This window comes from Bacillaceae bacterium S4-13-56 (assembly GCA_040191315.1).
GTDB lineage: Bacteria > Bacillota > Bacilli > Bacillales > JAWJLM01 > JAWJLM01.
Window position 1 is genome coordinate 1 of the sequence record JAWJLM010000025.1, and the last position, 57671, is coordinate 57671.

Sequence of the window (57671 nt, forward strand, 5' to 3'; positions counted from 1 at the left end):
CGGATAATCAACTAATGATTATCCTCCTACTCGATTACATAATTCTTAAGAGGAGGGATATGGTGACGAATGAAACTTATATGAGCCTTGCACTAACCATGGCAAAAGAAACCCTTGGCCAAACATCCCCCAACCCTGTTGTTGGATGTGTTGTTGTCCGTGATGGGGAAATCGTCGGAATGGGTGCTCATTTGAAAGCTGGGGAAGGGCATGCTGAGGTACAAGCTATTCGTATGGCAGGAGAAAAGACTGAAGGTTCAACCGTTTATGTTACATTGGAGCCTTGTAGTCATTATGGAAAAACACCTCCATGCGCTGAATTATTAATCCATTCAAGGGTTTCTAAAGTTGTGGTTGCGACCACTGATCCCAATCCTACAGTTGCTGGTCGTGGTATTCAGATGTTAAGGGATGCAGGAATTGAAGTAGAGGTAGGTTGTTTAGAAGAAGAAGCTAAAGAATTAAATCGATTCTTCTTCCATTACATGACTAAAAAAACTCCCTATGTCACGATAAAGACTGCCATGAGTTTTGACGGAAAAATTGCTACTCATACAGGGGAAAGCAAATGGATAACGAGTGAGGAATCAAGAAGAGATGTCCATATAGAACGTCACAAACACGATGCCATTTTAGTCGGGGTAAATACCGTAAATAAAGATAATCCTAGTCTCACAACTCGATTACCTGCAGGAGGGAAAAATCCTATTCGGGTGGTGTTGGATACCAATCTTCGGATTTCTCCAAATTCGAGTATGCTCCATGATGGAAAATCGCCACTATGGATTATTACTGGTAAAACAGCTTATCAAAATAGGGATTCATTAAGGGCGGGGAACCATGTTGAAATTTTATCGGTGGGAAATGATGAAATCTCTATTTATGAAGTCATTCAAATACTAGGGGAAAGAAAGGTTACTTCTCTTTATGTGGAAGGCGGGGGAACAATTAATGATTCTTTTATTAGATCGGGCTTATTTGAGGAGATTCATACTTATATAGCGCCTAAGCTTATAGGTGGTAAAAGTGCACCAACTCCTATTGGGGGGATTGGGTTTAACAGTTTAGCTGATGCACCATTGTTAGAGATCATATCTCATGAAATGGTAGGATCTGATTTTAAATTGGTTGCTCGTAAAAAGGAGGAATAGTATTTGTTTACAGGAATTGTTGAGGAAATGGGAATTGTCCAAGGGATACAGAAAAAGCAGGAGGCCTTAGAGTTAATCATTCAAGGAAAGAAAGTTCTGGAAGATGCTGACTTAGGAGATAGCATTGCCGTGAATGGTGTCTGTTTGACTGTTACTAAAATCCATCAATCTTCTCTCTCTTTTGATGTTATGCCGGAAACCTTTCGAGCAACAAATCTCCATGAATTAGGGTCCAATTCCCCAGTCAATTTAGAACGATCTATGGGAGCAAATGGTAGGTTCGGTGGGCACTTTGTTACTGGACATGTCGATGGAATTGGAACTATTTTGGATAAACGAGCTGAACAGAATGCGATCTACTATGACATCGCCGTACCTAGTGATATTTTGCCTTATATCATGTTCAAAGGTTCTATTGCCATTGATGGCACTAGTTTAACAGTCTTTGGAGTTAATGATGAAAAAATAACGATCTCTTTAATTCCGCATACTGTTTCATATACCGTTTTAGGCAAAAAAGGGAAAGGGGATCATGTAAATCTAGAAGGCGATATGTTGGGGAAATATGTTTCTCACTTCATAGGAAATGGAAAAGGGAAAGAGAAAAACAAAGACATTTCTCTGGACTTTTTACAGGAGCACGGTTTTTAAAAAGGAGGGAAAAAGATGTTTAATACTATTAAAGAAGCTATTGAAGATTTGAAAGCCGGTAAAATTGTTATCGTTTGTGATGATGAGGATCGTGAAAATGAAGGTGATTTCCTTGTCCTTGGGGAAAAAGCCACTCCAGAAACCATTAATTTTATGATTACTCACGGAAAAGGATTAGTTTGCATTCCGTTAATTCAAGAACGTGCCGAACGTTTACAGCTTTTTCCTATGGTGGACCATAATACAGATTCACATTCAACTGCTTTTACGGTAAGCATTGACCATAAAAATACAACAACAGGTATATCAGCTGCTGAAAGATCTAAAACAGTTTTAGAGTTACTTAATCCAAAAGCTACCCCAAATGACTTTAAACGTCCGGGCCATATTTTTCCTCTTGTTGCCAAACCAGGTGGAGTCCTTCGTCGTGCTGGGCATACAGAGGCAGCAGTTGATCTAGCCAAATTATGCGGTGCGGAGCCTGTTGGTGTGATTTGCGAGATTATAAAGGAAGACGGAACGATGGCTCGAGTTCCCGATCTAAAAAAAATAGCTGATGAATTTGAGTTAAAAATGATTACCATTGCAGACTTGATTAAGTATCGAAATCAAGAAGATAAACTTGTGAATAGAGAAGTGGAAATTAAGCTTCCGACTGCTTATGGGAACTTTAAAGCCATAGCCTATACAAATGAAGTAGATAATAAAGAACATGTGGCTTTGGTCAAAGGAGACCTTAAACCTGGAGAACCAACCCTTGTGCGCGTTCATTCTGAATGTTTAACCGGAGATGTTTTTGGTTCACATCGATGTGACTGTGGACCGCAGCTACATGCTGCTTTGGAGCAAATTGAGAAAAATGGAAACGGCATCGTTCTCTATATGAGACAAGAGGGTCGAGGAATTGGACTAATCAATAAAATGCATGCTTATAAACTACAGGAACAAGGCTATGACACAGTGGAGGCAAATGAACAGCTAGGATTTGCACCAGACCTTAGAGATTATGGAATTGGGGCACAAATCTTAAAAGATCTTGGAGTAACTCGATTGCGATTACTAACGAATAACCCTCGGAAAATTTCGGGTCTAAGTGGATATGGATTAGAAGTCGTGGAACGTATCCCGCTTGAAACAGGGAAACATAAGGAAAATGAACGATATTTAAAAATTAAACGTGAAAAAATGGGGCATTTATTTGACTCATAAGGAGGAAGAAAAAAATGGGTAGAATTTATGAAGGACATTTAGTAGGTACAGGTTTAAAAGTAGGGATTGTTATTGGAAGATTTAATGAGTTTATCACAAGCAAGCTATACGGGGGGGCAATGGATGCGTTAAAACGCCATGGAGTGGATGAAAACAATGTGGATGTTGCATGGGTCCCTGGAGCATTTGAACTTCCACTCATTGCTAAAAAGATGGCGGAATCAAAAAAATATGATGCGGTAATTGCGTTAGGAACGGTCATTCGAGGATCCACTCCTCATTTTGATTATGTATGTAATGAAGCTGCAAAGGGAATTGCCCAAGTAGGTTTACAAAGCGGGGTTCCAACTATCTTTGGAGTCTTGACAACAGAAACGATTGAGCAAGCCATTGAAAGAGCTGGAACAAAGGCTGGGAATAAAGGCTGGGAAGCTGCAGTTTCTGCCATTGAAATGGCAAATCTCACACGACAATTTAATGATTAAGTAGAATTTAGGCCTTTTCTCTTAGGGAAAAGGTCTTTTAATAGTATCAATTTTTAAATGCGGTTCCCCATTTTGAAGTATAAAATCTTTCTAGCTTCAGCGAAAAGGCTCCATCGAGCAATCTTCGTAGTTTTTGTTCCGAGTAATCGCAGGGAGGAAAGCCACTTCGCAGAAACAAGTGCGTTTCTTTAACGGATAAGCCAAGTTGAGTTAGGGTCATGATGGCTGCGCAAAAGAATAGAGATTTGAACATAAAACTTATGTAGTGAGCGTAAATGTAGAGAAGTGAGCATGCCCGTTAAAAAACCACGCCTAAAACTTTAATTTCTGAGCATACCTTCCTTTATTTCAACGCGTAAGAAGATAAAGTTGATCCTAAACCACACTATATGAGCTTAAAGCATATTATTTGAGCATTAAAGCCACCCAATCATTTGTTCAATAGGGGGTTGTGTTGGTGAGAACCGTCCCTATCAACAAAAAAATAGGAATAATCCAACTAATTTCTCTCATACTACAAGAGTGGCTATTCTAAGTGATACTGTCTAAATTCTTTTGGGGTGATGCCCATATATTCTTTAAATTGTGCTGTGTAGTAGCTTTGGTTACAAAATTGAAAAAGGGTTGCAATTTCTGAAATAGAAGAGGTGGTATGTAATAAAAAATTTCGAGATTCTTCAACTCTTCTTTTATTAATAAACTGAACAACACTTAATCCTACTTCTTTTTTAAAAAGATGGGATAAGTAACTGGGACTTACATAACAATTAGATGCAATCATAGGGAGCGAAAGCTTCTGTAAGATATGTTGATTTATAAACGTAATAGCATGGTTCACAATAGTAGGATAGGGCAGTTTTTCTTCATCATGGAGTGTTTGAATAAAATGGGTAAGCATGATGTATTCTAAGTTTGATAACTCCCTGGCATCCTCTAGTCTCTCTATCTCTAAAATATAGGCATCACTTAGATTAAAGGCTGTTTCTGGTTCAACGCCCCCTTCAATGATCGCTCGAGTAAACAGGGTGCAAGAACAAACGAGTGAATTTTTTAAAGAGCGGGTTGTGTTATGGGCTAAGGAAGGACGTTGATCCTTATTAATACTACTTAAAATTTTTATTGCTCCCTCCCTATCACCTAAAGTGATGGATTGAATGAGCTTTTTTTCGAGTAGATAGGAGGGGTGTAAGTATTCATTTTGCTGATTTTTCATTCGGATCATAAGAAATTGATCTGTCATTTTTTTAAGAGTAGGGTCAGTCATTTTATCACCTGCTTGCATAAAATTTTGTCAAAAATCTAAAGATTTTAGTATCATTGTAAGCGATTACTCAATAAAATCAAAGACGTAATCCAAAAAAAATAAAAAAAATTTAGGAGGTCAATTTTATGAAAAAATGGCTTTTGAGTTTGATTGTATTGTCATTTACTGCACTATTAATTGCAGGATGTAACGGCAATGACGAAGAGAATAATGCTGCCAACAACACGAATGATACAACGAACAATACAGAGAATGATGGAGAAGGAAACAACGCAGGTGATACGGAAGAAAAGACAAAGATTGTTTTTGCTGCTCAGAACGATAATACTCCAGCAACTCAAGCAGCAATCGATGCTTTTAATGAGAGTCAAGACAAGTACGAGGTTACTTGGACTGAGATGACCAATGACTCTGCACAAATGCACGACCAACTATTAACGTCTCTATCTGCTGGATCTGATGAATACGACGTTCTTTCTTTAGATGTTGTATGGGCTGGTGAATTTGCAGGTGGCGGATACTTAGAGCCGATTGACATGATGATGGAGGATTCTGACTATAGCATTGAAGATTTTAACTCTGGTTCCATGACTTCTGGTAACTATAAAGGGATTCAATATACCCTACCTTTCTTCCCTGACTTAGGTTTACTATATTATCGCAGTGATATAGTAAGTGAAGAAGATGCAGCTACATTAGAATCTGGTGATTATACCTACGAAGACTTGGCTGCAATGTCAGGAAAATATAATGGTGAACAAGGAACTCAATACGGAATTGTTTATCAATCTAAGCAATATGAAGGTTTAACAGTAAACTTGGCTGAGTTTACTGGCCAGTTTGAAAATGTAGAAGGTGGATTGCAAACAATGTATGACTTTACAACAGCAGATTGGACACCACAAGATATTCTTAACTATGACGAAGGTGCAACACACACTGCTTTTGAAAATGGAAATGCTGTTTTCCAACGCAATTGGCCATATGCTTATGGACGTGTAATGAACCCTGAAGAAAGCGAATCTCAAGTAACTGCTGAACAAGTTGGTGTTGCTCCACTTCCAAATGGCGGAGCTGTTGGTGGATGGTTACTTGGTATCAACAATAATTCTGCTAATGTAGAAGGAGCTTGGGAATTCATTAAATTCTTAGCTGGACCTGAAGGTCAAAAGATTATGTCTACAGAAGGTGGATATTTACCTGGATATAATGCACTTCTTGACGACGAAGAAGTTCTTGCATCCAATGATCTATTAAGCTTTGAAGGCTTCCAAAACGCTCTTCAAAGCACAATTGCTCGTCCGGTTACAGCTGAATACTCAGAGGTATCTGATGATATTCAAGTAGCTGCACATAAATACCTAAGCTCTGGTGAAGGTTTAGACGAAGCTGTTCAAGTTATTGAAGACGCATTAGCTACAGAGTAAAACGGGTAAGGGGGGCTCTAGCGATAGGGCCCTTTTTTTGACAGATAGGAAAGTATAAAACTTGTCTAGCTCCAGCGCCCTATCGACTAGAGACGTTTCCCTCCTCTCCATCGATAAGTCAACATCGATGAAGGAGGTTCGGTTAAAAACGCGACATCCAATTACTCGACCCACCGAAAACATTTGTCGCAACACCGAACTGACTCGCAGGATGCGAGCCCTCGTGAACCGTGTTTCCTTTATCTCAGAGGATCGTAGGCTAAAACCGCCACAAGCCTACGTGACCCACATCCTGTGGGCCTCACCGCCTTACGTCGATGTTCGAGGGCGCTTGCGCTTTTCTTACAAGATACAAAAGTATAAACCTTTCCTATCTGCATAAATTAAGGCATCTACTATAAAAGGTTGGTTTCTAAATACTATCAAAATTTATAACCTTAGTCGGTCGATAGTATTAGAAAAACTTAGAATATAAGGGTTTCTAAAACGCATTCAAGAATCCTTGTAACGATAAGCTGAGTTTTTCTAATAACTAATCTGTTCCGTTAATCATTTTGAAAGGAGGATGGATGTATGAAAAAAATGGGCTTTAAAGAATTTCTATTTATTGTTCCTGTATTATTATTAATTGGGATTTTTTCGGTTTGGCCAGTTATTCAGTCCTTCACATATACATTTTTTGATTACCGATTGAATGATCAAACGCGTGCGGGGCTTTATTTAAATGAACGATTTGAAGCTGATTTATATAATGAACGTTCCTTTTACATCCAGAGGTTTATAAAAGCGGATTTAGAGAATATTACAGATGAAAGTGATAAAGAGGCGGCACTGGAAGTGATCTCTTCCCTACAAGCGTTGGATGAACGTTTTAAGGATGAGGAGGGCGTATTGAAAATTGAGCAAGAGGAAGCAGATCAAGTAAAAAACACATACTTATTAGCCTCTAAAACCATTGCTGACCTCAATCAGAAATATGAACTTCAGCAAGGAGAGAATTTACCTGAGCTTATTGAAGACATTAATGCCAGTTTGATTCAATCGAATTTTATTGGATTGGATGGCTATAAAAAAGCCTTATCAGATGAACGGCTCTTAACGGCAACCGTAAATACAGTCATTTTTACAGTTGTTTCAGTATTCTTTGAGTTAATACTTGGTCTTGGTATGGCGATGATTATGAACCAATCGATACGTGGGCAAGGGTTTATTCGGGTATCTTCGTTAATTCCGTGGGCGATTCCAACAGCAGTAGCTGCACTCATGTGGAACTACTTATATGATGGCAATGCTGGTGTAGTAGCAGAGATGTTTGCCAATTTGGGACTCATTGATAATCCACAGGATCTTTTGCTGACGGCACCTGGAGCTATGACAGCAAGTATCTTGGCTGATGTGTGGAAAACAACTCCATATATGGCTATTTTGCTTCTCGCGGGTCTACAAACCATTCCTGGTTCACTATACGAAGCTGGATCTATAGACGGGGCAACAAAATGGCAGCAGTTTATTAAAATTACATTACCTTTACTTAAGCCTTCTATGTTGGTCGCGCTCCTGTTCCGAACTCTGGATGCCTTCCGAGTGTTCGACCTCATCTACGTATTAACAGGTGGAGGGCCAGGTGGAGCAACGGAAACTTTATCTATCTATTCCTATAAGACGATGTTTAGTCAAACAAACTTCGGTTATGGGTCTGTCGTTGTTATGATAATGTTCGTTTGCGTAGCGATTATCTCGATTATTTATGTGAGGGTTCTCGGTGCTAATCTGATGGAGAAAAATTAAAGGAGGGATTACGATGGCAGATTCAAAGAAAAAAAATACAAAATGGACTTTTTGGGCTTTGTTGGTCTTTTATTTAGTTGTTGTTGTATTTCCTTTTTTATGGATCCTCGTGACCTCCTTTAAGAGTACAGGAGAGATCTATGGAAACAACGCTTTTGGAGTAATTCCAGATAACCCAACAATGGATCACTATTATAGTGTAGTTATGGAAAAGGGGATTCTACGTGCTATCTTAAATAGCTTGGTTGTTGCAACAACAACTACGATCTATATTATAGCAGTGGCAACTTTTGCCTCCTATGCTATTTCACGCTTTCATTTTAAAGGGAAAAACATATTATTAGGGCTAATTCTTGCGGTTTCCATGTTTCCGCAAATGATTATTATTGCTCCAGTTTATAACATGTTTTTAGAGCTAGGTTGGACAAACAGCTATTTCATTGTCTTACCATACTCTACAATTACATTGCCAATGGCAGTTTGGATCTTAGTAACACACTTCAATCAAATTCCTATTGCTTTGGAGGAATCAGCAAAAATTGATGGGGCAAGTCCTATCCAAACTTTATTTCGAATCGTATTTCCTTTGGCAGCACCCGGAGTGTTTACTACAGCGATCATTGTGTTTATTAGTGCTTGGAATGAGTTTGTTCTTTCTATCACCTTAAATTCAAACTCAGAGTTCCATACGGTTCCTGTAGCAATCTCTTTCTTACGTACCCAGTTTGAGATACTTTGGGGACAGGTCTCAGCAGCAACGATTATTGTTACCATACCAACTTTAATTATAGTTCTCTTGTTCCAGCGTCAAATTATTTCTGGATTGACATCAGGTGGAGTTAAAGAATAACCTAGGAGGGTCAGGGCATGACATGGCATGTTTCAAGCAAATCATTAATGGACACCCAATTACTAACAGAAGAAAGCCTATACTTCCTTGGAAACGGATATTTAGGTATTAGAGGAAATTTTGAAGAAACATATGGTCCCTCTTATGATTCAATTAGAGGGACCTATATCAATGCTTTTCACGATATCATAGACATTCCATACGGGGAAAAATTAAAAGCTTTTCCGGATACCCAGCAAAAAATGCTAAACGTTATCGATGCGCAGACCATTCAGTTTTATTTTGGGAACGAAAAAGAGCTCTATACGATTACAGATGGAGAAATCATAAGCTATGAAAGAAAGTTGCAAATGGACCAAGCGATTAGTGAGAGAATGGTTCATTGGAAATCTCCAGAAGGTAAAGAAGTAGAATTTCATTTTGAACGATTAGTATCTTTTATTCATCGGGAATTATTTGTCATTAAAGTAACAGTGACTCCCTTGAATTTTGATGGAGAGATAACTATTGTTTCCACCGTAAATGGAAATGTAACAAACTATACAAACCCTAATGACCCAAGAGTAGGAGCTGGACATGCCAAAAGGCTTCATACTATCGACGGGGGTGTATATTCTAATAAAGGGTATATCGTTGCAGAGGCTGAGGTTTCTAAGCTAAGAACTGCTTGTGTTGCTCATCATCGCTTTTCAATCCCCGATATTCAGGAAAAAATGAAACATGAAGCTGGAGAAGTTTCTTTTACCTATAAAATGGAAGGAAAGAAAGGACAAGCCATCCAATTTACAAAGTGGAATGTATACACAGACACTCTTCGTCATGGGGAACAATTACTTGAGCGAGCACAACAAATCACTAATAATCTTGAAGATGTTTCATATGAAGAGTTAAAATCAGCCCAAAAAACATACATGAATGGTTTTTGGGAGAGAAGCGATGTAGAAATAAAAGGAGATACAGATCTTCAAAAAGGAATTCGCTTTAATCTGTTTCATCTTCTCCAATCTGCTGGCCGAGATAAATATTCAAATATTGCTGCAAAAGGTCTATCAGGGGAAGGTTATGAAGGTCATTACTTTTGGGACACAGAGATCTATATGTTCCCAGTCTTTCTCATGACAAATCCTGATTTAGCCAGACAGCTTCTTATCTATCGTTATTCCATTTTAGATGGTGCCAGAAAACGAGCAAAGGAGATGGGGCATAATCAAGGAGCTCTATTCCCGTGGAGAACGATCAATGGAGACGAATGCTCCTCCTTTTTTCCAGCAGGTTCAGCACAGTATCATATAAGTGCGGATATAGCCTATAGTTACATTCAATACTTTCAAGCCACTCACGATGAAGAGTTTATGAAAGACTTTGGTACAGAGCTTTTAATAGAAACAGCAAGATTGTGGATAGATGTAGGTCATTTTCGTAGAGATGGACGCTTTGCCATCGAGGATGTGACCGGTCCGGATGAATATACCTGTATCGTAAACAACAATTATTATACGAATGCAATGGCGAAACATAATTTAAAATGGGCTGCTAAGCTATTTCATTTGATGAAAAAATGGGATCCTAAAAAATCCGAAGAGCTGTCACGTCGACTTGATGTAAAAGAAAATGAGGTTTCTGAGTGGGAGAGGGCTTCTGAACAGATGTATTTAGGGCATGATGAGGAACTGAAAATTAACCCACAAGATGATACATTCTTAGAAAAAGAACAATGGGATTTGGAGAATACACCAAAGGAGCATTTCCCACTATTGCTTCATTATCACCCACTTACATTGTATCGTTATCAAGTCTGTAAGCAGGCCGATACAGTACTTGCTCATTTTTTACTTGAAGATGAACAAGAACTTGAAACTATAGAAAACAGCTATGACTATTATGAAAAGATAACAACACATGATTCTTCCTTATCTTCGTGTGTTTTCAGTATTATGGCTTCTAAGTTGAGGAAGAAGGAGAAGGCCTATCATTATTTTTCTGAAACATCTTTAATGGATTTGGAAAACACCCACGGCAACACAAAGGATGGTTTGCATATGGCAAACATGGGTGGAACATGGATGGCCATTGTGTTCGGGTTTGCTGGTTTGCGTATTAAAGAGGATGGTCTCCATCTGGCTCCATGGATTCCAGAATCTTGGGCAGGATATAGCTTCCATATTCAGTACAAATTCCAAAATATCCATGTACAGGTAGAGTCAAAGAATCTAACCTTCACTCTCTTGGAAGGAGCCGAAGTTCCAATGCATGTCTACGATGAGAGCTGTATTATCAAGCCGCAACAACCACTCTCTATCCCGGTAAAAGAAAAGCATAGTAAAAAGCGTCGATGATCGTATCGACGCTTTTTCTGAGAAAAAAATGGGCCAGTATGTATGAATTTGCGCGTTCATGCGGAAAATACCCCAGTATTAAATTAATTTTAATGCTGGGGCGAGAGGAGTGTAAAATAATGTAGTTTCTTAATGGATGAGCATAACTCTGCTTTTTGTTTCCTAATCAAGTTCGTGGGTTAAAAATGTAGAAGTTTTGATAGAGCTTGGGAAGAAAGTTTATAATATCGACTTGAATCTCGGTATTTTCTTCTTTTTTCAAGTTCTTTAGCCAGAAGCAGACTGTAGTTACTTACATGTTCATGAAGCTGATACCTTTGAAAAAAAGGAATGGTCTTCATGGTTACATAGAGTTTAAATTCTTGAAAGTCTCCCGAGCTTAATTTTTGATAGGTTGTAAAATGATGAATGTAATCTTGAAGTCGGGAGGGATCATCAATTAAAGAAAAACCTTTATCCACCCATTTTTTAACATCATCCCATTGATTAGACTTCGTAAGCTCTTGAACCAACTGCAAAACAGTATTCAGACTATAACGGCTGCCTGATACATCTTCGTATCCATTTAACAAGAATTTTAATGCTTTTTCTGAATCTCCCTTTGTTGTATAAAACTTCCCTCTATAAAAGGAGATGCTTTTTAGTAGTGAACGCAATCCAAGTACATTGGCTGCTTTTTCAGATAAGGAAAATGATGCTTCTGCCTTTTCTAAATCACCGCTTCGTAGATAACAGACTCCTAAGATAAACTGGCATTCTGCAGTTCGCTTATAGTTCATATCCTCGTAATATAATTCAAGTGCCAGATTGACATATTCAAAGGTTTTGTTGACCTTATATACATTGAGATAGCTCCTCGCCATATGGAAACATAGGTCAGCTTTTTCCCAGTGTTCGATTTGTCCTCCTTTAGAAATGACTTCTGCAGTTTCGAAATATTGAGTCGAACGATGGAAGTCGCCATAACTATAATAAAAGATCCCGTTAAATTTATGATAGAAATAAAGAGAAACTTCATTAAAGATATCTTTTAAATTTTCTAATTCTTCCTTCAGTTCATTAGCTTTTATATAGTTTTCCTTTGTTAAATAATAGTGAAACTCATAGAGAATAAATAGGTTATGAAGGAAAGGGTCAAAAACGTCACTCATCACTTCTTTCAATTCCAAATGAGAATCTTCGCTTGTGCTGTTGAAATTAATAATATTTTGCTTATACCACGAATTCAAACGCTCTTTTGCTTCCTCAGACCTATCATGAATATTAATCGAAACATGTAAACGCTCCATGAGAAGGGATAGAATTTCTTCACTAGGAACGGTTTGGCCATTTTCTATTTTGCTGTAATAGGAAACAGAACAAATTCCCTCGCACACCTCCTCTTGACTTATTCCTTTTTTTAACCGATGAAATTTTAAAAAGATGTGGATAGGCGGATTCAAGTGCACCGCTCCTTTCTATGTAAGGAGTTGAAGAAAGTATGTACAAGAACCCCTCTAAAAAAGGGGGTTCCAATCAAAATATTTCCCAATAAAAACTTAGCTCAAATTCTGTATACTATTAATATACAAGAAAAAACTACAAAATACCTTAAGAAATTACATTTTATCTTGAATAAATGCGCAAATAAAATATTTAAATGTAGAAAAATGTAGAAATTTAGGAGGGCTCTACCGTGACATACGAAGAATTAATTCTAGAATTTGAGCAGAAATTGAATCGAAACCTATTTGACGGGGAAAAAGAGTTTGTGAGCTGGTTGTTCGAAGAGATCCAAAAGGAATGTTACTGGTTCAGAAAGAAGGAAAAGTTCTTATTTTAACTGCAATGCAATTATAAAGATTATATAAATAAGATTAGGGAGCATCTGCTTAATGTGCCTTTCCATAAAGGACATTTAGGCAGGTGCTCTTTTTTTTACAAGATAAAGTATAAAATTTGTTAGCTCCAGAGAAAAAGCTTCCTCGGGTAATCTTGGCCACGAGTAAGGAAAGCTACAATGAACTATTTCGCACGAAGAAAAAGCTTGCTGGTTTCGAGGATGTAGGTCACGTCGGCGTTGTCACACGATGTGACGGTTTTAGCCGACGATCCTGGAAATTCAAGTGCTAACATTCCCGTTTTAAGTGACTCTTTTCTCGGGCATAGATTATCTTGAGTGCTACCAATAGTGTTAAATCTGCACTCCATAGTGACGAAAAAATCGTGTTTAAGTGACGATTTTTTTTGCAGACAGTTAACTTATGTGCTATCCGAGCCTCTTGGGTGACAAGACCAAACTCGATTGTCATGGGGATAGGGGGTGGGAGGTATTATAAGTTTTGGGTTTTGGGGCAGTCGCTCAAACCATTGTAAAGCGTGGATATCGGGAATTCTCTACTCTTTAACTAATAAACAACTATCGTTGTTTATTAGTTAATTGATCATATGTTAGGAAAAGTAACATAATTATTATCTACTAGAAGATGAATTTTTGATTGTGCTAGCAATAACAGAATCACTTCAGGTAACCGATGCGAGTTTAGTAGCGGTGAATGCGGCAATTATAGTTTTTTAATTTTTTAGTGAAAACCACTTGACATTTTTCAGAATACTTGTAAAATTACGTATTATAAGAAATGTAAGGATTTATAACATATTATGTGAGGAGATGTTTACATGAGTGAAATGGCATTATTGAATTCATTGTGGGTAATGGTAGGAACCGTACTTGTTATTTTGATGATTGGGGGGTTCATCCTTTTAGAGGCTGGTTCCACTCGTATGAAAAATGCTGGGCATATTTCAGGGAAGACAATTTTCGCCTTTGGAATTTCGTCATTAGTATTTTGGGCCGTAGGTTATGGGATTTCTTTTGGAAATGATGTCGGTGGATTTTTTGGTTTTTCAAACTTCTTCTATAATGGAGAGGTTAATCCTGATAGTGATTTAGCGGAAAGTGTTTTCTTTTTATTCCAATTAGCGTTTGCTGGAATTTCACTGACCATTGCTTTTGGTGGTTTTGCAGAGAGAGCGAAGCTGTCAGCATATCTTTGGTTTGCTGTTCTGTTTTCGATTTTCGTCTATCCTGTGGTTGCACACTGGATTTGGGGTGGTGGATGGTTAGCTGAACATGGGAAACAAGACTTTGCTGGGTCAACAGTTGTTCACTTAACAGGTGCAATGGCTGCATTGGCAGCGACTATGATCCTGAAGCCACGTATTGGTAAATTTAATAAAGATGGTTCTTCTAATACGATAGAGGGGCATAACCAAGTTTATACTGCCTTAGCTGTTCTATTGCTTTGGGTAGGGTGGTTTGGATTTAATGCAGGTAGTACTTTATCAGCAGATGGGGCATTCTTTGGTTTTGTAGCTGTTAACACTAATTTAGGTGCCGCAGCTGGTGCTGTTGTTGCTTTACTTTTACCATGGGCAATAAAAGGGAAGAGTGACGTTCCTACCATGTTAAATGGTGCCTTAGCTGGTCTTGTAGCTATTACAGCATCAAGTGGTTTCGTGGACCCTTGGGCAGCCGTGGTCATTGGAGCCATTGGTGGGCTTATCGTATACTTAAGTATGGAACTAATGGATAAATTAAAAATAGATGATCCAATCTATGCACTATCTGTTCATGGAGCAGCTGGTATTTGGGGTACACTTTCGAATGGCTTTTTTGCAACCCCTGAATTGGCAAGCGTCGGTCAACCAGGACTCTTCTATGGTGGTGGCTTTACTCAGTTAGGTGTTCAGCTCCTTGGAGTGGTCGCAAGTGGAATCTATGCTTTTGTTGTATCTTACATTCTATTAAAAATAATTGAAAAAGTATTCCTTGGTGGAACTTTACGCGTAACACACGAGGAAGAGTTAATGGGTCTCGATATGAGTGAACATGGGAGCTATGGGTACCCAGAGGCGTTTGGTGATACATCAGATAAAAAAACTAGTTGATTTGAGCTGATTCTATGATAAATCATCTACAACTTCAAAAAGAGCATGAGGTTCTCCAGTCACACCTAGTTCAGGAGGCCTATCGCAAGACCGTTCAAACATGGGGGGAACCTCCGTGCTCTTTTTCTTTCTTTTTTGTAGGGAGTACAGGAAGAGAAGAACAGCATTATAGAAGTGATCAAGACCATGGTCTGATATTTGAAGATCCGGGAGAAAACAATCAAAATTATTTTCTTTGCTTAGGTAAGGAAATTAATTTGGCTTTATCTAAAGGCGGCTACTCCAATTGTGAAGGGAATGTAATGGCTAGTTTGGAAGGGTGGAATCGATCCTTTATGGATTGGTCCAATTTGATAAATATATGTAGAGAAAGAAAAACGTTTGATGACTTACGAACATTTTTAATGCTCTTTGATGCAAAGCTTCAATTGGGTGATGGCAAACTAATTCAAGCCATAAAACAAAAGCAAATAAAACTAGCGAAGGATACGGATTTTGTCTGGTGGCTTGCTGAAAACACAAGAAAAGTTCCTGTTTCATTAAATGCTTTTGGAAAAATAGTTGGCGAGACGGTGGATTTAAAGGAAGCTGTATACTATCCAATCATTCATACGATTCGACTATTTGCTATTATGGAGGGAATCCTGGAAAGTAATTCTCTTGAACGTCTTAAAAAAATTCATACATTATCACAAGATGAAAAAAACAGAATGGAACTATTATTGAAAACTTATTTTTCATTACGGTTAAATTGGACTTCTGAAAAGCAAGATTATAAGAACATCCATCAACTGGATGTATCATTGCTTTCTGAAGAGGATAAAAAGGAGTTAAAAAGGCTAATTAAAGAAAGTCATAGTTTTCATAATAAGTGGACACGACGTATACAAAAGTGGGCGAAAAATCGTGAGATTGGATGATTTTTTCCAATGGAATGTTTTGAAAAAGTTAACAGGACTTAAGGAGCAGGATTTCCAAACTCAAGCACTCTTAAGACAAATGGAACGAGAACAAAGGGAGCATAATTTTCTTGTAACACCTTTTGAGAAAATAGACTTTACCATTTTTGATATCGAAACTACCGGATTTAATCCTTTTAAAGGGGATGTTACCTTATCTATAGGAGCAGTTAAAATTCAGCAAATGGAAATAACTAAGGAACAGTTCCATACATTTATTCAATATGAAGAAGAGATTCCAGAGGTTGCTAAAAAAATAACCGGAATTACGGAAGAAGACTTAAAAGGGGGAGTAACGAGGTCGGAGGCTTGGCGCTCTTTTATGGAATTTGCAAAATCAACTGTTTTTGTGGCTCATCACGCAAAGCATGAAAAACAATTCATGCGACAAGAGGTTTGGCGTGAGTTCCGACAAATGGTTCAGCCCTATGTTCTCGATACCGCTTGGCTTGCGGGTAAATTAATGGGCGTCAACGACAATTTTGCATTAGATCATTGTTGTAACCATTTTGAGATACAGATTGAAAAAAGACACCACGCCCTTTGGGATGCTACCGCAACAGCTGAACTTTTGTTAGCCATGATCCATCAATTGAGAGAAAATAAAATAGAGTCCATTCACGAGTGCTATCTTCACTTGACCTAAGAAAAGCGATTCCGTTGTAAAGGGCGGAGTCGTTTTTTTGTTTTTAGGAAAGGGGAGAGATTTGGAGTAATTATAAATAGAGGGTTTAGCTTAAATAGGGAGAGGCATCATTCAAACATATGTAAACGTATCCATTTGTATAAATATTCTAACATTTAATAAATTAAATAATATTTTATGGAAATCTATTTACTAAAATATAATTATATGTATAATCATTCATATGAACTTATAAATATTAATTGAAGAGGAGATATAAAAATGAAAAAATTGAGGTTAGTTACTCTGTTATTGTTACTTGGCTTTCTAGCTGCTTGTGGAACTGCTGATGAGAACTCAGCAGGAAATGGAAATGATCAAGAAGAGGTAGTGATTGCAACTGATGCTGCTTACGCTCCATTTGAGTATATGGACAAGGGTGAAATTACTGGATTTGATGTAGACATAGCGTTAGCGGTATTTGAGGAAGCTGGTATTCCAGCAAAGTTTGAGAATGTTGGGTGGGAGCCAATGCTCCAATCTGTAAAGAATGGTAGCTACAAGATTGGTGTTTCTGCTATTTCTATTACTGACGTACGTAAAGAAACTTATGATTTTTCAAATCCTTATTTTGAATCAACACAAATGGTACTTGTTCCAGAAGGATCTACTATTAAGTCAGCGGCGGACCTAGAAGGTAAAAAAATTGGTGTTCAAATTGCAACTACAGGAGCAACTGCTGCTGAGGAGCTTTTCGGAGTAAACAATGAAAACATCAAGAAATTCGAAACCACACCACTTGCTATTATGGGAATGAATCAAGGTGACGTTGATGCTGTTATACTGGATAATACAGTAGCTAATGAATATATAGAAAATAACCCAAATGAAAAAATAGAAGCATTTTATGATGAAGAGGCTTTTGCCATGGAGCATTACGGATTTTTATTTCCAAAGGAAAGCGAGTTAGTTGAGCCACTTAATGAAGCACTTCAAGCCATTATTGATACCGGAACTTATTCTGAGATTTACAAAGAGTGGTTCGGTGCCGAGCCAGACTTAGACACATTAAAAGCAGCCCAAAGTAAATAATAAAAATAAAAATTGCGCAAGTTTTAACTGCGCAATTTTTGTCTGCTAGTGACTATTTTAAAGAAGGTGAAAGAATATGGACTTTCGATGGGATATTATTGTTGAATATTTACCATTTTTTCTACAGGGTGCTGCGTTAACTATAGGGATATCGTTAGCCGGTATTTTAATTGGTTCAGTCATTGGATTATTTGTTACTTTCGGAAGAATGGCGCATAAATGGTTTATAAGACTTCCCTTTGTTTGGTATATTAATTTTTTACGAGGAACACCTGTCTTGGTTCAACTATTTCTCGTTCACTATGGTGTAGTTCCAGTTTTATTCTCTAATGGAACAGCCGTAACGTCTGCTATTATCACGTTAAGCTTAAACTCGTCTGCCTATTTAGCAGAAATTTTCCGTGCCGGAATTGAATCTATTGATAAGGGTCAAACAGAGGCCGCAAGATCGCTGGGATTAACACATAGACAAGCTATGAGGCATATTATACTTCCGCAAGCATTAAGACGTATGGTTCCACCAATCGGAAATGAGTTTATCATGTTAATTAAAGAGTCTTCCTTAGCGGGTATTTTGGCGGCTGGTGAACTCATGTACTGGGGAAGAGCGGCTGTCGGCCAGCATTTAAGAGTATGGGAGCCATATCTTACAGTAGCCCTTCTTTATTTAGTGATTGTCCTAGGACTAACATATCTATTGCAATGGGTGGAAAGGAGATGGGCTAAATAATGATTCATGTAAAAGATATTAGAAAAAGTTTTGGTGATCATGAAGTTCTTAAGGGGATCACAACTGACGTGAAAAAAGAAGAAGTGGTAGTAGTTATAGGTCCATCTGGATCAGGTAAGTCAACTTTTCTTCGTTGTTTGAATTTTTTAGAAACGGTTCAGTCTGGTTCAATAGAAATTTTAGGGGAAGAGTGGAATACTCCTAAAGCTGATTTAAACAAGTTAAGGACTGAAGTTGGAATGGTGTTTCAACAGTTTCACCTTTTTCCAAATAAAAAAGTAATTGATAATATAGCATTGGCTCCCATGCAGGTCCGCAAATGGAGAAAGGAACAAGCTTATGAAAAGTCTCTGGAACTTCTTAGAAAAGTAGGATTGGAAGAAAAGGCCTATGCCCATCCTGATTCTTTATCTGGTGGGCAAAAGCAACGTGTAGCAATCGCGCGTGCCTTAGCAATGGAACCTAAAATTATGCTTTTCGATGAACCTACATCTGCTCTTGATCCGGAAATGGTAGGAGAAGTTCTTGCTGTCATGAAAAATCTTGCCAAAGAGGGGATGACTATGGTAGTCGTTACCCATGAGATGGGATTTGCTAGAGAAGTAGGAGATCGTGTTTTGTTTATGGATGAGGGCATGATTATTGAAGAAGGAATTCCTTCTCAAATTTTCGATACCCCACAACATCAAAGAACCCAATCCTTTTTAAGCAAAGTTCTCCATTAAAAAGCAGGGATATCAGTAGAACCGACTCTAGTCGATAGGCTGCCCCTCGAAACAAGAAAATCACTTGTTTCTATGAAGTAGCTTTCCTTACTCGGGGCAAAAACTTCGAAGATTACTCGAGGAAGTTTTTTCGCTGGAGCTAGACAAATTTTATACTTTTCTTGTAATAAAAAACCCTGATGACTGAATTCAGTTCATCAGGGTTTTCCTAACTCTTTATTATTTTTTCCTTTAGATTGTTCTTCTTTTGAAGCGGCTGCTTCTTGTTTAGCCAAATCTTTCTCTTCGCCGGTTTTCATTTTGCTTTCACCGTCGAAGGTTGCACCATCCTCAATCATGAGAGACTTCATAGTAACTTTTCCTATTAATTTCCCAGAAGAAAGGATATGTAGTTTTTCTTGTACATCAACATTACCTTCTATAGTACCTGCAAGTGTAATGTTTCGAGCTGATATCTGATGGTCCATCCTACCGTCTTTTCCTACTGTAATATCTCCGTCACAATATATTTCTCCATGAATCTCACCTTCCACACGAAGGCTTGTTTTTGTTCGAATGGTACCTTCTAAAATTGTATCTGCACCAATGACTGTATCAACTGAATCAACTTGGATCTTTTTTTTACTTAGCATAGGCTGCTCCTTCATTGTTAGTTTTCTTTCATTCTAATAATCATATAAGGCATAGGATCAATGTTCTTTCCATTTTTGATAATTTCATAATGGAGATGAGGACCAGTACTTCGACCAGTTGAACCCATTTCTGCAATAAGTTGCCCCTTTGTTACTTTGTCTCCAACGTCTACGAGACTTTTGTTTAAATGACCGTATTTTGTTGTATATTGATTGTTGTGCTTGATTATAATTAGGTTCCCGTAGCTGCCTCGTCTTGCAGAGTAAATGACAATACCATCTGCTGCAGCAAAAATAGGAGTACCATATGGTCCAGCCACGTCTATTCCCTCATGAATAGCTGAGACAGATGTAAATGGATCATGACGCGCACCAAAATCAGAAGAAATACGATTAGCAGTAGTTGGCCAAATGGATGGGATGACAGTTAAGTCTTTTTGAACTGTTTCTAACTCAGCTAGAGTATTTTCATATTGCTTAACTAAATCAGGCAATCTACTCTCAATACTAGCATATTGCTTAATTTGTCCATCTGCTTCATCTGACAAGGACAATTGTTCAATCTTAATCTCTTCTCCTCCCATTCCATTGGAATCCAGAGAGGTAACAATAACATTCATTTGATTTTCTAATTGTTCAAGTTGTTCGATTTTTTCTTGAGTTTTAACAGCTTGTAGGATTAATGAATCTTGGTCTTCTTGAATTGCAGTCAGCTCACTAAGTTTTCCTTCAAGTTCCTTTGACAATTCTGCATTTTTTTGTCCAAGTTGATCAGCGTAATTATAAGTAGTAAACAAGCCGATACTTATTGAAAAAAACATTAGTAACAATGAAGCTACAAGCAGTTTTGGAATCTTGAAGGTAAGTGAACGTTTTTCTGCACCTGACATTACAATAATCGTCCAACTTCCACGAAATCTACTTTTTTTCTTCAAAACAGAGTCCTCCACGGCGTATTTGTCCAAATTATTAATTCGACAAACCGATGTAAAATTCCTCCCTAAAAGGATGAATAATGTTGTTTTGACACAAATAATTCATACAAATGGAGATATATGGGGGAAGTCCTTCGATTTTCTATCTATTCATAAATCATGATATACTGAATTTGGTACTTTTTGATAAGGGAGGAAGTAGATTTGCCAGGAGTAACTTACCAACAAATTCTAACAAAAATGAAAAAAGAGCTTGATCAAGCTCTTGCTCATGCAGATCAAAAAGATAAAGTCTTGAAACACGTTCGTTTTATAAAAGTAATGACAGAGCTTATTACAGATAGTGAAGAAGATAGAGATAATGTCAATCCTAAGTATCCATCTGTAGCTGATGTTACAGAAAATCTTGATGATGATTATGAAGTAGAGCATGATAAGGCAAATGGAGATTCTATTTTTGATTTTTAAGGGGAGATAGAAATGAAAACAATTTTATTACTAGCAGCTATTAATGGCTTTTTGGCGGTCGCACTTGGAGCATTTGGAGCTCACGGGCTCGAAGGGAAATTGACGGAGAAGGCTTTAAAAACCTGGGAGAAGGCCGTGGATTATCAAATGTTTCACACTGCGGGACTTTTAGGGGTCGGTTTGCTGATGATGAAAGTTCAAGCCGCAAGTTTAAGTACTGCTGGATGGTTTTTCTTTATCGGTATTATTCTTTTCTCAGGAAGTTTATATATTTACAGCACGAGTCAAATCAAAATTTTTGCAATGATTACACCACTTGGCGGCGTCGCTTTCCTTATTGGATGGGTTCTATTTGGGTACTCTCTTTTAAAGTTTCTTTAGAAATATAGCATAGTTGAGAATACAATCAGAATAATCGCTCTAATGAGCTGTTTATAAAACTGCATAGATTCAAGCATGAGTCTGTAGGCAATTCCCTCGAATAAAAGGCTTAGAGATAAGAAGTAAAAGATGAACAAAATCCAAAAGCTAGTCTCATGATAAATAATGGCACATACTGCTGAAACGACAGATAAGAAAAGCATTAATTGATGTAATCTAAAATACTTTTGAGAGGGATGCCCCATACAAATCATCCTTTCGTCATTCGTTTTGGGAAAATATGGATTGTTGTTAAAGGGATTCTTGAAAGGATATTTTGCTTTTTAGAAGCCCTTATACCTTGGAGTGCGAGTTCCAATCGCGATAGACTGAGTTTTCTTCTATTCCTATCAACCAAAGTTACAAATAGCTGATAGTATTAAAAAAGCACAAGTGCCTTTGGAAGCTTTTTCGCTGGAGCTAGACAAATTTTATACTTTATCATGTAAGAAATAAAAGGGACTGGCATTGCCAGTCCCTTTTATTTCCCCTTTTATCGTGGAGAGTATACTGTATCTGTTCATCCAAAGGTAATGTCATATTGGAGCTCTTCATCAAAGGTAATGTAATCAAGATAAACCATAAGAAGTAGATATCTTCTACCTGTGTTTGGATTGCTTAAAATGATATGATCTCTACCTGCTGCTTCAATAATTCCTTTAAAGACTTTGGCGTTCCATTGGGTGTTATTTTCGAATGTCATGTAAACAGTAGCTTGCTTTCCTTTATTTAGGCGTAGGATGTTTTCAACATAGGATTGTTCTGTCGGAAGCATACCAGGTACATCAATCCCAGTTTGTGACTTAGACAAGGTCACCCCATTCGTTGGGTAACCTCCACTAAATGTAGGTGGTGTCATTGGATAAGTTCCGGGTGTAGGGTATGGAGTATAGTAGGGATAATTGTACGCTGGGGTTCCCTTAGCCCCTGTTGGGTTGTTTCCGTTTTGAGTCATTAGTTGGACTCAGCTCCTTTCGTGGTAGTAAAATCTTGAACATGCTCATCATCAATATCCTGACATTATTCTCTAAGTAGGTGGAAATTGTATTTGATTTGAATGAAAGTATGGGAATGAATAATGGGTTTTTCACCTATTCCTATATAAAAGATATGCCTGAAAGTTAATCAATATGACGCCTAACTAACTTCATCTTATTCAAATTAGGTGGATGATGTTCCAAAAATGAAAAGAGGGAGGGGAATTTTCGTTTTAAAACGTCAGACAAACAAACTGTTAAGGTATTCTTAAAAGGGTATGATGCTTTCTTATATATGAAGGGCAGTCCTAATGGTGAAAAGTCTTAGTCTTACACCGACTAAAGGTAATAAATTCTGAAAGTATAAGGAAACTGCAAGCGCCCTTCGAAACAAGAAAATCACTTGTTTCGCGAAGTAGCTCTCCTTACTCGGGGCAAAAACTTCGAAGATTACTCGATGATGCTTTTTCGCTGGAGCTAGACAAATTTTATACTTTCCTATCTGTTAAAAAACCGTTTAGCAATTTGCTAAACGGTTTGAATACAAAATTCTTGGATTATCCGCATTTACAGGCAGCAATACCCCCACCACAAATCTTAAGCAAAAACAAGAAGAGTAGGTGGGGGATAAACTACCTGTAAATGTCCGATTGGTTCAAGATCATGCCCTTGGGTGCTAACAATCAGTGGGGGGAGGAAATCCCCCACTGATTGAAGTTTCACTTTATATAGAGAAGAAAGAGGGGATATCTTCATCTTTTAATAAGTTTCCAACATAAAACGGTCCGAATTCCCCATAGCGTGCACTTACTTCATCAAAGCGCATTTCATAGACCAATTTTTTAAATTGGAGAACATCGTGGGCAAATAATGTAACTCCCCATTCCCAATCGTCAAAACCAACAGATCCTGTAATAATTTGACGAACCTTACCGGCATATTGGCGACCAATCATACCGTGAGATCGCATAAGCTGTCCGCGGTCTTTCATTGGAAGCATATACCAGTTATCTTCTCCTTGACGGCGTTTGTCCATTGGATAAAAACAAACATGCTCCCATCTTGGTAAAATCGGTTTTAAGCGCGCTTGAATTTCCGGATCTTCGTTAGGGTCTTTATCTGTTGGTAAGTAGTTGGATAATTCAACGACAGAAACGTAAGAATAAGAAGGAATAGTATACTCAGCAAATTTGGATTTGTTAAACTCATTCTCGATTAGATTTAGCTCTTCCATCGTTGGTCGAAGAATCATAAACATGATATCGGCTTTTTGGCCGACAATCGAATAAATCACATGACTTCCTTCTTTTTGACCTTGAGTTTCATTCCATTTTGCTACCATACTTTGAAGGTCATCTAATGCAGCTTGTCTTTCTTCTTTGGATGCGTTTTTCCAAGACATCCAATCTATTGTGCGAAAATCATGAAGGGAATACCAACCATCTAAGGTTTTTGCCGGTTCACTCATGTCTAACACTCCTTTGTGTAATTTCCAAGATAACTATACCACAAAAGGAAGTTGAAAATAAAACGATAGCGTGAAACAAGTCACAGTTTTATCGCGCACGGGCAGTAATACCCTCCCATCAAGTATTATGTGAAACGAAAAGTGGGGGATAAACTCACATGAAAATAAAACATTAAATTTTTCATCCTTGTTGGTGAAACTTGCTTCGTGGTAAATGTCTGATTGGTTCAAGGGCCTTTAGGTCATACCCTTGATTGCTAAAAATCAGCGGAGGGCGGCCACTGATTGAAGTTTCACTTTATTGATTTACCTGAAAAGTATAAAAATAACAAATTTTATTACTGTATCTTGTCCGCTTTTCATTAAATACAAAAAAGCGTAAACTATATAACAGAAGATTATTGGAGGGATTAACATGGGCGACTTATTTCAAAGTTTAAAGGAAAAACTAGGTCCAATTAACAAGAAAATTGTATTTCCAGAAGGGTTAGATGAGAGAATCATTCAAGCAGCCTCTCGTTTAAGTCAGGAAGATCTTATCACTCCTGTATTAATAGGAAATGATGAAAAAGTGAAACAGAAGGCAGAGAGTTTAGGAGTCAACCTAAAAGGTATTGAAATACAGGACCCAGAAGAAGACCCTGGATTTGAAGCAAAGGTTGAGGCTTTTGTAGAACGAAGAAAAGGAAAAGCATCACCTGACGAAGCTAGAAAGATTCTAAAAGATGAAAATTATTACGGGACAATGCTTGTCTATATGAAGGAAGCCGATGGTCTTGTTAGTGGTGCAGCCCATTCTACTGCGGATACTGTAAGACCAGCACTTCAAATCATTAAGACAAAGCCCGGTATTAAAAAGACTTCAGGTGTATTCATAATGGTACGTGAAGAAGAACGTTACGTATTCGCTGATTGTGCGATCAATATTGCTCCAGACAGTAATGACCTTGCTGAAATTGCATTGGCTAGCGCTGAAACAGCTAAAATGTTTAACATGGACCCACGTGTAGCCATGCTAAGCTTCTCAACCAAAGGATCTGCTGTTTCCCCGGAAACTGAGAAGGTGAGTGAGGCAGTAAAAATTGCGAAGGAAAAGGCGCCTAACCTAGTACTTGATGGAGAATTTCAATTTGATGCAGCATTTGTTCCATCTGTAGCTGAAAAGAAAGCGCCAAATTCCGTGCTAAAAGGAGATGCTAATGTCTTTATTTTCCCTAGTCTGGAAGCAGGAAATATCGGTTATAAAATTGCGCAACGACTTGGAAACTTTTCAGCAGTGGGCCCAATCCTTCAAGGGTTGAATCAACCAGTCAATGATCTTTCCAGAGGCTGTAATACAGATGATGTATACAAACTAGCTATAATCACAGCAGCACAATCTATATAATAAAAAGCCCTGAACCGTTTATGTGAACGTTCAGGGCTTTTTGATTTTTGAGGGCGACGAAGGATAAAACAAGAGGGCGTTTCAAAAGATTTATTCTTCATAGAGGGTGTGAAGGATAAAACGAGAGAGTACTTCGCAAGATTTATTTTTCATAAAGGAGAGGCCCGTTTTATTTAAGTATTAGGTTCCATACATATTTTTTCCTTTTGATTCGAAACATAAATTCGATAACTACTTTTGGGAGGTAAGGATATGAAAAGAATGGGACTAGCATTTTTACTCTTTGTCGTATTAGTTGGGATTCCACAAATCGTTGGGGCAGAACCTCCACAGGATCAACTAAATCAGTTTTTAGCAGAAACAGGCATGTCTGTGGAAGAATTGCAGGATTATTTATCCTTTTTTGAAACAAGTTTAGCAGAGATTTCAACGATGGAAGAATTGTATGGGTTTACTGGAACACCAATTAATGATGAGAATTTCAATGAACTATTGGCTACTTATAATATGACAGGTGATGATTTTTATCAGCTGTTTTCCGAATATGATGATGATCCAAGTACTTATCAATTTATTGAGGATTTGGAGCTTGCCGTTGCCTTCTATGGGGAACATGAGGGGGAGATGGATGCACTAGAGTATGAGCTTGCAGACATAGGTATGTTAAAAGAGGAAATTAATGCGGTTCTTAGTCATTTATCCTCTTTAGATGAGGAAGAATTGGAAGAAAAAATGAAAGCTTTAGAAAGCCGTGTCCAACCATACTTGGAGGTCAAGGATCCAATATCGTTGTCAGAAGCTGAACAAAATGAATTATTCTCAATTATGGAACAAACAATTTCTTTAATGCAGTTAAACCCGGCGTTTTACTTAGTGTCCAATGGAGAACGTTCCCAAATTTCTTATACAGATCTAATACAGATGGGAACCATGGATGACCAGGCGTTATATGTACAGCTTTTTGATGGACAAGGGAATCAATTAGCGGATATGGAGCTTTCTGCGGAAATGCTTGGATCTGATTATATTTTACAGGCCAGTGAGAATCTCCTTGATATCGGTGATATGGCAGGAGAGTTAACGACGGAGCTTCACGAAAAAAAATTGCCGGATACAGCTTCACCTTACCTGAATTACGCTCTGCTAGCCCTGTTGCTGATTGCGGCAGGAATTTTCCTTTTAAGAAAAAATGAAGCGTAAATTTTTGGCTTGGGCTTTCGTTCTTTGTGGAGCAGGGCTACTTGTTTGGAGTGTCACTCACTACATGCTGGGTGTTATAGCTGTTGAAAAACCGAAGATACAAAGTAGTGCTTTAACAGAAAAAACAGTACCAACTCATGTAAAACAGGATATTGATCTATACAAGAAGTCTCCAGAATTTGGGGATAAAATAGGTACGCTTACCATACCTGTTTTAGATATGGCTGCTCCGATCTACCACGGAACGTCAGAATGGATTTTAAATAGAGGCGTTGGACATATGGTGGAAAGTGCACAACCAGGAGAAAACCAGCAGATTGTATTATCTGCACACAGAGAAACATTGTTCCGAAGGCTTGGAGAAGTGAAGTACCAGGATGATATTATTATTTCTAATGACGCAGGAGACTTTCTTTATCGTGTAAAAAACATACGGATTGTTGATAGAGATGATCGTTCCGCGCTCCTACCAAAAGGCGAAGAAGCATTAACAGTAACCACCTGCTATCCTTTTCAATACATTGGGTATGCTCCAAAAAGGTATATAGTAGAAGCAGAATTAATATCGGCAAAAATACAACACCGGGAGGGACAGGAACACCGGGAGGGACAGGAACACCGGGAGGGCCAGGAACACCGGTAGGGACAGGAACACCGGGAGGGACAGGAACACCGGGAGGGCCAGGAACACCGGTAGGGACAGGAACACCGGGAGGGACAGGAACACCGGGAGGGCCAGGAACACCGGTAGGGACAGGAACACCGGGAGGGACAGGAACACCGGGAGTGGACAGGAACACCGGGAGGGACAGGAACACCGGGAGGGACAAGAACAGCAGGAGTGGACAGGAACACCAGGTGGGGACAAGAACCCCGAGTTCCTTGTAGAATGGGTTCATAGGTTGTAACAAAAAACCAGCTGGGGCTTAATGTATCAATGTTTACAAGTGTTTTTGTTATCGTGAAAAACGTTGAAAACAGTCACGCGAATCTAGTTCACGTCTCAACAATACCATTCTGAGGACTGTCCCTACCAACACAGATAAACAACTTAAAATCCTGTCATATCAAGGTTTCGGTGTAACCGTCCCCATGCTCGCTCATTGCGTTCCACCATTTTCTCTCTGCGTGAGAGAAAGTGTTCGGTTTCAAATGGTGTGAGGGAGCCTGTGATGAATTCACTGCTGTTTTCCATAAGTTTTTGCATGATAAGTCTGCGAGTCTCCCCTACAGTTACGCTCTGACCCAACAGCTCAGAAAGGGAGGCCATGGATGAAGGGTCGATGTGAGGGTAACTAAAACGGGTAGTCTCCCCTTGTATCCCTTTTTCATAAAAGGTTTGGATCATTTGAGCTCTTTGGGATCCGGAGCCTTCGACGCATAGGTAGATTTGGACGGCTACTCCGTTTTTGACGCGTCGTTGGGAGATGCCTGCGAATTTTTGACCATTGATGCTGAGGTCGTAGTCGCCTGGGCAGTAGGATTGTTCGATGGTGTAGGCGTCGATTTTTTGGTTATAGAGTTGTCTAATGAAGCTTACCATGTGTTCGTAGCCGTCGTGGATGCTGAGTGTTTTGGAGTTGGGATAGATGAAGGATAGGTTTAGGATTCCTTCATCTAGGACGACGGCGAGTCCGCCTGAGTTACGTACGATGGCTTGATAGCCGTATTCTTTTAGTTTTTGAATGCCTTCATTAAGATATGGGATTCTGGTATCTGGGATGCCAAGGACGACGGTGTTGTGATGGACCCATAGTCTGGCGGTAAAAGGGCTTAGGTTGTCTCCTACGGATAGACAGAGGGCGTCGTCGATGGCGAAGGAGTCTATGGCTGAGAATCCTGGTCCAAGATCAGATTGGTCGATGAGTCGGATGGGTTGGTTGTCGTTCATGTTCATTTCTCCTCGTGAAGGTTCTTTGATTTGATTCGGGTTTATTAAATGCGTTTTTTAGGAAACGATAAAACGTATGCTCGTTATTCTTGTTATAAGCTCAAATTAATTTGTCTATGCGTGACTATCCCCATTAATGCTCGGAAATCGGGGAGGGTATGCTCAAAATTCAAGGTTTTATGCGCGGTCTTTTTAATGTAATGCGCAACATATTCTTTTTAGGCTCAATTCATTTCTACTATGCTCATTTTTCAAGGTTAATGCGCAACTTGGTCGAAGACAATGCTCAGATCATATTCTTTTATGCGTGACATTTTCAGTCTAATGCTCACTCTTTCCTCAATAATCCCAGTTTATGCTTGCAAGCTCTGAAAAAAAGATCTTTCGTGTAATCTTTCGAATGGGTCTCTTATATAGTATAGCAAACTTGCATCAGTATATCTTTCTCATGTAAAATACGAAGGTGCAATGGACAAGCTTATGTTAGGAGGGGTGTCAATGGGGAATGAGTTTCGTATATGCGATGATTGCCAAGCAACAAATATTAAATCGCTCTTGCCTCGTCTTGAAAAAATAGACCCGGATGCTGAAGTGAAAATTGGTTGTCAGTCCTATTGTGGGCCTGGGCGGAAAAAGTCTTTTGCTTTTGTAAATAATCGTCCCATTTCGGCTCCTGATGAAGATACATTAATTGAAAAAATAGAGCAGAAGCTCGGGAAATAGAAAAGCATAGGTGCCCTGAACATCAACGTAAGGCGGGATTAGGATCGTCGGCTAAAGCCGTCACATCGTGTGACAACGCCGACGTGACCCACATCGTGTAGTCCCAAAGGAAACACGATTCGCTGAGTGAAACGATGTTGACTTATCGAGAGGAGAAGAGGGAAGCGACTCTAGTCGATAGGGCACCGGAGCTAGACAATAGAAAAGCATAGGTGCCCTGAACATCGACGTAAGGCGAGATTAGGATCGTCGGCTAAAGCCGTCACATCGTGTGACAACGCCGACGTGACCCACATCGTGTAGTCCCAAAGGAAACACGATTCGCTGAGTGAAACGATGTTGACTTATCGAGAGGAGAAGAGGGAAGCGACTCTAGTCGATAGGGCACCGGAGCTAGACAATAGAAAAGCGAAAACTCAGAAAAAAATTTTTTCCCCTTTGTGGGACCTGAATTCGACAAAAACTCGGTGCTAATCCCGAGTTTTTTCTATTGTTTGGAGGGTGTATAATAGATAAAGTGAAACTTTAAAACGTGGGGGATTTTTAAACCTATGGATTGTTAGCACCCAAGGGCATGACCTAAAGGCCCTTGAACCTATCGGATACTTTTATCCCTCATTTCCTCTTCTTGTTTTACTTATACTTAAGATTTGGGGTGGGGTTTTACTGCCATGAAAATAAAACATTAAATTTTTCATCCTTGTTGGTGAAGCTTGCTTCGTCCATGCGGGAATAAAATGTCGAATTGTTGTGAGGGAGAAGCTATGGGTTATCGAGACCTGAAGTTAAGTGAGGAAAAGGTTTTTAAGGATCCAGTGCATCGTTACATACATGTGAATGATCAAGTGATTTGGGATTTAATTGGGACGCCTGAGTTTCAAAGGTTAAGAAGGGTTCGACAGCTGGGGACGTCCTATTTGACGTTTCATGGAGCGGAGCACAGTCGCTTTAATCATTCTCTAGGTGTCTATGAAATCGTACGGCGCATCTTGGATAACTTTGAACATCGCCCAAATTGGGATCAGAGGGAAAGATTACTTTGTCTTGCAGCAGCATTGCTCCATGATTTGGGGCATGGTCCTTTCTCCCATTCCTTTGAAAAAGTGTTCAAGTTAGATCATGAAAATTTTACGAAGGCGGTCATCTTAGGGGATACAAAGGTGAATGGGGTTTTGTCTCGAGTGGAGCCTGATTTTCCACAAAAGGTGGCTGATGTCATTAATAAAACCTATGATAATAAGCTGGTTGTAAGCTTGATTTCGAGTCAGATAGATGCGGATCGGATGGATTATCTACAGCGCGATGCTTATTTTACGGGCGTAAGCTACGGTCATTTTGATATGGAACGGATTCTTCGGGTGATGCGTCCGATGGAGGACCAGGTAGTCATTAAGCAAAGTGGGATGCATGCAGTAGAAGACTACATCATGAGCCGATATCAGATGTATTGGCAAATTTATTTTCATCCGGTTACAAGAAGTGCAGAAGTGATTTTGTCTAAAATTTTGCATCGAGCCAAGGCTTTGTATGACGAAGGATATACTTTTAAACTAGCTCCTATCCACTTTGAAAGCTTCTTTAAGGGGAAGGTCGACCTACAAGCTTATTTAAAACTAGACGAATCGGTTGCGCTTTATTATTTTCAGCTTTGGATGGAAGAAGAAGATCCCATTCTTAGGGATCTTTGCCAACGGTTTGTAGAACGAAACTTGTTTAAATATATTGAGTTTAATCCGAATCAACCGATGAGCGAGTGGTTAGAGCTCCACCAACTATTTCAACGGGCTGGGCTCGACCCGGAATATTATTTGGTTGTGGATTCATCTTCTGATTTGCCTTACGACTTCTATCGCCCAGGAGAGGAAGGGGAGAGACTTCCGATCCATCTTTTACAGCCGTCAGGAGAGCTTCGTGAGTTGTCCAGACAGTCGGAAATAGTAGAGGCTATCTCCGGAAAGAAGCGGACGGATCATAAACTTTATTTTCCGTTAGATCGGATTGAGGCAATGTCTAGTAGAAGTAAAACGAAACAAAGGATACTTGAAATATTGGGGAGAGATTCTGATGTTCAATAATCATGCAAAGTTAATGCGGTTTTTTGCTGAAAGTGAGGAAGTAGTAGGGAGAAAAAAGCTCCAAAAGATGATTTTTATTTTGAAGAAACTTGGATTCCCGTTTGAAGAACGCTATGAATTTCATTTTTATGGACCTTATTCTGAGGAACTTACCCTCCGGACAGAGGAGCTTTGTGATTTGGGATTTTTAACGGAGTCTGAGGAACAAAAGTCCGGGTACAAACAATATCGATACACAGTGACTGAGGAAGGTCTCGCTTTTTTACAGATGTATCCTTCTCCTATTCCTGATGTGAGTTCCCAAGTGAAGTTGCTAAACGAACAAACTTCACGCTTTCTTGAACTCGTTTCTACTATTCTCTATTTTGATGAGTTAGAAGGAGATTCATTGAAAAATAAAGTTCTTTCAGTCAAAGATAAGCAGAATTATAGCAAAGAGGAATGGCAGGAAGCTGTTTTGTTCGTAGAAAAGTTGGGTGAATCAAGAGTAGGGGTTTAAGTTTCGCGGGAGTGCTCTTAAAGGTAGACATAACTTTATTTGAACATAAACAAGAAAGACAGCAGAAAAGCTGAGCATAGGTTTACCTGACTTTGAGCATAAATGATAAAAGATGCGCTTAGCAAACATAACTTGCGCATAGAAAGGCAGAGTTGCGCGGACGTCGAGAAAACCCGAGCATAAAACTTCAATTTTTGAGCATAGACCCTCTTATATCCGAACATAAACATGAAAATTAGCGCGAAGCGGATGGAAAACGAGCATATAATAAATAACTTGAGCATTAAATTTCACAAAGAAATGGAATTAATTAAGCTATCAAAGTAGTATCATAATAAGCTCAAAATAAGAAAAGCTCACGCGCCCTTGATCATCGACGTAAGGCGGTGAGGCCCACAAGATGTGGGTCACGTAGGCGTTGCCACACGATGTGGCGGTGATCCTCCGAGATAAAGGAAACACGGTTCAGGATGCGAGTCCGTTCGGTGTTGCGAATTATTTCGGTGGGACGAGTAATCGCAGTCCCAACACGATGTAGCTTTTTTAACCGAACCTCCTTCATCGATGTTGACTTATCGAAGGAGAGGAGGGAACCGACTCTAGTCGATAGGGCACTGGAGCTAGACAAATTTTATACTTTCTGGCAAAAAAAGACCGGCTCACAGCCGGTCTTTTACTATTCATTAATTATTTATCCGAAGCTCTTACACCAGCAGTGGCGTAATGATTCTTTGACATTTCCTCAATAATGATGGAAACAGCTTCTTTTGGTGCACCAGTTGTTTTGGTAACGGCAGCGGTTACTTCCTCAACAAGAGCTCTTTTTTGATCATCTGTACGGCCTTCTAACATCTGTACGGTAACGATGGGCATAAAAATCCTCCTTTATCTATCTTTTAATTTCTTCTTTTACATTTATTTTATTCGTGATTATTTTTGAGAATCCTTCTATAGATGAAGAGAAAACTCGGCTGTGATAAAATAGGAATACAAAGGTTATTTAAGGAGGATGGGTCATGTTCGATCAAAATAAAGAGAAGAAGAAAAATCAATTTACAATTATGAAGGACGATTCCACTGATGGTCACGGGGGATACGGGGTAGGCGCGTTGAGTTTAGAAAATATGACTCCAGTTATTGTTGACCCCAATGAGAAAAAGGCTTTCGTTGAGATGGGAGCTATGCATGCACGGAGTACCATTGAACGGGGAATCAAATTTTTAAAAAATAAAGAGGAGGTACTTAATGGGAAGCCATACTGGATTGCATGGGTTTGTGTTTCACAAAATGAAAAAGGACCTCATTACTCTGGAGTTGCTGCAAGTTTTATGACTGTAGACCGTGAAATTAGACGCGGCTACAAGCTTTTACCAGAGCATGTGAATCATATGGACAAATCCTTAAAAGGAAAAATTATCGTAGAGCATATGGATAGTTTATCAAAGCAATTGTTAAAAGACTTCCTTATCGAATTTAAGCCGAACTTTTGGGAAAATTCATCTGAGGAATTAAAAGCTGCTTTTAAATAAAACGAGTCAGTTCTTAAGAAAACATTTAAAAAATATGTAAATTCGAACAATAAAATTAATGCAAGTTATACTAGGACACGAAAAAGACCGGCCATGCTGCCGGTCTTTTTCAAAAGATAAAAGTATAAAATTTGTCTAGCTCCCGCGAAAAGCATCATCGAGTAATCTTCGCGCCGAGTAAGGAAAGCTACTTCGCAGAAACAAGTGCTTTTCTTGTTTCGAAGGGCGCTTGCGCTTTCCTTAGCAGATAGGAAAGTTTTATACTTTCCTATCTGCATAAGTGCAACTAAGGCATTCGCCACAAAGGCTTGGCGAGGCCAAGTTTTCTAATACTATCAGAATTTATAGTTTTAGTCGGTTGATAGTGTAAGTAAAACACCATTAGGACTTGACGATAAGGAAAGCTTTTCTTATCTTTAGAAAATCCAATCTATAATGCTTCTCCATCTGGATTTTTCTTTTTCTTGTTCTGGCTCTTCAGTTTCTTCAGATCCATCAGGCATATGGTCTGTACAATATTCAGTAGGTTCCGTTCCTTGTACAAAATAAGTTAGTCGTTGAGCGGGGCAGTAGGGTGTGGCTAACTGTCCTGAATGAGGATCAATGTAAACACCTTTGACTCCATCGGGTGCTTTGAATAATTCATAGGGTTGACCCTCATGTGCAGCTTCCATAAATCCTGCCCATATTTTTTTGGAGTAGCTATGTTCCTCCGTCTTTTCAAGATGTCGATTATCATCATAGCCAGTCCAAACAGCAGTGACAAGAGAAGGACTAAAGCCCACCATCCAACTATCACTTCTTGTCGTACCGGATTTTCCTGCATACTGTCGAGTTAACTCTGGCGCAATAGAAGCGCCAGTAACTCTCATATATCCATTGAGTTGTTCATCAAACATTCCCGTCATTAAATGGGATAAGACAAAAGCTAGTTTTTTATCGAGAACAGGTTTTTTCTTCTTATCTTCATGTTCATAAATTACATTCCCATCGGTATCTGTTACCTTTCGAATCGTATATGGAGATGTTGGAATTCCTTTGTTAGCCAGAAGACTATACGCACCCGCCATTTCAATGGGTGCAACGGAATACGTACCTAAGGCTAACGATGCATTGGCCGGGATCGGACCATGAATTCCAAATCTCTCTGCCGTATTCGCAACTTTTTCCGGACCTAAGAAAAGATTCGTTTTTACAGCATAGATATTGTCTGAAAGGGCAAGTGCAGTAGCGAGTGTAATTGGGGCATCAGCATAATACCCATTAAAATTACTTGGCTGATAAACAGTTCCATCCGCAAGCTCGAACTCGGTGGGCCGACTTTGTAACATAGTGTTTGGAGCATATCCATTCTCTAATGCTGCGTAATACAAAAAAGGCTTAAAGCTAGAGCCAGGCATTCGTTTCGCTTGAACAACTCGATTAAAGGGACTTTTATCAAAATCTCTTCCCCCAATTAGAGCGCTAATAGCCCCTGTCTTTGGATTAACAGCCAATGATGCAATTTGAATATCAGAATTAGTGTTAATTGTATTTTCAACCTCTTCTTCCATGGCAGCTTGGTGTTCAACATTTAGAGTGGTGTAAATTCGGAAGCCGCCACCTTTAATATCCTCGCGGGTAAGGTTTAGCTTTTTCCCAAGCTCTCGAATGACCAAATCTTGAAAGTAAGGGGCAACGGATGGTATCGAAGTTGTACCTCTTTCCTTCAAATCAAGAACTTCTCGCTTTGTGAGCAAAGATTCTGTCTTTGTCAGAAATCCCCTATCCTCCATGATATTAATAATATGTTGCTGTCTGTTTTTCGCCAATTCAAAATTGTTGTATGGGGAATACCGTGTAGGCCCCTTTGGGATTCCAACTAAGAAAAAGCCTTCCGCGGGAGATAATTCTTCCACACTTTTATGAAAATAGGTTTGAGCTGCAGCTTCAATTCCATAGGCACCATGACCATAAAAAATCGTATTAAGATAGCCCTCTAATATCGTGTCCTTGTCATAAAACATTTCCAGGCGAAGAGCATACAATGCTTCATTTAATTTTCTTTTCCACGTTTTTTCGTGATTTAAATATAGGTTTCGTGCATACTGCTGGGTGATGGTACTAGCACCTTGCGCCTTGGACATTGCTTTGATGTCTGCAATGACCGCACCAGCGATACGTTTGAAGTCAAATCCATTATGAGTATAAAAATGCTGATCTTCTACCTCTATCGTTGCATCAATGATAAAATTAGGGATTTCTTCTAAAGGGACCCAATACCGATTCTCATCACCTCTAATAACCCCAATCACTTGATCCTTAGAATCGTAAATCAGCGTATTATTGCTTTCAATAAGGGATGGTTCACCTTGTAGATAGGCATAGAAATAAATGCTTCCCAACCCGATAACACCTAGACCGAAAAAGAGTATACCAGCTAAGGCTGTTCCCTTGGCCCACTTTTTCCATTTCATTTTACGAAGCATGCCCACCCCTCTTTTCCTAAAAAATGATTACCACTAGTATGGGGAAAATGCTTTTAAAATAAACCTATAAAGGGTAAACTTTCCTAGGATGGAAAAAGGGTTGATTTTTTTTCGAATATCTCTATAATTTGATTGTTTAGTCCTAATAATAGAATCTGTAGGACTGACCGTAGAAAGGAAGATGTAACATGGATTTATGGTTTACCGAGAAGCAAACGGAAAATTTCGGTATCACCGCTCGAATCAAACAGACGTATCATTCGGAAAAAACCGATTTTCAACAGCTAGATATGGTGGAAACTGCGGAATGGGGAAATATGCTCATTTTAGACGGAATGGTCATGACCACTCAAAAGGACGAGTTTGTATACCATGAGATGGTGGCCCATGTACCTTTATTCACTCACCCTAACCCTGAACAAGTTTTAGTTGTAGGGGGAGGAGATGGAGGAGTTATTCGTGAAGTACTTAAGCACCCCCAAGTGAAAAAAGCGACACTAGTTGAAATTGACGGACAGGTTATCGAGTATTCGAAAAAATATTTACCCGAAATTGCCGGTGACTTAGATCAACCGCGAGTAGAAGTGAAGGTTGGCGACGGATTTATGCATATTGCTGAAAGCGACAATGCCTATGATGTCATTATGGTTGATTCAACAGAACCGGTAGGACCTGCTGTAAATTTATTTACTAAGGGATTTTACTCAGGTATTTCAAAGGCACTTAAAGAGGACGGCATTTTTGTTGCCCAATCAGATAATCCGTGGTTTAAAGGGGATCTCATACGCCAGGTAGTACGTGACGTAAAAGAGATTTTCCCAATCACCCGTTTGTATACGGCAAACATTCCAACCTACCCAAGTGGGATGTGGGCGTTTACTCTGGGAAGTAAGAAACATGACCCATTGGAGATCCCTGAGGAACGCTTCCATGAAATACCAGCAAAGTATTATACAAAAGAACTTCATAAAGCTGCCTTTGTGCTTCCGAAGTTCGTAAAAGATTTAACGGAATAGATCGACCCGAAAGAGGAGTGAAATAAACATGCGATTTGATGACGCATATTCTGGAAAAGTTTTCATTAAAAGTAATCCTTCCTATGAGGAAAGCAACATCGTAATTTATGGAATGCCTATGGATTGGACGGTTAGTTTTCGTCCAGGCTCTCGCTTTGGACCAAGACGTATTCGGGAGGTATCCGTTGGTTTAGAGGAATACAGTCCGTATTTGGACAAGCATTTAGAAAATATTCGTTATTTTGATGCGGGAGACGTTCCTCTACCATTTGGTAATCCCCAACGTAGTTTGGACATGATTGAAGACTATATTGGAAAGTTATTGGAAGATGGGAAATTCCCTCTTGGTATCGGCGGGGAACACTTAGTAACCTGGCCAGTGATTCAAGCTTTCCATAAAAAATATCCTGATCTTGTTTTGATCCATATAGATGCTCATGCCGACTTACGTGAGGAATACGAAGGTGAGTCACTTTCCCATTCCACACCGGTTCGTAAAGCATGCGGCTTAATTGGTGCAGAAAATGTATACTCTTTCGGAATTCGCTCAGGTGAACTAGCTGAATTTGAGTTTGCTAAAACAAGTGGCATGCATATGAGTAAATTCGATGTAGCCGAACCACTAAAGGCTGTGCTTCCATCTCTAGCAGGTCGTAATGTTTACGTAACCATTGATATTGACGTACTTGACCCAGCCTTTGCTCCAGGCACAGGAACCGCCGAAGCGGGAGGCATTACCTCTAAGGAACTACTTGAGGCTATCCATTTGATTGCACGTTCCGACGTGAAAGTAGTAGGAGCTGATCTAGTGGAAGTTGCTCCTATATATGATCCAACAGAGCAAACTCCAATTGCAGCAAGTAAATTTATTCGTGAAATGCTCCTGGGCTGGACTTGATTCTCTTGCATTTAGTAAGGTGGTGCCACTTTGGCATCGCCTTTTTAAATGTGCTGCTTGGTTTGGGAGGGGCTATTCACTCCTTTTTATGGAGCGCTTCACTTAAGGAGTGAATAGCGCGTCTCTATTAACGCGAAATGTGTTGTGTTCGAGGAAAAGGAGTGAATAGCGCGTCTCTATTAACGCAAAATGGCTTGAACTGGAGAAAAAGGAGTGAATAGCGCGTCTCTATTAACGCGAAATGTGTTGAACCCAAGAAAAGAGAGTGAATAGCCAGCTTCTATTGACGCGAAATGTGTTGAACCCAAGAAAAGAGAGTGAATAGCCAGCATCTATTGACGCGAAATGTGTTGTACCCAAGAAAAGAGAGTGAATAGACAGTTTCTATTAACGCGAAATGTGTTGTGTTCGAGGAAAAGGAGTGAATAGCGCGTCTCTATTAACGCGAAATGTGTTGTGTTCGAGGAAAAGGAGTGAATAGCGCGTCTCTATTAACGCGAAATGGCTTGTACCCAAGAAAAGGAGTGAATAGCCAGCTTCTATTGACGCGAAATGTGTTGAACCCAAGAAAAGGAGTGAATAGACAGCTTCTATTAACGCAAAATGACTTGTACCCAAGAAAAGAGAGTGAATAGCCAGCTTCTATTAACGCAAAATGGCTTGTACCCAAGAAAAGAGAGTAAATAGACAGCATCTATTAACGCAAAATGTGTTGGACCCAAGAAAAGAGAGTGAATAGACAGCTTCTATTAACGCAAAATGACTTGAACCCAAGAAAAGAGAGTGAATAGCGCGTCTCTATTAACGCGAAATGGCTTGTGTTCGAGGAAAAGGAGTGAATAGAGCATCTCTATTAACGCGAAATGACTTGTGTTCGAGGAAAAGGAGTGAATAGCCAGCTTCTATTAACGCGAAATGACTTGAACCCAAGAAAAGAGAGTGAATAGCCAGCATCTATTAACGCAAAATGTGTTGTACCCAAGAAAAGAGAGTGAATAGCCAGCATATATTAACGCAAAAATGAATCCTGCAAAGGAAAATAAGTAAATAGGATAGGAAACTACATATACAGCTTGAATTTTCATACCCAAACAGTTAAAATCATTACCATTCATAAGAAGAAAAGAACGCCATTTAAGGGGGATGCAGCCCACCACAAGGGAGGTAACGAATGCAATGGAATCTATCCCAGTCAGCCTTAAGCTCACTACTGAATCCAATGAGCGAGGACAAAAAGATATTATCACCATAAAAGAAGAGGGCCATTGCTACCAAGCTCCTAACCGAATGATCCTCCGATTTATTGAACATCAAGATGGGGGAGAAGACATACAAACAACCGTTACGATTCAGGAAAATCGCGTAGCCATTCGAAGGACGGGGCCTGTACAAATGCACCAAGTCTTTGTTCCCAAACAATGGACCGAAAACACCTATCATCATCCCTACGGATTATTTTATATGCAAACAAAAACCGACCATATCGAGCACCAATTTTCACCCAAAACTGAAAAAGGTCGGCTTTTCATCACCTATCTGTTACGATTGAACCAAGAAGAAGAGCAGGAAAAGCGTCAAAGACTAACCCTGACCTATCAAAGGAGGCAAACACAATGAATATAGTAGAAAAAACAGAACTCAAATTAAAAGAAGAAATTGCGGAAGCAGTCCTAAAAGCAGGACTCGCAACCAAGGAAGAGCTCCCAGACGTCGTCCTTGAAACCCCAAAAGACAAGGGTCACGGAGACTACGCAACCAATATGGCCATGCAACTCGCCCGCATCGCCAAAAAAGCTCCACGTGCCATCGCCGACGAGCTAGTCCGAAACTTTGATCAAACCAAAGCCTCCATTCGCAAAGTCGAAATCGCAGGCCCAGGCTTCATCAACTTTTTCATGGACAACACATACTTAACCGACCTGCTCCCAACCATCCTAAAAGCAGGCGAAGAATACGGAAGCACCAACACCGGTAACGGACACAAAATCCAAGTCGAGTTCGTATCCGCCAACCCAACCGGCGACCTCCACCTAGGACACGCCCGCGGTGCCGCAGTCGGAGACAGCCTCTGCAACATCCTAGATAAAGCAGGCTACAACGTCTCCCGAGAATACTACATCAACGACGCCGGCAACCAAATCAACAACCTAGCCCTATCTGTAGAAGCACGCTATTTCCAAGCCCTTGGGGAAAAATGGGACATGCCAGAGGATGGCTATCATGGGAAGGATATCATAGCACTCGGGCAACAACTTGCCTCCGAGCAGGGGGATAAGTGGAAACACGAGGATGCAGACTCACGTCTCACCTTTTTCCGTGAATACGGACTGAATTATGAATTAGAAAAACTAAAGAAAGACTTGGCGGATTTCCGTGTAAGATTTGATGAGTGGTTTTCTGAAACCTCCTTATATAAAAATGGAAAGATCGATCTTGCTCTCGATGCTCTCCGTGACAGAGGTCATTTATATGAGCAGGATGGAGCAACTTGGTTCCGTACGACACCTTTTGGAGACGATAAGGACCGAGTGTTAATCAAGCAAGATGGTAGCTATACTTATTTAACTCCCGACATTGCTTACCATCGCGATAAACTGGAACGTGGATTTGAAACGTTGATCAACATTTGGGGGGCAGATCATCACGGCTATATTCCGCGTATGAAAGCAGCTATTCAAGCCCTAGGATATAACGAAGATACTTTAGAAGTGGAAATTATCCAAATGGTGAATCTGTTCCAAGGTGGAGAACGGGTTAAAATGAGCAAACGTACAGGGAAAGCTGTGACGTTAAAGGATCTCATGGAGGAAGTCGGAATAGATGCTGTGCGCTACTTCTTCGTTATGCGTTCTAGTGATTCCCATTTAGATTTTGATATGGACTTAGCGGTTTCTAAATCGAATGAAAACCCAGTTTATTATGTCCAATACGCCCATGCTCGAATCTGTAGCATGCTCCGTCAAGCAGAGGAGAAAGGAATCCATTTGGATTTTTCTAAGGTAGATCCAACTATTTTAACTTCCGAAAAAGAGGTCGATTTATTGAAAAAACTTGGAGATTTTCCAAGCATCGTAGCCGATGCAGCTGAACGCCGTCTGCCGCATCGAATTACACAGTATGTCTTTGATCTATCTTCAGAGTTACACAGCTTTTATAATGCAGAAAAAGTATTGGACCTTGAAAATCAAGAACGTACCCTAGCACGCTTAGCCCTAGTCGAGGCTGTCCGCCAAACGATCTCTAACGCACTTCGTTTAATTGGCGTTAAAGCACCGGAAAAAATGTAAAAAGCTATTAAAAACACATGCGATAAAGATATCGCATGTGTTTTTGTTATAAGATAAGAAATCATTATGGCTCGTATGGATTTTTGAATTGCTTGGCAAATTTAAGTGTCAGCACCAACGCACATGTAAAAAATAAGAGGAAGCCGTCAAAGATTACGAATCCAACATCTCCAACAATCCTCTATATTGAGACAACGTCTTTTCGTCTTTCACAAACTCTCCAGACTTCACATACAAAATCTCTCCTGAACCATCTTGGATTTGATTGCAATTCTCTAGAATTCTCTTTAGGTTTTTAGCCGTTCCGTAATTCCCGGATATAATATCCACTTCTTCTCCAAATATTTTTCTCAAGCTAGCGGTAAAATACGGAAAATGGGTACAACCAAGGACAACTGTCCCATACTGAGGAATATCAAAAGAAGATAGTTGTTCTTCTAGATAAGGAATTATTTTCTCTTCCCTAAACTCAAATTCCTCTGCAAATTCCACAAGTCCTGGAAGAGGCAAACTATCAACAATGTCATCCTTACCTAGGCTTTTTAAAAGGTTATGAAACTTTTCTTCTTTTAGTGTTAAACGAGTAGCTAAGACTAGGACCCTTTTTTGTTTTTCTTCAAAGTTTTGAACGGCAGGTTTTACAGCAGGTTCAATTCCTAGGATAGGGAAATCATACTTTTTGCGCAGATCCTCTACAGCAATACTAGTTGCTGTGTTACAAGCAATTACGATAGCTTTAACTCCCTGGTTTGCCAAGAAATCAGCGGCTTGAAAAATATAATCTCTGACTTCTTCCTTCGGCTTTTCTCCATAAGGAGCGTGGAAGGTGTCAGCATAGAAGATATAATCCTCCTTAGGTAATAATTTTAAGGCTTGATGTAGCACAGTTAGGCCACCAATGCCTGAATCAAAAAAACCAATTTTCATGACGTCAATCATCTCTTTCTGATAATATACACTTTCGTTGAACTTATAGTTTTCCAATCCTCTAAAAGAACATTTTACAGGGGAAATTGGCGAATTTCTAGTGGGGGTTTTTCTTTCCGAAAGAAAACGAGCGCCTTCAAAGCGCCCGTCTCGTTATAGCAATCCTCTTACAAGGTATCCTATTTGTCCTACTATTCGTGTACCGATAGGAATTTCTTTCAATCGCTCTTTCGTTAAAGGAATGCTTCTTTCTAAGTCAGAAAAATAGATGCTTCTAACGTTCTGAATAAAAACAGGATCCTTAAAAAATACATTTACTTCTTTATTTAATCGTAAGGAACGATAATCCATGTTTGCCGTTCCAACATCACATATTTTTTGATCAATGATAATAACTTTGGAATGATAAAAACCCTCTTTAAACTGATGAACCTTGATCCCTTTAGGGACAGCCTTTTTGGAAAAATACAGGGTTGTCTCTTTTACAAGGGGATGATCTTTTTTAATGGGGACGATAACACTTACCTTTACACCACGAGCAGCAGCTTGGAACAGGGAATTCAATAAACGGCTGGATGGAATGAAATAAGGAGTCCCTATTAATATTTCTTCTTGGGCGTTATCAAATAATTGGATCCAAGTATCCTCAAGGTGAACCCCGTCTGTTGGGAAGACTTTTGTGAGCATTTGATTTGGTTGTTCTTTAGGAGCAATTTTTGTATGGGAAAGCTCTTTTCCTGTGGTTAATTTCCAATCAGCTATAAACACATCGGAAAGTTGAGAAACCATCCGACCTTTCACACGCAAATGATAGTCACGCCAATTCCCGAATTTTGGATCCTTTCCGATATATTCCTTTCCGACGTTATATCCCCCTGTATATCCAATCTCACCATCGATTACAGTGATCTTCCGATGATTTCTTCGTTGAATTTTATAAAAAAGAAAAGGGAAGGAAGGAGATTGGGAATAAGCAAAGTTCACTCCGCTATTTTGCAGTTCTTGTATATCTTTTTTAGAAAATTTAAAACTGCCAAAGCGGTCTAATAAGAGATAAACCTTTACACCTTGTTGAGCTTTTGATTTTAAAATGGATAAAAGTTCTTGGCTAATTGGATCTTTTGTAATGGTGAAAAACATCATATATATACTGGATTTCGCATGATTTAATTCTTGAAACATAGAATCAAATAAGCGAATTCCATTATCGATAAAATCTAAAGATGCGGGGACTTCATCAAAATTAAAAACTTGTGGCTTTTTGTGATGGCTTTTTTGACCAGACCAGAAATCCAACCAAGCTAAAAATATAAAAAGAAGTACTGCTGTGATTCCTATAATAATCCATTTCAAACAAGTACAGCTCCTTTCTCACTCTGCTGCTAATCAAATAGGTTTTGTTAATCCGTGATTAATTATACTACATACCTGTTAGAAAATAAGTACAATTTGGTGAAGGAAATGTGTTGACTGAATGTTCATTCATATTTTAAACTAGTAGTAATAGAATTCAGAATTAATATTATTTTTAGCAAATAGGGAAGGATGAAACTTTCGTGCAATTAAGGCAAAGGCTTGCACTCAATAGTATAAGGGTTTCAAAGAAAGAATGAACGAACACCATGTTTCTAAGCAAAATGCAAGCGCTTAACAACGGATGAGAAATTACAAAGGGGGAAGACTGAAATGTTATGGCTAAATTGGATAGCCTTTCTGGCAATCACAATCTACGGACTTTATTTATTTGTACAAGTAGTACGAACTCGAATTGCTTATATTCGCTTAGGTAAAAAAGTTGAATTTGATAACAATGTGAAAGAAAGACTGAACAAGATTTGGGTGTATGTATTTGGTCAGAAAAAACTATTGAAGGATAAAAAATCAGGAACGATGCATGTCATGATGTTTTATGGGTTTATCCTTGTTCAGTTCGGAGCTATTGATTTTATTTGGAAGGGGTTAGCTCCAGGGTCCCATCTACCGTTAGGACCGTTGTATCCAGGCTTTACATTCTTCCAAGAAATCGTCACTTTGGTCATTTTAGTAGCTGTTTTTTGGGCGTTCTACCGACGTTATATTGAAAAATTAGTGCGGCTGAAGCGAGGATTTAAAGCAGGTCTTGTTTTAATTTTTATTGGAACCTTAATGATTTCTGTATTATTAGGAAATGGAATGGATTTAGTATGGCATGGTCATGAAGGAAGCTGGACAGAGCCTGTAGCAAGTGCAATCGCCGCAGCATTTAGCTGGTTGCCTCCTGTAGCAGCAACAACTATTTTCTATGTATCATGGTGGATTCATTTACTAATTTTGTTAACTTTCCTAGTGTATGTTCCTCAATCAAAGCACGCTCACTTACTAGCGGCACCAGTAAATGTTTATGTGTCTAGAAATACACCACCTGGGAAGTTGTCTAAAATTGATTTTGAAATGGATGAGGAAAGTGAAGAAGAAGTTTCCTTTGGAGTTGGAAAAATTGAAGACTTCAATCAACTGCAAATGATTGATTTTTATGCTTGTGTGGAATGTGGCCGCTGTACGAGTGTTTGTCCAGCAACTGGAACCGGTAAAATGCTCTCACCGATGGATTTAATTGTGAAGCTCCGCGATCATTTAACTGAAAAAGGGGCAGCAATCACGGGCCGATCTCCATGGGTTCCGTCCTATGCCTTTGCAAATACGGCTGGAAATCAGTTGGCTCAAGCTGGCACTGATGAAGCTGCAGCTACTATCGAGGGGTTTAAGGAAAAACAATTGATTGGCGATGTCATTACAGAAGAAGAGTTGTGGGCATGTACGACATGTCGAAATTGTGAGGACCAATGCCCAGTGATGAATGAACATGTTGATAAAATCATTGATCTTCGCCGCTATCTTGTTTTAACAGAAGGGAGAATGGACCCTGATGCACAGCGTGCGATGCAAAATATCGAGCGCCAAGGAAACCCTTGGGGACTTTCCAAAAAAGAACGTGAGGATTGGCGCACTCTTGAAGAGGATGTTGAGATTCCAACAGCTAAGGAACTTCAAAAAGCAGGCGAAGAATTTGAATACTTATTCTGGGTAAGTTCTATGGGCTCTTATGATAATCGAAGTCAAAAGATTGCTCTTGCCTTTGCTAGACTTATGAATGAAGCTGGCATTAAGTTTGCGATTTTAGGGAATAAAGAAATGAACTCTGGGGATACAGCTCGCCGTCTAGGAAATGAATTTTTATTCCAAGAGCTTGCAGAAAAAAATCTAAAGGAATTTGAGAAATATGGCGTGAATAAAATAGTAACGATTGATCCGCATGCCTATAATATTTTCAAAAATGAGTATCCTGATCTTGGTTTTGAAGGAGAGGTTTACCACCATACCGAATTGTTGGCTCAATGGGTAAAAGAAGGTCGTCTCACTCCAAAATATGAAGTGAACGAAACGATTACTTATCATGACTCTTGTTATCTTGGTCGTTACAACGAAGTCTATGAACCACCTCGCGAAATTTTGAAGGCTATTCCAGGTGTGAAGCTGGTGGAAATGAACCGTAACCGACAAAACGGCATGTGCTGTGGTGCTGGTGGAGGGCTCATGTGGATGGAAGAAACAACTGGAAACCGAATTAACGTCGCAAGGACAGAGCAAGCTTTACAAGTATCCCCATCCATGATCTCTAGTGGATGTCCATACTGTTTAACCATGCTGAGCGATGGAACAAAGGCCAAGGAAGTAGAAGAAACAGTAGGTACACAGGATGTTGCTGAAATTCTCCTTCGTTCTGTAATGGAACCGAAAAAAGAAGAAGTATCAGCTTAAAAAAGGAATTATTGAATTAATATAGAAATAGTAATAATAAGACAAAGGGGTTTAAATATATTTAGAAAAGATAGGCTTCTGCAGAGAGAAGGAAGAAGATGCAGAGCCTACTTTTCTGACTGTTTGTCGAGCGAGCGTTCAATCACGTGATTTTGAAGAAGGGTCAGCTGCGCTTAGACGAGAAATTTTGAGCTGAAACTGAAGTTTCTGAGCATAAAGCAGCTATACCGCGCAAAGGTTGAGTTATACCCGCGCATAAAATTTAAAAAGGTGAGCATAGTTTGGAGGAAAGTCGCGCATTGAATTAAAAAGATGCTCTAAAAATAGATGATTTGAGCATACAAAGATAGATCTGAGCATTGCCCCAAATAACCCGCGCATAAAACTTAAAATTTTGATCATAGACCTAGAGATGCCGCGCATTATCGTAAAAAATCACGCATAGAGAAAGGGAATTGAGCTTATAGCAATTAATTTGAGCATAGAGCATTTCTGTAAGATACAACGTTAACAATCTTTTAGAAAGTCCATAAAACCTAAGATAAATTGAAAACGTTATCAAAATACAAACAAAGGGGAGAAGGAGAATGACAAAAACGGTGATTGTTTCTGGAGCAAGAACTCCATTTGGAAAGTTAGGAGGTGCGTTAAGCTCACTTACCGCATCACAGCTTGGGGGAATTGTGATTAAAGAGACATTGCAACGAGCGAACTGGAAGGGAGAAGAGGTTGACGAGGTTATTATGGGAACGGTTCTTCAAGGGGGACAAGGGCAAATCCCATCTCGACAAGCTGCTCGCAATGCTGGAATTCCGTGGGAAGTTAAGACAGAAACAATTAACAAGGTTTGTGCTTCAGGAATGCGTAGCGTAACCATGGCTGATCAATTTATTCGTTTAGGGGAAGAGGAGGTCATTGTTGCTGGGGGAATGGAAAGTATGAGCAATGCACCTTACTTCATGCCTAAAGCAAGATGGGGATTCCGCATGGGTGACCAAACGGTGAAAGACATGATGGTTCATGATGGGCTAACATGTTCCTTTGAAGAGGTTCACATGGGGAACTATGGAAATGACACGGCTAAGGAACTTGATTTAACACGTGAGGCACAAGATGAATGGTCCTATGAAAGCCATCGAAGAGTTTTTGATGCAATGGAAAACGGTCGCCTTCAGGAAGAAATTGTGCCTGTTGAGGTTCCGCAAAGAAAAGGTGATCCAGTAAAAGTAGAACGAGATGAAGCTCCAAGAAAAGATACATCTGTCACTTCCCTCAGCAAGCTTCGACCTGTATTTGATCCAACAGGTACGATCACTGCGGGAAATGCCCCAGGGGTGAATGATGGAGCGTGTGCCATGTTGCTCATGTCTGAAGAAAAGGCAGAAAAGTCAGGAGTTACACCTTTAGCCACTATCCTTGCACACGCAGAAATTGCAGTGGAAGCGAAGGATTTTCCAAAAACACCAGGTCTAGTCATTGAAAAACTCTTAAAGAAAACAGGCAAAACCGTAGATGATATTGATCTATTTGAAGTAAATGAAGCATTTGCAGCAGTTGCTTTAGCAAGTGAAAAAATTGCCGGACTTGATCCAGCAAAAGTGAATGTCAACGGTGGTGCCGTGGCACTTGGACATCCAATAGGAGCAAGTGGAGCAAGAATCATCCTCACTCTTGCATACGAACTAAAACGTCGCGGAGGCGGTATCGGAATAGCAAGCATCTGCTCAGGCGGCGGCCAAGGCGACGCCATCATGATCCAAGTTAAATAGGTGTGTTGGTAGGGACGGTTCTCGCCAACACGAAACTGTGTTGATAAGAACCGTCCCCACCAACACGGGCAACCACCAACACGGGCAACCACCAACACGGGCAACCACCAACATAATTACGAATCTTTAAAGGGGGAGAATGATGGATATTAAGCAGGTTATGGTTATTGGGGCAGGTCAAATGGGGGGAGGGATCGCGCAGGTTTGTGCGCAAGCAGGATATCAAGTGGTCTTGCAGGACATTTCGGAGGATGCTCTCACCAATGCTCTTCAACGAATGGAAAAGTTATTAGATCGTGCAATTGAAAAAGGGAGAATGACAGCTGATGAGAAGGCAGCAACTTTAAACAACATCCAAACAGCAACAGAATTAAATGCTGCTAATAACGTAGATCTTGTGATTGAAGCAGCCACAGAAAATATGGAGATAAAAACGAAAATCTTTGAACAGCTAGATGCCATAGCACCAGAACATACTATTCTAGCGACCAATACCTCTTCGCTTCCAATTACAGAAATAGCAGCAGCAACTAAGCGTCCGACGCAGGTCATTGGAATGCACTTTATGAATCCAGTTCCAGTGATGAAGCTGGTGGAAATCATTAGAGGGCTAGCAACATCAGATGAAGTCTATCAATCTATTGAAGACATGACAAAAAAATTAAACAAGGTCCCCGTAGAAGTGAATGATTTCCCTGGCTTTGTATCAAACCGAATCCTTATGCCGATGATCAATGAAGCCATTTATACGGTATATGAAGGAGTGGCTACGCCAGAAGCGGTCGACGAGGTAATGAAGCTTGGAATGAATCATCCGATGGGGCCACTAACTTTGGCGGATTTTATCGGGCTAGATACTTGCCTCTATATCATGGAAGTTTTATATGAAGGCTTTGGGGATAGCAAATACCGTCCATGTCCTTTACTTAGAAAATATGTAAAAGCCGGATGGTTGGGTAAAAAATCAGGACGCGGCTTTTATGTATATGACAAATAGGCCTATCAGTAAAGGGGTGATGACATGAATCTTCAATTTTCAGAAGAGCAGCTCATGCTTCAAAAAATGGTCCGGGATTTTGCCCAAGAAGTCGTTCAACCAGCCGTTGAGCAAATGGAAAAAGAAGACCGTTTTCCACGAGAGGTTATCGAAAAAATGGCCGAACTCGGACTGATGGGTATCCCAATACCAGAAAAGTATGGTGGGGCGGGGATGGATTTCATCTCCTATATCATGACCATCCATGAGCTATCGAAGGTAAGTGCTACTTTGGGAGTCATTTTGTCCGTTCACACATCTGTAGGGACAACGCCTATTTTATATTTTGGGAATGAGGAGCAAAAACAAAAATACATTCCAAAGCTTGCTTCTGGAGAGTATTTGGGTGCCTTTGCCTTGACGGAAGCAGGTGCCGGGTCTGACGCGTCCAGCCTAGTAACACGCGCTGTCCGACAGGGAGAGAACTACATCTTGAATGGCGCGAAAATGTTCATTACGAATGGGGGCGAGGCAGATACATATATCGTTTTTGCAAGAACAAGCCCTGAAAAAGGTTCTAAGGGTGTGTCGGCATTTGTCGTGGAGAAGGATACGCCTGGGTTAATCATTGGTAAAAAAGAGAAGAAGATGGGGCTTCGTGGGTCGAATACGGTGGAACTACGTTTTGAGAATGCGGTGGTGCCTGTGAGTCAGCGTCTTGGGGCTGAGGGGGAGGGCTTTAAGATTGCGATGGCTAATTTGGATGTGGGCCGGATTGGGATTGCAGCTCAAGCTCTTGGAATTGCGGAGGCTGCTCTTGAGTCTTCGGTAAGGTATGCGAAGGAGCGGGAGCAGTTTGGAAAGCCGATTTCTCATCAGCAAGGAGTTTCGTTTAAGCTTGCGGATATGGCGACGGAGGTGGAGGCTGCTAAACTATTAGTCTATCATGCGGCATCCCTAATGGGACAAGGCCTTTCTGGTGGAAAAGAGGCTTCGATGGCGAAGATGTTTGCTTCTAATACGGCAGTGAAGACGGCGATTGAGGCTGTTCAGGTGCATGGGGGCTATGGGTACACCGAGGATTATCCAGTGGAGCGTTTGTTCCGTGATGCAAAGATTACACAAATATACGAGGGTACGAATGAGATTCAGCATATTGTAATCAGTAATCATGTGTTAAAAGATTAGGGGGAATAGAAGATGAATTTTCAGTTAACAGAAGAGCAGGAAATGTTAAGAAAAATGGTACGGGATTTTGCGAAGAAGGATGTTGAGCCTACAGCAGCTGAGCGTGATGAAGAGGAGCGCTTTGACCGTGAGATTTTCGATAAGATGGCGGAGCTTGGTTTAACCGGGATTCCGTGGCCGGAGGAATATGGTGGTATTGGTGCGGACTATGTGAGTTATGTGATTGCTGTGGAGGAGCTGTCTCGAGTGTGTGCTTCAACAGGGGTAACTTTGTCAGCACATTTATCATTGGCAAGCTGGCCGATCTTTAAGTATGGAAGCGAGGAGCAGAAAAAGACTTTCTTGACTTCACTAGCAACTGGGGAAAAACTAGGAGCTTATGCATTGTCTGAGCCAGGAGCAGGATCGGATGTTGCCTCGATGAGAACGACTGCTAAAAAAGATGGAGACTACTATGTGCTTAATGGAAGCAAGGTGTGGATCACCAATGGTGGTGTTGCGGATTTATATATTGTGTTTGCGAAAACTGATGTAGATGCCAAACATAAGGGAATCAGTGCGTTTATCGTGGAAAAAGGTACACCTGGATTTACGTTTGGGAAGAAGGAAAAGAAGCTCGGTATCCGTTCTTCTCCAACGACTGAATTAATTTTTGAGAATGCTAGAGTTCCAGCTGCTAATATGCTTGGGGCAGAAGGGGAAGGTTTTACAATTGCAATGACAACCCTTGATGGGGGTCGAAATGGAATTGCCGCTCAGGCAGTGGGAATTGCTCAAGGAGCACTTGACGCAGCTGTCGCTTATGCAAAAGAGCGTGAGCAGTTTGGGAAACCAATTGCCAAGCAGCAAGGAGTTTCCTTTAAGTTGGCTGATATGGCAACCGAAATTGAGGCATCACGTCTATTAACCTATCAGGCGGCATGGCTTGAATCCCAAAGGCTACCTTACGGAAAAGCGTCGGCCATGTCTAAGCTTTTTGCTGGGGATACGGCCATGAGAGTGACCGTTGAAGCGGTTCAAGTATTTGGTGGGTACGGCTATACGAAGGATTACCCTGTAGAGCGTTACATGAGAGATGCGAAAATCACTCAAATCTATGAAGGAACGAATGAAATTCAGCGTTTGGTTATTGGTAGAATGCTAACGCAGGAGTAATTCTTATTCCAGTTTATTCCACTTGAACGGGCAGTCCTACCCCCGCCTCAGATGTCATAAGTAAAACAAGAAGAGTAGGTGGGGGATAAATGTCCAATTGGTTCAAGGGCCTTCCATCAGTGGAAGACGGCCACTGATGGAAGTTTCACTTTATAGGATTGGAGAACAGTGTTCGTATTGCTGTGTAAAATTAGGTGACGAACTTTTTCTAATTCGACGTAAATCTAGCGCGACTTCGGCATAGAAGCAGAGAAACCAAATAAAAGAGCGACGAACTAGGCAAGACTTCGATGCCAATCAAAGTAAAATCAGAAATACATGCCGAACCTAACAATAGCGAACACAATTAATTAACTAAACTCAAACTCAAATCCAATGCAAAACAAGAAAGGAGTCCACATCCCTTGAATTCTAACTCAACCGTACTCATCGAGCGCCTTAAAAACAAAGACCAGCGTGCCTTGGCCCGATTGATTTCCATGATCGAGAATGACCATCCAGATAAACTCACTATCATGAGTGAAATTTATCACCAGTCCAATAATACTCATTATATAGGGATCACTGGTGCCCCGGGTGCTGGGAAAAGTTCACTTGTGAATCAGCTCATTCACACCTTACGCCAAAAAAACAAAACCGTTGCTGTGGTAGCTGTGGACCCAACAAGTCCGTTCAGTGGAGGAGCTATTCTTGGGGACCGCACGAGGATGTATAAACATTTTAGTGACGATGGGGTTTTTATAAGAAGCATGGCTACAAGAGGGAGCCTAGGCGGCTTGGCGAGAGCTACGAAAGATGCTGTTAGAGTATGTGGAGCCTTTGGATTTGATGTAGTTTTTATTGAAACGGTCGGTGTCGGCCAATCTGAGCTAGATGTCATGAAGATAGCTGATACGACCGTAGTTGTCCTTACTCCGAATAGTGGGGATGTCCTGCAAATATTTAAAGCGGGGATCATGGAAATTGCTGATCTTTTTGTAATTAATAAAGCCGATCTGCAAGGGGTTCAGAGGCTTAAAAATCAGTTGAGCGAATTTATTCATATAACAGCCACTGATGAGTGGATATTTCCCATTATTGAAACGATTTCTACTGAAGGAAAAGGTATTGAAGAGCTATGGGAAGCCATCCAAAAGCACAAGAAGACCACACATAAAAAACTGTATCAGCGTGAACATGAAATCTATGAACTTATCCGAGAAGAACTCCTTAAAGAAGTACAACAAATGATTGAGCAAGACCCAACGAAACAATTGGCACTCCAACAGGAACAGTCGGATCCTTATAAGTTAGCAAAACAATGGGTGAAAGAATGGACGGAAGGGAGGAAGCCCCCTAATGACCCTGGAAAAGGTTCCGAGCACGATTAAAGATGAACGCTTAATTGCCATTCGTCGGGAGCAAATGATAAAAGCAGCCGTCATCCTATTCAAGGAAAAAGGATTTCACCGTACAACCACAAGAGAATTGGCGAAGACCGCAGGCTTTAGCATCGGTACGCTCTATGAGTATATTCGAAAAAAAGAAGATATTCTTTTCCTTGTCTGTGATTCCATTTATGAGAGGGTAAAGGAAAGAATGGATCAAATCATTGATCTTAAGGAAGAATCACAGGAAAACCTAACATGTGCGATCCGGGCCTATTTTACTTTAATGGATGAAATGCAGGATGAAGTACTCGTCATGTACCAGGAAGTAAAAGCTCTTCCAAAAGAAGCGCAGGATTACGTTCTAAAAAAAGAGAAGGAAATGGTCCACATGCTACAAATCGTTATTCAAAACAGCTTGGATGAGGAAAAGACAGAAGACGAGGTATTTCTCATTGCAAATAATATTTTTGTGCAAGGACAGATGTGGGGATTCCGTCGTTGGGCGCTTCAAAAAAAATACGACCTAGATACTTATTGTGAACTCCAAATTCGTAACCTTATCCACGGGATTTTATAAAAGGAATCTCTGGAAAGAGTATGATGACACATACGTAAATCCATTGCGATTTCACAAGAAAACTAGATGGGAGGAAGAACTATGAACAAAGGGGAACGTTACCAACCAAAACATCCGGTGCGCTTTGTCACTGCATCGAGTTTATTTGACGGACATGACGCATCCATCAACATTATGAGAAGAATTTTGCAAGCATCAGGAGCAGAAGTTATTCACCTCGGCCACAATCGATCGGTCGAAGAAGTCGTCACAGCCGCTATCCATGAGGACGTCCAGGGCATCGCCGTCTCCTCCTACCAAGGCGGACACGTCGAATATTTCAAATACATGATCGACCTCCTCAAAGAACGAGGAGCCAGCCACATCAAAGTTTTCGGAGGTGGAGGGGGAGTCATCATCCCAAGAGAAATGAAAGAACTCCACAACTATGGCGTCTCACGCTTGTTTTCACCAGAAGACGGACGCGAGCTTGGACTCGAGGGCATGATCGAGCATATGATCAAAGAATGCGACTTTCCAACACCACTTGATCAACAAACAGCCATCGAGAACCTCAACAAAGGAGACTATCAATCTATCGCCAAACTCATCACCTACGTAGAAAATACATCCGAAGAGAAAACCAAAGATCTTTTAGAAAAAATCAGCCATAAGACATCCAAAACAGTTCCAGTGCTTGGTATAACGGGGACAGGGGGAGCTGGAAAAAGCTCACTAACCGATGAACTTATTCGCCGTTTTGTGAACAAAATCCCAAAACGACGTGTGGCCGTTCTTTCTGTAGATCCAACGAAAAGAAAAACGGGTGGAGCTTTACTCGGTGATCGAATTCGTATGAATGCTATTTTTAATGAGAGAGTGTATATGCGTTCCCTTGCCACTCGAGACTCTCGCAGTGAGCTATCCAAAGCTATTTCAGATGCCATTCAAGTTGTGAAAGCAGGAGGATTTGATCTAATCATTGTGGAAACCTCTGGGATTGGGCAAGGAGATGCAGCCATAACAGATGTGAGTGACCTTTCGATGTACGTCATGACAGCTGAATTTGGGGCTCCTACCCAGTTAGAAAAAATAGATATGATTGATTTTGCTGATTTTATTGTTATTAATAAGTTTGAACAAAAGGGATCAGAGGATGCCTTCAAACAGGTTCAAAAGCAATATTCACGTAGTCATATGCTTTTTCATGAGGATGAATCAAAGTTTCCTATATTCGGAACGATTGCAAGTCAATTTAATGACTCAGGGACCAACAACTTATTTTCCGCAATCATTGAAAAAATGAATGAGAAATATGATTGGAATGAGGAAATTCCGTTTGAGAAAACGAGCAACGTCCAAAAGCAAAATGTCATCATTCCGAATGAACAACGCCATTATTTGCGAGAAATTTCATCGACAGTTCGTAACTACCATAAAAAAGCGGAGGAGCAAGCGGAACGTGCAAGAAAATGGTACCAGCTAGAAGGTGTCCTTAAAGAAGTAGACGATACTCCTACCATTGAAGTTTTGCAAGAGAAAAAAGAGAAAGTGGAAGCCTCTCTTGAGCCAGATTTAAAAAACCAGCTCCAAAATTGGGATGACAAAAAGAAACAATACGAACAAGATACGATGACTTTTAAGGTAAGAGACCGCGAGATTACCATGGACCTTACCACAGAAAGTCTATCAGGACTGAAAATTCCAAAGGTCCTTTTCCCTTCGTTTCAAGATTGGGGAGATCGTCTCCTTTGGTTGATGAGGGAGAACGTTCCTGGAGCGTTCCCGTTCACGGCAGGAGTTTTTCCGTTTAAGAGAAAGGGAGAGGATCCAAAGCGTCAATTCGCTGGAGAAGGTACACCAGAACGTACAAATCGTCGTTTTCATTATCTCTCTCAAGAGGACGACGCCAAGCGGTTAAGTACAGCTTTTGACTCTGTCACACTTTATGGAGAAGACCCCAATGAACGTCCTGATATCTATGGGAAAGTTGGAGAAAGTGGTGTCAGTGTTTGTACGTTAGAAGATATGAAAAAATTATATGCCGGCTTTGACTTATGTGCTCCGTCAACCTCAGTATCTATGACAATTAATGGACCCGCACCAATTATCTTAGCTATGTTCATGAATACAGCCATCGATCAGCAGCTCGAAAAATTCAAAGAAGAGAATGGTCGTGAACCTAATGCAGAAGAAACGGCCCAAATAAAAGCCGAAACCCTTTCTGTTGTGAGAGGGACGGTCCAAGCGGATATTTTGAAAGAAGACCAAGGTCAAAACACTTGTATATTCTCTACAGAATTTGCCTTACGAATGATGGGAGATATACAGCAATATTTTATTGATCAAAAGGTGCGAAACTATTATTCAGTTTCAATATCCGGATATCATATTGCCGAAGCGGGTGCTAATCCGATATCCCAGCTAGCGTTCACCTTAGCCAATGGATTCACTTATGTTGAATATTATTTAAGTCGGGGAATGGATATTAATGATTTTGCACCAAATCTATCCTTCTTCTTTAGTAATGGATTGGACCCAGAATATACGGTAATCGGCCGTGTGGCTCGTCGTATTTGGGCGATAGTTATGCGAGAAAAATATGGAGCGAATGAGCGCAGTCAGAAACTGAAGTACCATATCCAAACTTCAGGACGTTCTCTTCACGCACAGGAAATTGATTTTAATGATATCCGAACCACACTGCAAGCCTTGATTGCCATTCAAGATAACTGTAATTCCTTGCATACGAATTCCTATGATGAGGCGATTACTACTCCTACAGAGGAATCGGTTCGACGTGCGATGGCGATTCAAATGATTATTAATAAGGAATTCGGACTGACAAAAAATGAAAACTCACTCCAAGGTTCTTTTATTGTCGAATGGTTAACAGATCAAGTTGAAAAAGCGGTTCTACAGGAGTTTGAGAGAATCAATGATCGTGGGGGAGTATTAGGTGCTATGGAGCGCCAGTATCAAAGAAGTAAAATTCAAGAGGAGTCTTTATACTATGAGGGGAAAAAGCACTCTGGGGAACTGCCGATTATTGGCGTGAATACCTACCTTAATCCAAACCCACCATCAGAAGAAGAATTGGATTCTATTGAACTTGCTCGCGCAACAAAAGAAGAAAAAGAACTCCAAATTACGAATCTCCGCAAGTTTCAGCAAGAGAATGCAGGAGAAACTCAGGAGGCACTTCATAGATTAAAAGAAGTTGCCGCATCTGAAGGAAATATTTTCGCTGAACTCATGGAAACGGTTAAAGTAGCAAGCCTAGGTCAAATCACACAGGCACTTTACGAAGTTGGCGGACAATACAGAAGGAATATGTAACTAGAAAAAGACAATCCACTTGGGTTGTCTTTTAATTTGATAACTTACTCCAGTTGGTTGTGCCATGCCTAGAGTCGAGTTTATCTCGCATGAACGGGCAGTACCTCAAGTCTTAAAAGAAACGAAAAGAGTAGGTGGGGTATTACTCCCATGAAAATAAAACATTAAATTTTTCATCCTTATTGATGGAGCTTGCTTCATGATTGGCTATCCGTAAATGTCCGATTGGTTCAGGACACTTTGGTGCTAACAATCAGTGGCGGACGGCTGCTGGCTGAAAGTTTATCTAATAAGCCCAATCCCAATTATATCTTTCGGAGCTCCCTTTCCAACGACTTTATGAGAAAATTTTACGAATATATTATTGTGAGAAAATAACTATTAGTTCAAATTACCCCCGCAATAAGTCTTGGTTGTATTTTTATTTTTCAGAAAAATGAATCATTTGTCAGATTCGTTATATAAATATTTAGATTATTATGAAATTAGTGTTTTGAAAAATAAATAGAAATGTAAAGGGGGAGCATGATGAATAAGAAAAAACTCTTATCATCGGCTATGATTTTAAGCCTAGGATTATCATCCTTAACAATGGGAGCTGCACCTGTAACTGAAGCTCAATCTGTTAGCAAGGGAGTAGTGTCTCCGGTAAGTTCACCTATTGATTTAGGTATAGCCAATGATGATAGACTCATTGAAATGCTAAAGAAAGAAGGGAAAATCTCAGAGAACGCGACTCGTGCAGAGGCTGAAAAAGCTCTTTCTGCCTATTTGCAAGCGAAGGCAAATAGTACAGGAAAAACATTGGACAAACTTCCTGGAGAACAAATAGGCAACCTTAAGGATGCTGGTTTAGAAAAGAACAATAATGGATTACAACAAGGAAAAGGAAATAAGCTTGGACAAACAAAAGGGGAAGTTTCTTCAATTGATGAAGAGGCTTATGATGGAGAAGTTCGGAAAGATAAAGTGTTAGTACTTGCTATCGACTTTCCTAACTATGAAAAAAGTTCTATAACACCAGAAGAAACTGATATGTGGTATGAGGATTATACTCATGAACATTTCCAAAATATGATTTTTGGTGAGGATGGGTATGAGGGTCCTAATGGTGAAAACCTTGTATCTATGAAGCAATTTTATGAACAACAATCTGGTGGAAGTTACACAGTTGATGGGAATGTTGCTGGTTGGTATACAGCTAACCATCCTGCTGAATACTACGGTGGAAACTATCCAGATGAAAATGGTTCCGATGCAAGACCTAGAACATTAGTTTATGAAGCTTTAACAAAAGCCGGTCAAGACCCTAATGTAGACTTAAGTGAGTACGATGTTTGGGATCGTGACGACTTTGATGGTGATGGCGTATATAGTGAGCCAGACGGTATCATTGATCACTTGATGGTTATCCATGCAGGTGTTGGTGAAGAAGCTGGTGGTGGATCATTAGGTGGAGATGCGATTTGGTCTCACCGCTGGAATCTTGGTGGACTAA

49 protein-coding genes (1 of these 49 running past the window's edge) are annotated in these 57671 nt (G+C 39.9%); 37 read left to right on the plus strand and 12 right to left on the minus strand.

The window, feature by feature from the left end:
* Nucleotides 1–62: 62 nt before the first annotated feature.
* Genes ribD through ribE (RZN25_08360) form a run of 4 tightly spaced genes read left to right on the plus strand, consistent with a single transcriptional unit; the run spans nt 63 to nt 3496 of the window.
* Nucleotides 63–1151, plus strand: coding sequence for a bifunctional diaminohydroxyphosphoribosylaminopyrimidine deaminase/5-amino-6-(5-phosphoribosylamino)uracil reductase RibD (gene ribD / locus RZN25_08345; protein ID MEQ6376826.1), 1089 nt, complete (start codon nt 63–65; stop codon nt 1149–1151).
* Nucleotides 1152–1154: 3 nt separating this feature from the next.
* A complete protein-coding gene (gene ribE / locus RZN25_08350) occupies nt 1155–1802 on the plus strand; it encodes a riboflavin synthase (GenBank protein MEQ6376827.1) in 648 nt (215 codons plus the stop codon).
* Nucleotides 1803–1817: 15 nt separating this feature from the next.
* On the plus strand, nt 1818–3011 hold the full coding sequence (locus RZN25_08355; GenBank protein ID MEQ6376828.1) for a bifunctional 3,4-dihydroxy-2-butanone-4-phosphate synthase/GTP cyclohydrolase II: 1194 nt from the start codon (nt 1818–1820) through the stop codon (nt 3009–3011).
* Between the two features lie 14 nt (nt 3012–3025).
* Nucleotides 3026–3496: a 6,7-dimethyl-8-ribityllumazine synthase gene (gene ribE, locus RZN25_08360; protein MEQ6376829.1), complete on the plus strand. Its 471-nt coding sequence runs from the start codon at nt 3026–3028 to the stop codon at nt 3494–3496.
* A 526-nt stretch (nt 3497–4022) separates the two neighbouring features.
* Here the strand turns inward: ribE (RZN25_08360) and RZN25_08365 are convergent.
* On the minus strand, nt 4023–4760 hold the full coding sequence (locus tag RZN25_08365) for a helix-turn-helix transcriptional regulator (protein ID MEQ6376830.1): 738 nt from the start codon (nt 4758–4760) through the stop codon (nt 4023–4025).
* Between the two features lie 125 nt (nt 4761–4885).
* Here RZN25_08365 and RZN25_08370 point away from each other — a divergent pair, with 125 nt between their 5' ends.
* The 4 genes from RZN25_08370 (at nt 4886) to RZN25_08385 (ending at nt 11161) form a co-directional block, all read left to right on the plus strand.
* Nucleotides 4886–6187 carry an extracellular solute-binding protein gene (locus RZN25_08370; protein MEQ6376831.1) on the plus strand — a complete coding sequence of 434 codons (1302 nt, stop codon included), beginning with the start codon at nt 4886–4888 and terminating at the stop codon, nt 6185–6187.
* A gap of 573 nt (nt 6188–6760) precedes the next feature.
* Nucleotides 6761–7975 carry a sugar ABC transporter permease gene (locus tag RZN25_08375; protein MEQ6376832.1) on the plus strand — a complete coding sequence of 405 codons (1215 nt, stop codon included), beginning with the start codon at nt 6761–6763 and terminating at the stop codon, nt 7973–7975.
* Nucleotides 7976–7988: 13 nt separating this feature from the next.
* Nucleotides 7989–8825: a carbohydrate ABC transporter permease gene (locus RZN25_08380; protein ID MEQ6376833.1), complete on the plus strand. Its 837-nt coding sequence runs from the start codon at nt 7989–7991 to the stop codon at nt 8823–8825.
* 17 nt (nt 8826–8842) lie between these two features.
* Nucleotides 8843–11161 (plus strand): glycosyl hydrolase family 65 protein, encoded by a 2319-nt coding sequence (locus RZN25_08385; protein MEQ6376834.1) that lies wholly within the window; start codon nt 8843–8845, stop codon nt 11159–11161.
* Nucleotides 11162–11340: 179 nt separating this feature from the next.
* On the opposite strand, the gene RZN25_08390 is transcribed toward RZN25_08385, so the two are convergent.
* Nucleotides 11341–12603 (minus strand): helix-turn-helix domain-containing protein, encoded by a 1263-nt coding sequence (locus tag RZN25_08390; protein MEQ6376835.1) that lies wholly within the window; start codon nt 12601–12603, stop codon nt 11341–11343.
* 233 nt (nt 12604–12836) lie between these two features.
* Between RZN25_08390 and RZN25_08395 the strand changes: the two genes are divergently transcribed.
* The 7 genes from RZN25_08395 to RZN25_08425 all read left to right on the plus strand — a co-directional run bounded on the left by RZN25_08395 (nt 12837) and on the right by RZN25_08425 (nt 19222).
* The gene (locus RZN25_08395; protein ID MEQ6376836.1) at nt 12837–12983 is read left to right on the plus strand and encodes a hypothetical protein; all 147 of its coding nucleotides are present in this window, start codon (nt 12837–12839) and stop codon (nt 12981–12983) included.
* 836 nt (nt 12984–13819) lie between these two features.
* Nucleotides 13820–15091: an ammonium transporter gene (locus RZN25_08400; GenBank protein ID MEQ6376837.1), complete on the plus strand. Its 1272-nt coding sequence runs from the start codon at nt 13820–13822 to the stop codon at nt 15089–15091.
* A 14-nt stretch (nt 15092–15105) separates the two neighbouring features.
* Nucleotides 15106–16011, plus strand: coding sequence for a DUF294 nucleotidyltransferase-like domain-containing protein (locus RZN25_08405; protein ID MEQ6376838.1), 906 nt, complete (start codon nt 15106–15108; stop codon nt 16009–16011).
* Complete coding sequence (locus RZN25_08410; GenBank protein MEQ6376839.1) at nt 15998–16696, plus strand: exonuclease domain-containing protein; 699 nt, start codon at nt 15998–16000, stop codon at nt 16694–16696. The genes RZN25_08405 and RZN25_08410 overlap by 14 nt, the downstream gene beginning before the upstream one ends.
* A gap of 261 nt (nt 16697–16957) precedes the next feature.
* On the plus strand, nt 16958–17767 hold the full coding sequence (locus RZN25_08415; GenBank protein MEQ6376840.1) for a basic amino acid ABC transporter substrate-binding protein: 810 nt from the start codon (nt 16958–16960) through the stop codon (nt 17765–17767).
* Between the two features lie 76 nt (nt 17768–17843).
* On the plus strand, nt 17844–18497 hold the full coding sequence (locus RZN25_08420; GenBank protein ID MEQ6376841.1) for an amino acid ABC transporter permease: 654 nt from the start codon (nt 17844–17846) through the stop codon (nt 18495–18497).
* On the plus strand, nt 18497–19222 hold the full coding sequence (locus RZN25_08425) for an amino acid ABC transporter ATP-binding protein (protein ID MEQ6376842.1): 726 nt from the start codon (nt 18497–18499) through the stop codon (nt 19220–19222). The genes RZN25_08420 and RZN25_08425 overlap by 1 nt, the downstream gene beginning before the upstream one ends.
* 197 nt (nt 19223–19419) lie before the next feature.
* On the opposite strand, the gene RZN25_08430 is transcribed toward RZN25_08425, so the two are convergent.
* Nucleotides 19420–19854 carry a polymer-forming cytoskeletal protein gene (locus RZN25_08430; GenBank protein ID MEQ6376843.1) on the minus strand — a complete coding sequence of 145 codons (435 nt, stop codon included), beginning with the start codon at nt 19852–19854 and terminating at the stop codon, nt 19420–19422.
* Nucleotides 19855–19871: 17 nt separating this feature from the next.
* Nucleotides 19872–20789, minus strand: coding sequence for a peptidoglycan DD-metalloendopeptidase family protein (locus tag RZN25_08435; GenBank protein MEQ6376844.1), 918 nt, complete (start codon nt 20787–20789; stop codon nt 19872–19874).
* 204 nt (nt 20790–20993) lie between these two features.
* On the opposite strand from RZN25_08435, the gene RZN25_08440 reads away from it, so the two are divergent.
* Both RZN25_08440 and RZN25_08445 read left to right on the plus strand, forming a co-directional pair.
* A complete protein-coding gene (locus tag RZN25_08440; protein MEQ6376845.1) occupies nt 20994–21257 on the plus strand; it encodes a DUF5327 family protein in 264 nt (87 codons plus the stop codon).
* A 12-nt stretch (nt 21258–21269) separates the two neighbouring features.
* The gene (locus tag RZN25_08445) at nt 21270–21638 is read left to right on the plus strand and encodes a DUF423 domain-containing protein (protein ID MEQ6376846.1); all 369 of its coding nucleotides are present in this window, start codon (nt 21270–21272) and stop codon (nt 21636–21638) included.
* Here RZN25_08445 and RZN25_08450 read toward each other — a convergent pair.
* The 3 genes from RZN25_08450 to hemQ form a co-directional block, all read right to left on the minus strand.
* Nucleotides 21635–21883, minus strand: coding sequence for a hypothetical protein (locus RZN25_08450; protein MEQ6376847.1), 249 nt, complete (start codon nt 21881–21883; stop codon nt 21635–21637). The genes RZN25_08445 and RZN25_08450 overlap by 4 nt on opposite strands.
* 314 nt (nt 21884–22197) lie before the next feature.
* Nucleotides 22198–22632 (minus strand): spore coat protein GerQ, encoded by a 435-nt coding sequence (gene gerQ, locus RZN25_08455; GenBank protein MEQ6376848.1) that lies wholly within the window; start codon nt 22630–22632, stop codon nt 22198–22200.
* Between the two features lie 746 nt (nt 22633–23378).
* Entirely contained in the window at nt 23379–24122 is a 744-nt protein-coding gene (gene hemQ, locus RZN25_08460) for a hydrogen peroxide-dependent heme synthase (GenBank protein MEQ6376849.1), read from the minus strand.
* Between the two features lie 415 nt (nt 24123–24537).
* Here hemQ and pta point away from each other — a divergent pair, with 415 nt between their 5' ends.
* From pta to RZN25_08475, 3 genes are all read left to right on the plus strand, one after another.
* The gene (pta, locus tag RZN25_08465; protein MEQ6376850.1) at nt 24538–25509 is read left to right on the plus strand and encodes a phosphate acetyltransferase; all 972 of its coding nucleotides are present in this window, start codon (nt 24538–24540) and stop codon (nt 25507–25509) included.
* A 252-nt stretch (nt 25510–25761) separates the two neighbouring features.
* Complete coding sequence (locus RZN25_08470) at nt 25762–26709, plus strand: processed acidic surface protein (GenBank protein ID MEQ6376851.1); 948 nt, start codon at nt 25762–25764, stop codon at nt 26707–26709.
* A 4-nt stretch (nt 26710–26713) separates the two neighbouring features.
* Nucleotides 26714–27352: a class D sortase gene (locus tag RZN25_08475; GenBank protein MEQ6376852.1), complete on the plus strand. Its 639-nt coding sequence runs from the start codon at nt 26714–26716 to the stop codon at nt 27350–27352.
* 408 nt (nt 27353–27760) lie between these two features.
* Here RZN25_08475 and RZN25_08480 read toward each other — a convergent pair whose 3' ends face one another.
* Nucleotides 27761–28600, minus strand: coding sequence for a lipoate--protein ligase family protein (locus RZN25_08480; GenBank protein ID MEQ6376853.1), 840 nt, complete (start codon nt 28598–28600; stop codon nt 27761–27763).
* A gap of 498 nt (nt 28601–29098) precedes the next feature.
* On the opposite strand from RZN25_08480, the gene RZN25_08485 reads away from it, so the two are divergent.
* The 3 genes from RZN25_08485 to RZN25_08495 all read left to right on the plus strand — a co-directional run bounded on the left by RZN25_08485 (nt 29099) and on the right by RZN25_08495 (nt 31897).
* Nucleotides 29099–29323: a DUF1450 domain-containing protein gene (locus tag RZN25_08485; GenBank protein ID MEQ6376854.1), complete on the plus strand. Its 225-nt coding sequence runs from the start codon at nt 29099–29101 to the stop codon at nt 29321–29323.
* A 764-nt stretch (nt 29324–30087) separates the two neighbouring features.
* Entirely contained in the window at nt 30088–31398 is a 1311-nt protein-coding gene (locus RZN25_08490) for an HD domain-containing protein (GenBank protein MEQ6376855.1), read from the plus strand.
* Nucleotides 31388–31897, plus strand: a complete 510-nt coding sequence (locus RZN25_08495) for a YwgA family protein (GenBank protein MEQ6376856.1) — start codon at nt 31388–31390, stop codon at nt 31895–31897. Before RZN25_08490 ends, RZN25_08495 begins: the two co-directional genes overlap by 11 nt.
* Nucleotides 31898–32584: 687 nt before the next feature.
* Here RZN25_08495 and RZN25_08500 read toward each other — a convergent pair.
* Entirely contained in the window at nt 32585–32770 is a 186-nt protein-coding gene (locus tag RZN25_08500) for a 2-hydroxymuconate tautomerase (GenBank protein ID MEQ6376857.1), read from the minus strand.
* A 143-nt stretch (nt 32771–32913) separates the two neighbouring features.
* Between RZN25_08500 and RZN25_08505 the strand changes: the two genes are divergently transcribed.
* A complete protein-coding gene (locus RZN25_08505; GenBank protein MEQ6376858.1) occupies nt 32914–33426 on the plus strand; it encodes a YwhD family protein in 513 nt (170 codons plus the stop codon).
* A gap of 416 nt (nt 33427–33842) precedes the next feature.
* Here RZN25_08505 and RZN25_08510 read toward each other — a convergent pair whose 3' ends face one another.
* A complete protein-coding gene (locus tag RZN25_08510) occupies nt 33843–35894 on the minus strand; it encodes a PBP1A family penicillin-binding protein (GenBank protein MEQ6376859.1) in 2052 nt (683 codons plus the stop codon).
* Between the two features lie 188 nt (nt 35895–36082).
* Here RZN25_08510 and speE point away from each other — a divergent pair, with 188 nt between their 5' ends.
* The 4 genes from speE to argS all read left to right on the plus strand — a co-directional run bounded on the left by speE (nt 36083) and on the right by argS (nt 41095).
* Nucleotides 36083–36910, plus strand: coding sequence for a polyamine aminopropyltransferase (gene speE / locus RZN25_08515; protein ID MEQ6376860.1), 828 nt, complete (start codon nt 36083–36085; stop codon nt 36908–36910).
* A gap of 28 nt (nt 36911–36938) precedes the next feature.
* Entirely contained in the window at nt 36939–37808 is an 870-nt protein-coding gene (gene speB, locus RZN25_08520; protein MEQ6376861.1) for an agmatinase, read from the plus strand.
* Nucleotides 37809–38984: 1176 nt separating this feature from the next.
* Nucleotides 38985–39425, plus strand: a complete 441-nt coding sequence (locus RZN25_08525; GenBank protein ID MEQ6376862.1) for a DUF1934 domain-containing protein — start codon at nt 38985–38987, stop codon at nt 39423–39425.
* On the plus strand, nt 39422–41095 hold the full coding sequence (argS, locus tag RZN25_08530) for an arginine--tRNA ligase (GenBank protein MEQ6376863.1): 1674 nt from the start codon (nt 39422–39424) through the stop codon (nt 41093–41095). Before RZN25_08525 ends, argS begins: the two co-directional genes overlap by 4 nt.
* 153 nt (nt 41096–41248) lie before the next feature.
* Here the strand turns inward: argS and murI are convergent, their stop codons facing one another.
* Both murI and cls read right to left on the minus strand, forming a co-directional pair.
* Nucleotides 41249–42022: a glutamate racemase gene (murI, locus tag RZN25_08535; GenBank protein ID MEQ6376864.1), complete on the minus strand. Its 774-nt coding sequence runs from the start codon at nt 42020–42022 to the stop codon at nt 41249–41251.
* A gap of 153 nt (nt 42023–42175) precedes the next feature.
* Nucleotides 42176–43375 carry a cardiolipin synthase gene (cls, locus tag RZN25_08540; GenBank protein MEQ6376865.1) on the minus strand — a complete coding sequence of 400 codons (1200 nt, stop codon included), beginning with the start codon at nt 43373–43375 and terminating at the stop codon, nt 42176–42178.
* Between the two features lie 333 nt (nt 43376–43708).
* Between cls and RZN25_08545 the strand changes: the two genes are divergently transcribed.
* The 9 genes from RZN25_08545 to RZN25_08585 form a co-directional block, all read left to right on the plus strand.
* Nucleotides 43709–45820 (plus strand): heterodisulfide reductase-related iron-sulfur binding cluster, encoded by a 2112-nt coding sequence (locus tag RZN25_08545; GenBank protein MEQ6376866.1) that lies wholly within the window; start codon nt 43709–43711, stop codon nt 45818–45820.
* 587 nt (nt 45821–46407) lie between these two features.
* Nucleotides 46408–47589 (plus strand): acetyl-CoA C-acetyltransferase, encoded by a 1182-nt coding sequence (locus RZN25_08550; protein ID MEQ6376867.1) that lies wholly within the window; start codon nt 46408–46410, stop codon nt 47587–47589.
* Between the two features lie 142 nt (nt 47590–47731).
* Nucleotides 47732–48586, plus strand: coding sequence for a 3-hydroxybutyryl-CoA dehydrogenase (locus RZN25_08555; GenBank protein MEQ6376868.1), 855 nt, complete (start codon nt 47732–47734; stop codon nt 48584–48586).
* A 24-nt stretch (nt 48587–48610) separates the two neighbouring features.
* On the plus strand, nt 48611–49753 hold the full coding sequence (locus tag RZN25_08560) for an acyl-CoA dehydrogenase (protein MEQ6376869.1): 1143 nt from the start codon (nt 48611–48613) through the stop codon (nt 49751–49753).
* 12 nt (nt 49754–49765) lie between these two features.
* The gene (locus tag RZN25_08565; GenBank protein MEQ6376870.1) at nt 49766–50908 is read left to right on the plus strand and encodes an acyl-CoA dehydrogenase; all 1143 of its coding nucleotides are present in this window, start codon (nt 49766–49768) and stop codon (nt 50906–50908) included.
* A gap of 404 nt (nt 50909–51312) precedes the next feature.
* Nucleotides 51313–52278: a methylmalonyl Co-A mutase-associated GTPase MeaB gene (gene meaB, locus RZN25_08570; GenBank protein MEQ6376871.1), complete on the plus strand. Its 966-nt coding sequence runs from the start codon at nt 51313–51315 to the stop codon at nt 52276–52278.
* Nucleotides 52247–52855 carry a TetR/AcrR family transcriptional regulator gene (locus tag RZN25_08575; GenBank protein ID MEQ6376872.1) on the plus strand — a complete coding sequence of 203 codons (609 nt, stop codon included), beginning with the start codon at nt 52247–52249 and terminating at the stop codon, nt 52853–52855. Before meaB ends, RZN25_08575 begins: the two co-directional genes overlap by 32 nt.
* Before the next feature lie 81 nt (nt 52856–52936).
* Complete coding sequence (locus RZN25_08580) at nt 52937–56173, plus strand: methylmalonyl-CoA mutase family protein (protein ID MEQ6376873.1); 3237 nt, start codon at nt 52937–52939, stop codon at nt 56171–56173.
* Between the two features lie 528 nt (nt 56174–56701).
* Nucleotides 56702–57671: the 5' end (the start) of an immune inhibitor A gene (locus RZN25_08585; protein ID MEQ6376874.1), read on the plus strand. It continues 1379 nt past the right edge of the window; the window shows 970 of its 2349 coding nt (coding positions 1–970); it begins with the start codon at nt 56702–56704; its stop codon lies beyond the right edge, outside the window.

Excerpts from the sequence above, each read along its gene's own strand:
- RZN25_08385 (MEQ6376834.1), top strand. The coding sequence starts at position 8,843 with ATGACATGGCATGTTTCAAGCAAATCATTAATGGACACCCAATTACTA.
- RZN25_08425 (MEQ6376842.1), top strand. The coding sequence starts at position 18,497 with ATGATTCATGTAAAAGATATTAGAAAAAGTTTTGGTGATCATGAAGTT.
- RZN25_08575 (MEQ6376872.1), top strand. The coding sequence starts at position 52,247 with ATGACCCTGGAAAAGGTTCCGAGCACGATTAAAGATGAACGCTTAATT.
- RZN25_08380 (MEQ6376833.1), top strand. The coding sequence starts at position 7,989 with ATGGCAGATTCAAAGAAAAAAAATACAAAATGGACTTTTTGGGCTTTG.
- RZN25_08450 (MEQ6376847.1), bottom strand. The coding sequence starts at position 21,883 with ATGGGGCATCCCTCTCAAAAGTATTTTAGATTACATCAATTAATGCTT.
- RZN25_08370 (MEQ6376831.1), top strand. The coding sequence starts at position 4,886 with ATGAAAAAATGGCTTTTGAGTTTGATTGTATTGTCATTTACTGCACTA.
- speB (MEQ6376861.1), top strand. The coding sequence starts at position 36,939 with ATGCGATTTGATGACGCATATTCTGGAAAAGTTTTCATTAAAAGTAAT.
- ribE (MEQ6376829.1), top strand. The coding sequence starts at position 3,026 with ATGGGTAGAATTTATGAAGGACATTTAGTAGGTACAGGTTTAAAAGTA.
- RZN25_08500 (MEQ6376857.1), bottom strand. The coding sequence starts at position 32,770 with ATGCCCATCGTTACCGTACAGATGTTAGAAGGCCGTACAGATGATCAA.
- gerQ (MEQ6376848.1), bottom strand. The coding sequence starts at position 22,632 with ATGACTCAAAACGGAAACAACCCAACAGGGGCTAAGGGAACCCCAGCG.
- RZN25_08490 (MEQ6376855.1), top strand. The coding sequence starts at position 30,088 with ATGGGTTATCGAGACCTGAAGTTAAGTGAGGAAAAGGTTTTTAAGGAT.
- hemQ (MEQ6376849.1), bottom strand. The coding sequence starts at position 24,122 with ATGAGTGAACCGGCAAAAACCTTAGATGGTTGGTATTCCCTTCATGAT.
- RZN25_08545 (MEQ6376866.1), top strand. The coding sequence starts at position 43,709 with ATGTTATGGCTAAATTGGATAGCCTTTCTGGCAATCACAATCTACGGA.
- pta (MEQ6376850.1), top strand. The coding sequence starts at position 24,538 with ATGGGCGACTTATTTCAAAGTTTAAAGGAAAAACTAGGTCCAATTAAC.
- RZN25_08565 (MEQ6376870.1), top strand. The coding sequence starts at position 49,766 with ATGAATTTTCAGTTAACAGAAGAGCAGGAAATGTTAAGAAAAATGGTA.
- RZN25_08405 (MEQ6376838.1), top strand. The coding sequence starts at position 15,106 with ATGATAAATCATCTACAACTTCAAAAAGAGCATGAGGTTCTCCAGTCA.
- RZN25_08550 (MEQ6376867.1), top strand. The coding sequence starts at position 46,408 with ATGACAAAAACGGTGATTGTTTCTGGAGCAAGAACTCCATTTGGAAAG.
- RZN25_08355 (MEQ6376828.1), top strand. The coding sequence starts at position 1,818 with ATGTTTAATACTATTAAAGAAGCTATTGAAGATTTGAAAGCCGGTAAA.
- RZN25_08375 (MEQ6376832.1), top strand. The coding sequence starts at position 6,761 with ATGAAAAAAATGGGCTTTAAAGAATTTCTATTTATTGTTCCTGTATTA.
- RZN25_08580 (MEQ6376873.1), top strand. The coding sequence starts at position 52,937 with ATGAACAAAGGGGAACGTTACCAACCAAAACATCCGGTGCGCTTTGTC.
- RZN25_08505 (MEQ6376858.1), top strand. The coding sequence starts at position 32,914 with ATGTTCGATCAAAATAAAGAGAAGAAGAAAAATCAATTTACAATTATG.
- RZN25_08495 (MEQ6376856.1), top strand. The coding sequence starts at position 31,388 with ATGTTCAATAATCATGCAAAGTTAATGCGGTTTTTTGCTGAAAGTGAG.
- RZN25_08365 (MEQ6376830.1), bottom strand. The coding sequence starts at position 4,760 with ATGACTGACCCTACTCTTAAAAAAATGACAGATCAATTTCTTATGATC.
- speE (MEQ6376860.1), top strand. The coding sequence starts at position 36,083 with ATGGATTTATGGTTTACCGAGAAGCAAACGGAAAATTTCGGTATCACC.
- RZN25_08415 (MEQ6376840.1), top strand. The coding sequence starts at position 16,958 with ATGAAAAAATTGAGGTTAGTTACTCTGTTATTGTTACTTGGCTTTCTA.
- RZN25_08430 (MEQ6376843.1), bottom strand. The coding sequence starts at position 19,854 with ATGCTAAGTAAAAAAAAGATCCAAGTTGATTCAGTTGATACAGTCATT.
- argS (MEQ6376863.1), top strand. The coding sequence starts at position 39,422 with ATGAATATAGTAGAAAAAACAGAACTCAAATTAAAAGAAGAAATTGCG.
- RZN25_08400 (MEQ6376837.1), top strand. The coding sequence starts at position 13,820 with ATGAGTGAAATGGCATTATTGAATTCATTGTGGGTAATGGTAGGAACC.
- RZN25_08555 (MEQ6376868.1), top strand. The coding sequence starts at position 47,732 with ATGGATATTAAGCAGGTTATGGTTATTGGGGCAGGTCAAATGGGGGGA.
- RZN25_08480 (MEQ6376853.1), bottom strand. The coding sequence starts at position 28,600 with ATGAACGACAACCAACCCATCCGACTCATCGACCAATCTGATCTTGGA.
- RZN25_08445 (MEQ6376846.1), top strand. The coding sequence starts at position 21,270 with ATGAAAACAATTTTATTACTAGCAGCTATTAATGGCTTTTTGGCGGTC.
- RZN25_08560 (MEQ6376869.1), top strand. The coding sequence starts at position 48,611 with ATGAATCTTCAATTTTCAGAAGAGCAGCTCATGCTTCAAAAAATGGTC.
- RZN25_08470 (MEQ6376851.1), top strand. The coding sequence starts at position 25,762 with ATGAAAAGAATGGGACTAGCATTTTTACTCTTTGTCGTATTAGTTGGG.
- RZN25_08420 (MEQ6376841.1), top strand. The coding sequence starts at position 17,844 with ATGGACTTTCGATGGGATATTATTGTTGAATATTTACCATTTTTTCTA.
- RZN25_08485 (MEQ6376854.1), top strand. The coding sequence starts at position 29,099 with ATGGGGAATGAGTTTCGTATATGCGATGATTGCCAAGCAACAAATATT.
- RZN25_08525 (MEQ6376862.1), top strand. The coding sequence starts at position 38,985 with ATGGAATCTATCCCAGTCAGCCTTAAGCTCACTACTGAATCCAATGAG.
- murI (MEQ6376864.1), bottom strand. The coding sequence starts at position 42,022 with ATGAAAATTGGTTTTTTTGATTCAGGCATTGGTGGCCTAACTGTGCTA.
- RZN25_08510 (MEQ6376859.1), bottom strand. The coding sequence starts at position 35,894 with ATGCTTCGTAAAATGAAATGGAAAAAGTGGGCCAAGGGAACAGCCTTA.